Raw genomic sequence first — 54,956 nt, forward strand, 5'->3', positions numbered from 1 at the left:
CGTCGTCGTCTTCCGACACCAGGGTTCCGCTGCGGCCCCGGCCCTGGGCCGCCGCCCACAGGACCAGCAACACAATCGCCACCAGCATCAGCACGACCAGCAACACCCAGATCCAGCTCCGGGACTGCCCGGGCAGCGCCGTTTCCGCACCAAAGGTTCGGAGCCGGTCCACCACTCCGGGGGCAAAGGACTGCCAGCGGCGGGCGGCATCGCCGTCAAAGCTGATCCAGAGCAGGCCGCCGCCGATGCCCATCAGGATCAGGCCCAGCAGCCCCAGCAGGACACGGTTCACCACCCGCGGAGTCCGGTTCACTGCCCGATCACCCCCGCTGTGGAAACCGAGACGCGCACTTCCGGCTGCGGATCCAGCCCCGTCAGCTGCAATTCTTCGGCCACGGCATCCCGTACTGCCTCTTCACTCACCGGGACGCCGGAGGTTGGGCGGATCCGGACATCCACCCGGGACCGGCCCACGGTGACCAGCACCTGCTCGGGGCTGACCCCCGCGGTAAGCCGGGCGCACCGTGCCAGTGAAGAGGCCAGCACTTCGGCGTCCACCACGACGGCGGCGCGCGGGTTCGGCAGGGCATAGCGCGGCCGGCGGCCGGGCAGGACAGCCTGCAGGAATAAGACGAGTCCCGCCAGCAGGATCAGCAGTCCGCTGAGCCCAAGGACGGCGGAGTCGGTTTCTGCCGGCAGGCGCGCCAGCCAGCTGCCCAGGGCACCGGGATCCGTTAGCCAGGGATCCTGGCCCAGTGCCTGCAGTGTTGCTTCCAGCAGGACATACAGGAAAAAGAGAATGCCCAGAATAACCACAACCACGGACGCAGCGGCCCGGCTGGCATGGGTTTCACGGCGTACGATCCGCTGCGTGCGGATATCCCTGCCGCTCACCGGACCCTGCTTCCTTCATCGACCTGAACGCCCGTGATGCGCACGTTCACCCTGGAAACCAGTGAGCCGGTCAGTTCGGTCACCTTGTCCTTCAGGAGCGCTTTGGCTTCGTGCGCGCGGTCCCAGACCGATCCGCCGACACGGTCCACGAGGCCCGGATCGGCGGCAATGCGGGTCAGCGGCGGCAGGGACGCGGGCAGCGCCAGTGAGAGGGCCAGCATGCCCTGGTCATCGGACCAGGACACCCGGATCTGGGCCGGGGGCACCCGAAAGAATTCCGCAGCTGCCGCCTTGGCCGTGGAGGTCAGTGCCTGCGTACTGATGCGGTTGTGCCCGGCAAGGGCGGAATTGTGCTCAAGCACCTGGGTAATCACCGGGACTGCACGGCTCACGAGGACGAACGGCGTCCGGTCAGCGCATCGCGGACGGTGCGGAAATCCACTTTGCCCTCGGCCGCCCTGCCGAAGAGGGCCCCTGCTGCAATAAACAGTGCCATCAGCAGGAATCCCCAAAAATCAAAAATCAGGGCGGTGAAAGCCAGGACAGCCCCGATCGCCATGCCCGTTACGGTTGGTTTCATTATTCCTGCCTCATGACGGTGATCCCGAACTCTTCTTCGACCCTATACCGGATACCGCTGCGGGGCCTTCGCTAAACCGGCGCGGAGCCGGTCCTCGGCTTGTCGGAACGGCCTTCGGCTGCGCCGGGGATCTGCACGTCGCTGACGTCAACGTTCACTTCCACCACCCGCAGGCCCACCAGGGATTCCACGGCGGAATAAACCGACGCCCGGACGTTGTCCGCAATGCGGGTCAGCGGCGTCCCGTAAACCGCCACCAGAGTCACGTCCACCGCCACTTCGGTGTCGCCTACTTCCACATGGACACCCTGTGTGGCACTGGAGACGCCCACCGCATCCCGGACAGCGCCCAATGCCCTTCCGGATCCGCTGCCCGTTCCCAGGGCAAAGACGCCGTCCACGGACCGGGCCGCAATGGCGGCTATCTTGGCAACGGCCTGCTCGCTGATGGCGGTCTTCCCGCCAATTACGGTTCCGGCGTCACCGGCCGGGGTTGCAAGGGGGGCGCGCTGCGGCATCCGGTGGGCTGCCGCAGCACCGGGGCCAGCTGGGGCGGGGCCGCCCGGGGCAGCGGAATAATTCTGATTTACGGCGTCATCCATGCTGCCCAGCGTATCCTGCAGCCCTTGTTTTTGGGCAGGTAATGCCCCGGGAGCCGTTCACCGCAAGCCCACGCGGCGGCCGGTAAGGATGCCGGGGGCAATGCTGATGAAAACATCGCGCTGACCGCCGCCCCACGGCTCATCCATGCGGCGGCCCCAAAGTTCGGTCAGCAGGTCCGGATCCACAACTGCCGAAGCACGTCCGCTGAGCAGGACCGACCATCCGTCCATGCGTGCGGGGTCATGGTCATCAATCTGAAAGGACGCGTTCCACGATTCCGATCCGCTGCCCAGGGCACCTCCGCGGGAAGTGCGGAAGTACACCGACTGGTCCTGCACCACGTAATGGACCGGAAATACGAGCACCCGACCGTTCTCCTGGTACGCCACCCGTCCGATCCCGCCGCCGGCCAGCAGCGCCCAGCATTCGGTTTCGCTCAGATCCTCACTCTGATGATGAGCCGCGGCATCCCCGGTAAAATCCTGCGCATCCGTCGCCATCTTTGCCTCCGAAAGTTGATTTCGGACCAGTCAAACGCAGCGGGGAGAGTTTTGGGAAGAGAAGCACCGGCCTCCGGGCAAAGAAAAACCCCGGACTCGTAAGTCCGGGGTTTTAGCTGGTGGCTCCGACCGGCGTCGATCCGGTGACCTTTCGATTTTCAGTCGAACGCTCTACCAACTGAGCTACAGAGCCGGGCATCATCGCAACCGATGATCACCGAGATCTTCCAAATCGCTTCAGAAAATCTGAGCGACCCTGACGGGACTCGAACCCGCGACCTCCGCCGTGACAGGGCGGCGCGCTAACCAACTGCGCTACAGGGCCTTGCTTTTCACGAGTGTAAACTCTACCAGCATTTCGCCGGTCCAATTACCACTCCTGAGTACCCCCAACGGGATTCGAACCCGTGCCGCCGCCGTGAAAGGGCGGTGTCCTAGGCCGCTAGACGATGGGGGCCTTTAGAACACACCGGGAACGCTTGGAAGCGGAAGATTCCGTTCGTTTGCGCCCCTGTGGACTCATAAAACTATAGGGCCTGTTGGGGCAAACAGCAAAACGAGCTGGTCGGGGCCTCGAACCCGGCACCGCACTAGAGTGGCTTGGGTGCCAATAGACATGCTTCCGGACGATTTTGAAACTGCCGTGGATGACGCCATCGATTCCATCCCCGCGGACCTTGCTGCCGCCATGAACAACGTGGCCATCTTCATTGAGGACGAATATGAACCCCGCCCCGGCGAGGATCCGGAAACCGAGCTGCTCGGACTTTACGAGGGCACTCCCCTGACGGAACGCGACTCCTGGTGGGACGCCGGCTCACTCCCGGACCGCATTGTCATTTTCCGCGGGCCGCTGATGCGGATGTGTTCCACCCGGGAGGAGCTGGTGGATGAAATCCGCATCACAGTGATCCACGAGGTGGCCCACCATTTCGGCATCGATGATGAGCGGCTGCATGAACTCGGCTGGGGGTAGCTAGCCTTAAGGCATGGGAGATCATCACGGCCACAGCCACGGACTGCCCGCGGGCACCGCAACCGGCAGGCACCGGCGCAAACTGCTGATCGTTTTTGTCATTACCCTCAGCGTTGTTTTCCTCCAGGTTGCCGGCGCCGTGCTGTCCGGGTCGCTGGCACTGCTGGCCGACGCCGGCCACATGCTTTCCGACGCTGCAGGCGTCTCCATTGCGCTGCTCGCGGCGTGGATCGCCACCCGTCCGGCCACCAAGCGCCGCACCTACGGCTATCAGCGCGCGGAAGTCCTGGCCGCCCTGGCCAACGCAGTACTGCTGATTGTCATCGCCACCGTCATTTTCATTGAAGCCATCCGCCGGTTCGGGACGGAACCGGACGTGCACACCGGGCTCATGCTCACTGCCGCCCTTGTGGGCGGGCTGGCAAACTTTGCCTCCCTGCTGGTGCTGCACAGCGGCCGCAAAGAAAGCCTGAACGTGCGCGGCGCTTATTTGGAGGTTCTGGGCGATCTGCTGGGATCAGCCGCCGTGGTGGTGTCCGCCATCATCATCATGCTCACCGGATACCAGCAGGCGGACTCCTGGGCGTCCATCCTCATCGCCCTCATGATCCTGCCGCGGGCCTGGTCGCTCCTGAAGGAAGTCATCGACGTCCTGCTTGAAGCCACCCCGCAGGGCGTGGATACGGAAATGATCCGAAACCACATTGTGCGGGTGGACGGCATTTCGGACGCCCACGATATCCACATCTGGACCATCACCTCCGGCGTTCCCGTGTTCTCGGCGCACGTGGTGGTTGACGACGACCACCTCACGTCCGAACGGATGGACCAGCTGCTGGACCGGCTGACGTCATGCCTCAGCGAACACTTCGATACCGAGCACTGCACTTTCCAGCTGGAACCGGCCAGCCATGCTGTCCACGAGGGGCAGCAGCACGCCTGACCGGAACAGCTGCGCTCACACTTCGGGCAGGGGCCCGAACGACGCCCGGTCATTAAGGCGCGGGTCCTCGTGGTCCGGAACAACCATCACCGGACCTTTGGCATGGTGCAGCACGCTTTGGCTGGTGGAGCCCATCAGCATCCCGGCAAAACCGCCGCGGCCGCGGGTTCCCATCACCAGGAGCTCCACATCAGCGGTCCGGTCGATCAGGATTTCCGCCGGGGCGCCGTCAAGGAGCTGGACGGACATCGGCACGTCGGGGAAATGGCTCTGCAGCCAGGCCTGGCCGGCCCGGAGCTGCTCGGCAAGTTCCTCGTGCAGGGCCGCAACGTCCATCGGGGCGGGAACCCAGGCAAGGGAACCGCTGAAGGGAGGCAGCGCGCACAGGATCTGCAGGGGAAGCCCGCGGTCCTTCGCCTCTTCAGCGGCAACGAGGGACGCTGCGCGCCCCTGTTCGGAACCGTCAACACCCACCACCACCACATCCTCGACGGTCTGCACGGTGGGCGCTCCGGCGGGGGGCCGGACTCCGGCCTCGGGCAGACGGCCCGCGGTCCGCAGCGGAACCACCACCGTGGGGCACTTGGCATGGGCGGGCAGCGCGCTGGAGACAGAGCCCAGCAGGCGCCCCACAAAGCCGCCGCGGCCGCGGGAGCCCACAACCATCAGGTCCGCTTCTTCGGAAAGTTCCAGCAGCACAGCCGACGCGTCTCCGGTTTCCACCCGCGGAAAAACTTCAATGTTGTGGCCGCTGATGCGTTCAAGTGCCTTGTCCAGCACTGCCTGTGCGCCCTCGCGGATAATCGCGTCGTCCATGGTCGTGTAGCCGGCATCCATGGACGAGGCCGCAAAGATGGGCACGGTGTAGGCGGTGACCACGTGCAGCGGACTTCGCCGCCGTTCAGCCTCCTTCGCCGCCCACACAAGGGCGCAAATGCTCTGATCGGATCCGTCCACTCCCACGACGACGCCGGGCGACGCCTCCAGTCCGCTGTCCTCATTCCATACTGAACCGCTCACAGTGCCGTCCCCTCCCAGTCCATTCACGGCTGCCGATGCGCTTCCCTGAACGCCCGCACAGTGATTCCATCCGTAGCCTACAACGCTCCATCCCCGGTGAACCCGGCCGTCCGGAACACGCCGAAACCGGCACTACACAGAGGTTCAAAACACGGATAGGCTTCGGGCAGCACAACCGGAGAACGCCCGCTCAAGCCGTGGGGCGTCCAACTGCAGGAGCGGAAGAGGCGCCGTTCCGTGCAGCCTTGATCCACGTCAGGGGGTTGCCTCAGTGGGTAGAGCGCGGAAGGGCAAAGCGGCCGGCACCGGCACCGGCACGGGCAGGGGCATGGGGACGGCCATTTCGGCTGGCACGCCGGCCGGTACGACTTCCGGCAGTTCCACGGCAGGCGGGCCGCACACGGAAGTAACAGCCGCCGTCGTTATTGGCTGCGGACTGAGCGGACTGGCGGTGGCCAGCGAGCTGAGCCGGCAGGGCGTCGAAGCAATCGTCCTGAATGGTCTGGCGCATGACACCGAGTCCGCCCACTCTGCGGTCCGGGACACCGGAAGTCTTCCCGAGCGTGCAGAACTGCTGCGCCTGCTGCACGGTTATGCAGCCGGACATTCACTGGACATCCGGGCCGGCACTGCCGCGCAGGGCTTGGGCCTGCTCAGCGGCTCCGGAGTTCCGGTCCCCGTCCCCGGAACAACCAAATGGGCCATCCACACGCATGAGGGCGTCCTCCTGGCGGATGCCGTGGTGCTCACCGGCTGTGGAAAGAGGGCCCTCCTGGGCCTCGTCCGCTCCCTCGGGTTCTCGGCCGGCGCGGATCTGCGGAACGCCCTGCGCAATGCGGGTTTGTACGTGGTGGGCGCCGGCGAAGCACTGGCCTGCCCCACCAGGGAACTCGCCCGTTCCGCCAAACGGGCGGCAGAGGAAATAGCCGTTCGGAACAGCGCACTCTCCGGATATGCCGCTCTGCGCACCGGCACCGCTTAGCTCCCCGGCCACCCCGCAAAGGGGATGAATCTCACGTTTTCCGCGCCCGTCACCGCTTCCTGACCCCCCGGGACGGCTGAGTCCTCGCGATAAGATCGAATGGCGGGTTTTTCTTACCCTCAAAGCCACCACCCATTCAGAGGATGCGTCATGCTCAAACAAGGTTCAAAGCTGGACCGGTATTTTGAAATCTCCAAACGGGGTTCATCGGTCTCCCGCGAAGTCCGGGGTGGTTTGGCCACATTTTTCGCCATGAGTTACATCGTGGTCCTGAACCCGCTCATCCTCGGCGGTCCTGATTCCGCCGGAAATACGCTGGCCGGTCCCGCCGTCGCAGCAGCCACGGCCCTGGTTGCCGGTGTACTGACCATCATCATGGGGGCCTGGGCCAAGCACCCGTTTGCGCTCGCGACCGGGTTGGGCGTCAACGCCTTCGTCGCCGCGACCGTGGCCACCAATCCGGGACTGACCTGGCCTGACGTCATGGGCCTGATCCTGCTGTCCGGCGTGACCATGTTCATTCTGGTCCTGACCGGTTTCCGGACCGCCGTCTTCAAAGCCGTTCCGGCCAGCCTCAAAACGGCAATCGTCGTCGGCATCGGCATGTTCATTGCACTGCTGGGCTTTGTGAACGCGGGCTTTGTCCGCCGCATCCCCGACGCATCCGGCACCACCGTTCCGCTTGAACTGGGCACCGGCGGACAGCTGCTGGGCTGGCCGAGCCTGGTCTTCGTGGTTGGCCTGATCCTCACCATCGTCCTGATGTCCCGCAACGTCAGGGGCGCCATCCTCATTGGCATCGTGGTCTCCACCGTCCTCGCCGTGATCATCGAGAAAGTTGCCTCCCCGGGCTCCCAGGGCGCCGGTGTGGAAACCGGCTGGTCGCTGGTCACCCCGAGCATGCCGCAGTGGGCGGCTCCCGATCTTTCCCTGATCGGCAAGGTCAGCGTCTTCGGCTCCTTCCAGACCCTCGGGGTTGTTGCGGCGTCCCTGCTCACCTTCGTGATCCTGCTCAGCATTTTCTTTGACGCCATGGGCACCATGGTGGGCCTGGCCTCCGCGGCCGGTTCCATCGATAAGGACGGCAACATCCCGAACGTTGACCGCGTGCTCCTGGTGGATGCAGCCGGCGCCGTAGCCGGCGGTGCCGCGGGCGTTTCCTCCAACCAGCTTTTTGTGGAATCCGGTTCCGGTATTGCCGAAGGTGCCCGCACCGGCCTGGCCTCCGTGGTCACCGGCGTGCTGTTCATCATCGCAATGTTCCTGACCCCGCTGATCTACCTGGTGCCCTTTGAGGCCGTTGCCCCCGCACTGGTGGTGGTGGGATTCCTGATGGTGTCCCAGGTCGGCAAGATCGACTGGAGCGACATCGGGCTGGCCATTCCGGCGTTCCTCACAATCGTCCTGATGCCGTTCACCTACTCCATCGCCACGGGCCTGGGCGCAGGCTTCGTAACCTTCGCCGTGATCCGTCTCTTCCAGGGACGGGGCAAGGAAGTCCATCCGCTGATGTACGTGGTTGCCGCAGCGTTTGTGCTGTTCTTCTCCGTGGGCGCCGTGTCCTCCGTCCTCGGCGTCTAGCTCCCCCGCCAGCTGGCAAAGGCCGCCCGAAACGCATGACGCGTATCGGGCGGCCTTTGTGTTGCCGGAGTATCCAGCCTGCGGTTCCAGCCGGCCCTGAAGGTCCCGGCGGCGGTTCTTAGCCGGCCGCGGCCTGCCCGTCGGTGAGGGGCCGGGTTCCGGCGGCAAAGGCCCTCACCTGCGAGTCATCCCACAAATGGGCCGGAACCCCGCCGCCGAGCAGCGTCCGGGGAAGGGACGGGTGGCCGGCGAAGGGCAGGTCGGAGCCGGCGATGATCATGTTGCCGTACCTCCGCCCCTTGAGCATGGCCGGGTCCGCCACAATGGCGGTGTGGGCAAAAACCTCGCACACCGCTGCAGCTTCACGGCGCGCACCGCGCAGGTCCGGGGTATCGCCGCAGTTGATGATGTACAGCCCGCCCGGAGACAGCACCCGGGCCGCCTGCGCCGTAAATTCGAGCGTGGTCAGCGGCAGCGGGGTCTTGGCTCCGGCGAAGACGTCGCGGATCACCAAGTCACGGCTGTCATCGTGCAGCGTTTCGGTCACCTCGCGCGCTTCACCCACACGCAGGCGCATCAGCGGCGCACGGGGAAGATCAAACCAGGCGCGTACAAGTTCGGCCAGGCGGCCGTCCAGTTCCACCACCACCTGCCGGGCGTTGGGGTAGCCGGCGGCGAAGTAGCGGGCCATGGAACATGCGGCACCGCCCAGATGCAGGGCCCGCAGCTTGGCGTCGGCTTCCCAGTGGGTGTCCACCAGGGCCGCGATCCACCGCATGTATTCAAAATCGAGCTGGCGGGGATCCGCAATATCAATGTGTGAGCTGTGGACGCCGTTGACCTTCAGGATCCAGCCGTTGGGATTGAACTGGTCCGGGATGAGTTCGCAGGTACCGGTGTCCACCGGATAGGTTCCGGCCACGGGTCCGGGAGAGGAGGGGCCTCCCGTCCCGGGGGCGTCCGCGGTTGCCTTCCCCGGCCGCTGCCGGCCCATCAGGCGGCCGTCCCGTAGGTCCGGATGGCCCGGAAGGAACCGGCCGACGTCGTCGTGCTGGGGATAAGCGTCATGCCTCCAGTTTAGGCTTGACCAACCCCAGGGCCGGTTCGAGCCGGCCGCCGGGCGGGGATCAGCCGGCCGCCGGGCGGGAGCGGCCCAGGGCCGCCTCCAGACGTTCCACCTTGCCGTCAAGCTCGCCGGTGTGCCCCGGCCGGATGTCCGCCTTGAGGACCAGGGACACGCGGCTGCCGTAACGGCCCACAGCTTCCGTTGCGCGGCGCACCACGTCCATCACCTCGTCCCATTCACCCTCCACTGTGGTGAACATGGCGTCCGTGCGGTTCGGCAGCCCGGATTCACGGACAATCCGGACGGCCGCGGCAACGGCGTCGTGCACCGATGCGTCCGCTGCTTCAGGGCCTGCGGGAGTGTCCGGACCAATGCCGGACGGAGCAACTGAAAAGGCAATCAACATGCCCCCAGTCTGCTCACCGGTTCCGCCGCAGGCAAGCGCGGCGGAACCGGTGAGCCGGGTCAGGCCTCCGGCGAGGGGGACGCCTGTTCGCGCTCCAGCCGATCGGCACGGGCATCCCGCTCTGCCTGCCGGACATCCGCAAACTTCTCATTCAGCCGGGAATGCCGCTGCCCGTAGGCGAAGTACAGCAGGAACCCGATCAGCAGCCAGCCGGCAAAGTAGATCCACGTTTCCACGGCCAGGTTGGTCATCAGGTACAGGCACAGCAGGGCTGAGAGCACCGGGATCACCGGGCCGAAGGGGACGCGGAAGGCGGGCCTGAGGTCCGGGCGCTTGCGGCGCAGCACCAGCACGCCGAGGCTGACCACCACAAAGGCGGAAAGCGTGCCGATGTTGATCATTTCCTCCAACACGTCCACCTGCGTGAATCCGGCCACCAGCGCCACCAGCGTGCCGCAGAGGATCTGCAGGCGGGCAGGCGTTGCATGCTTGTCGCTCGTGCGGGACAGCTGGCGCGGCAGCAGCCCGTCGCGGCTCATGGCCAGCACCACCCGGGCAAGGCCCATAAGCAGGACCATGATGACCGTGGTGAGGCCGATCAATGAACCGACCGCAATAACCTGTGCCGCCCAGGGGTTGCCCACCAGAGTGAACGCCGTTGCCAGGTTCGGCGCTTCTGCGGCCGCGAGCTCCGTGTAGGGAACCATGCCGGTCAGGGCGAGGGAAACACCGATGTAGAGCAGCGTGACCACTGCCAGGCCTGCGAAGATACCGCGCGGCAGGGTCTTGCCCGGGTCCTTCACTTCTTCGGCCGAGGTGGCAACGACGTCGAACCCAATGAACGCGAAGAACACGATCGCGGCGCCGGCAAAGACGCCCAGCGTGCCGTACTGCGCCGGCGCTGCGCCGGTGAGGAAGGAGAACAGGGACTGTTCCATGACGCCCTGGGCTCCCGCACCCTCGGTGGAAACGCTGTCCGGGATGAACGGGGTGTAGTTCTCTGCCTTGACGTAGAAGAAGCCGGCGACAATGACGAACAGCACCACGCCCACCTTGATCAGCGTGAAGACGTTGCCCACCTGCGCGGACAGCTTGGTGCCCATCACCAGCAGAACGGTGAAGACCGCCACGATCAGAAGGGGCCCCCAGGTCAGGTCCACGGGGCCCAGATCCAGAGTGGCCGGAATATCCAGGCCCAGCAGCTTGAACACCTCGCTGAGGTAAATGCCCCAGTACTTGGCGATCACGGCCGCCGCGGTGAACAGTTCCAGGATCAGGTTCCAGCCGATGATCCAGGCAATAAATTCGCCCATTGTCGCGTACGTAAAGACGTAGGCCGATCCGGCAACCGGAATGGCGGTGGCAAACTCGGCGTAACACATGATGGCCAGCGCGCAGGTGAGCGCGGCGAGGACAAAGGACAGGGTGACGGCCGGTCCGGAGAAGTTTGCGGCTGCTTTGGCGCCCACTGAGAAGATGCCGGCGCCCACGGCCACTGCCACACCCATGATCATCAGATCCCAGGTGGTCAGGGAGCGTTTAAGCCGTCGCCCCGGTTCATCGGCGTCGGCGAGGGAATCCTCGATGGGCTTGGTTCGGAAGAGGCTCACAGCGGTCCTTGTGCTCGGTTTTTCCGTCAAAACTACCGACCAATCGTAGGCTTCAGGCCGTTACTCCCCAGTTTAATCCCACATCGTGAGACACGGCAGCCGGCCAGCGGGGCAGCGAAGCGGCCTGCGAAGCACCGGTCAAGCATGTCAGCTAGCTACTGCGCGGTGCATTTGGGAGGATGTTAGAAGTGCTGGGGACCACACTGTCCGGCTGTGCCGGATGGGGCCGCCGCGCCGCTCCTGCAATCCTGAAGCCCCACAGATCGGACAACATCATGGCCCGTGGAATCTACATCAGTGCCATGACCCCGGGTTCCGGAAAATCCCTGGTCACGCTTGGCCTTGCCGACATGCTGCTGCGCCATGCGGACCGGGTGGGATTCTTCCGTCCGATCGTGGAAGGTACCGAGCCGGCGGAGGACCCCATGGTGCGGCTGATGCAGCGCAAATTCAACCTCACCACGGAGACGAGCCGCGGCGGCCTGACCCGCAAGGAACTGCGCGCCCTCCTGGTGGCGGGCGAACGCGGTGAAGTGGATTCACGCTGCATGGCCATCTACAACGAGGTGGCAGCGCACTGCGACGTGGTGATCATTGAGGGCACTGATCTGTCGGGGCACGACGTCGCTCTCGAGTTCGATTTGAACGCCCGCCTCGCGAACAACCTGGGAGCCGTGGTGGTTGCCGTGGTGAACGCCCGGGAGATGAGCGTTGCTGAGACGGCCGACGCCGTGGACCTGGCCCGCCACGAGCTCAGCACCGCCCGCTGCGACCTGCTGGCCATGATGGTGAACCGCGCCGATCCGGAGGTGTTGGATGAGGTCCGTGCCGCTGTGCGGCCGGGTGCATCCGGCCGGCCGGTGTATGTGATGCCGGAACTCAACGAAATTTCCCAGCCGTCCATGTCCGAGGTTGCCAAAGCCCTGAACGCCCGCCAGGTGGCCGGCAGCGCGTCGCTGGAGCGGGACGTTGTTGGCATCAAGGTGGCGGCCATGACCGTGGGGAACTTTATTTCGCAGCTGGAGCACGGCAACCTGGTCATCGCCCCGAGCGACCGCGCGGACGTCATGGTGGCCGCCCTGGCCTCCGCCGTCGCACCGGAGTTTCCGGTGCCCAGCGGCATGGTCCTGACCGGGGGCCTGCCCATTGATGCCGGCATCCTGGCCCTGCTGTCCCAGGCTCCGTTCCCGATCTTCGCCGTGGAGGAAGACACCTACACCTCGGCCCGCAAGGTCAGCCGGGTCCGCGGCGAGATAGCATCCGGGCAGCGGCGGAAGGTTGCGGCTGCCCTGGGAGTGTGGACCCGGCACGTGGATGAGCATGAGCTCCTTGAGCGGCTGGAACTGCCCCGGCCGGAGAAAACCACGCCGCTCCGGTTCCTGAATGAGCTCATTGTCCGCGCCCGCTCGCAGCGCAAGCACATTGTCCTGCCCGAGGGCCTGGACACCCGGGTGCTCCGGGCCGCGGAAATCCTGCAGCGCCGCGATGTGTGCGCACTGACCCTGCTGGGACCCGAAGGGCAGGTCCGCGAACTGGCCGCCAGCGAGGGCATCGACCTCAGCGGAACCACCATCATCAACCCCGCCACCAGCGGACTGCGGGACGATTTTGCCCGCGAATACGCAGTTCTTCGGGCTAAGAAGGGCGTCACGCTGGAAGACGCCCGTGATCGTATGCTCCACGGGGCATATTTCGGAACCATGATGGTCCATCTGGGCCGCGTGGACGGAATGGTCTCCGGTGCCGCCCACACCACTTCCAACACCATCCGTCCGGCGCTGGAATTCATCCGCACCAAGGACGGCGTGGACATTGTGTCCTCGGTGTTCCTCATGCTGCTACAGGACCGCGTGCTGGTGTACGGGGACTGCGCCGTGAACCCGGATCCGGACGCCAAGCAGCTGGCAGACATCGCCCTGGCTTCTGCGGACACCGCGGGGAAATTCGGTGTGACCCCGCGGGTGGCCATGCTGTCCTACTCCACGGGGGCTTCGGGCAAGGGGGAATCGGTGGAGATGGTGCGCGAGGCAACCGAACTGGTTCGCAGCCGCCGTCCCGATCTCCCCGTGGAAGGTCCCATCCAGTACGACGCCGCGGTGGACGCCACTACTGCGGCGTCGAAGCTGCCCGGATCCCATGTGGCCGGGCACGCCACCGTTTTCATTTTTCCCGACCTCAACACCGGCAACAACACGTACAAGGCTGTTCAGCAGTCAGCCGGCGCAGTGGCCGTGGGCCCCATCCTGCAGGGGCTGCGCAAACCGGTCAACGACCTCTCCCGGGGCTGCACCGTTGAAGACATCGTCAACACCGTGGCCATCACCGCGGTCCAAGCCCAGGAGGGCTGATGCTGGTACTGGTCATCAATTCCGGATCCTCGTCCCTGAAATACCAGGTCCGGGACACCGGGAGCGGCGAACTCCTGACCAAGGGGATTATCGACCGGATCGGCGAGGCGCCGGTACCGGACCACGGGGCCGCCCTGGAAGAACTCAGCTCCCGCCTGCCTGCTGCGCTCGGCGGCCGGGAGGTGGACGCCGTCGGGCACCGGGTGGTTCACGGCGGTGAGCGCTTCAGCGAACCCGTACTGATCAACAATGAGATTGTCCGCTCCATTGAGCGGCTCAGCCCGCTGGCCCCCCTGCACAACCCCGCGAGCGCCCGGGGAATCCGGGCCGTGCACGACAAGTGGCCCAAGATCCCCCAGGTGGCCGTCTTCGACACCGCCTTCCACCGCACGCTGCCGGAGGAGGCGTGGCGTTATGCCCTCCCCAACAGCCTCTACCGGAAGTACGGGATTCGCCGATACGGATTCCACGGGACCAGCTACGGGTTCGTGGCTCCGGCCGCAGCCCGTTTCCTGGGCATTGAACCGGACCGGTTTGACGGCGTGATCGCCCACCTGGGCAACGGAGCATCGGTTGCCGCAATCAAGGACGGCAAAAGCATCGACACCTCCATGGGCTTCACTCCCCTGGAGGGGCTGGTCATGGGCACGCGCAGCGGCGATGTTGATCCGTCCATCCTGGTGTTCCTGCTCCGGGAAGGCTATGACGCGGACACCCTTGATGACCTGCTGAACCGGGAATCCGGGCTGCTGGCGCTGGGCGGAGCGTCGGACATGCGGACGCTGACGGAGGTTGCGGCCGGCGGAAACGAACAGGCTGCCATGGCCCTGGACATCGCTGCCTACCGCCTCGCCAAGTACATCGGTGCCTACCATGTGGCCGTGGGCGGCGCCCAGGCTCTTGTCTTTACGGCCGGAATCGGTGAAAACGCCTGGGAATTCCGAGAGCTGACGGTGAAGCGTCTCGGCGCCCTGGGGATCTCCCTGGACACTGAGGCGAACCGCACCCGGGGATCCGGGGCGCGGCTCATCAGCACCCCGGATTCGGCGATTCCCGTCCTGGTGGTTCCCACCGATGAGGAAGAGGCGATTGCCGAAGCCACGGCAGCCGTAGTGGCCCAAAACAGCACCTCCCCTGCGGGCGCCGCCTCCTCCTAACGAGTGTCGTGCCGGTAACCGGCGTCGGGGTGCAGACAGGGAGCAGCCAGTGGGCTAACGTCGGTTAACCGGTTAAGCAAAGGCCGTCTGCCACATACACGTGCGGAGAATTCGATGCTCAGCCACTCGCGGGAGTACCCCTCAACCGACCACGCTCTTCGGGTCCTGGTCCGCATTGACACACAGCTGGGGCTGGCGTGCCTGGAAGTCCGGGGATGCCTCACCGCCTCCACGTATCCAACTCTGGTAAACATCCTGGCCCACACCGGGGCCCTCGGAGCCGGAGTGCGCGTGAACCTGCTGAAGGCCGAACACGTGGAACCCGGCGCGCTGCATAACCTCCGCTGCGGTGCCGACGCCGCTGTTGCCGCCGGTGCTGCCGGCGCCGCCGGCGCCGCACCTGCGGGCGGACCGGGTGGCCCTTCCGGGCTTCGCGAAGCGGTGCCGGTGGAAATCCTGATGCCGGACACCCTTCCCGTCTGCCGGCTCGGTTCCGAGCCTCCTGCGACTGGCCCCGGCGGCTCCCTCTTTCCCGGCACGGCGCTGACCAACGAGGAAGCCATGGAAAGAGCGTTCCTGCAACGGGACCCCCGGGTACTGGCGGAGCGTCCGGGAGTCCGCCCGGGCCCCGGCCCCCTGTCCCCGTAGCGTGCTGCGGCCGGCGCGGCCTCCTGCAAACAGCCCTGCTGCGGATTACCGATGCAACTGCCGGTTTTGTCAGTACCCTTACTATTTGAGATAGTAGGACCTACGTACTTTCAAAGCACCCAAAGCAATCAGCAGGAGGATCGCACGTGAAAGCAGTTACATGGCAGGGAAAGAACTCCGTAAGCGTGGAGCAAGTACCTGATCCCACCATCCAGGAACCCACCGACGCCATCATCCGGGTCACGTCCACTGCCGTCTGCGGCTCCGACCTTCACTTGTACGGCGTCCTGATGCCGTACATGAAGGAAGGCGACATCCTCGGCCACGAGACCATGGGCATCGTGGAAGAGGTCGGCTCGGCCGTCACCAGCCTCAAGAAGGGTGACCGTGTGGTCATTCCCTTCCAGATCGCCTGCGGCAGCTGCTACATGTGCCGCCAGGGACTGCAGACCCAGTGCGAGGTCACCCAGGTCCGTGACATGGGCTCCGGCGCCGCCCTGTTCGGCTTCTCCGAGCTGTACGGCTCCGTCCCCGGCGGACAGGCTGAATACCTGCGGGTTCCGCTGGCCGACTACAACCCCATCAAGGTTGGCAAGGAACTCCCGGACCACCGCTATCTGTTCCTCTCGGATATCCTCCCCACCGCCTGGCAGGGCGTGCAGTACGCCAATGTGCCCGACGGCGGCACCCTCGCCGTGTACGGCCTGGGTCCGGTCGGCCAGTTCGCAGCCCGCATCGGCACGCACCTGGGCTACCGCGTCATCGGCGTTGAGCCGGTGGAGGAACGCCGAAACCTCGCCGCCCAGTACGGTGTCGAAGTCCTGGACCTGCACAAGGACGTCGCCGACGAGCTGCGCGAAATGACCGACGGGCGCGGACCGGACTCCGTCGTGGACGCCGTCGGCATGGAAGCCCACGGCTCCCCCGTGGGCAAAGCTGCCCAGGCCGTCGTGGGCCTGCTGCCGGACAAGCTGGCCCAGAAGGCCATGGAAACCGCCGGCACAGACCGCCTCTCCGCCCTGCACGGAGCCCTTGACGCCGTCCGCCGCGGCGGCACCGTCTCCCTGAGCGGCGTGTACGGCGGCACGGCCGATCCGATGAACCTGATGTCCATGTTCGACAAGCAGCTGAACCTGCGCATGGGCCAGTGCAACGTCAAGCGCTGGACCGATGACCTCATGCCGCTCGTCGAGGATCCGGCGGACCCGCTGGGCGTCACCAACCTGGTCACCCACCGCGCCGGCCTGGAAGAAGCACCTGACCTGTACGAGAAGTTCCAGAAGAAGGAAGACGGCTGCATCAAGGTTGTGTTCACGCCGGGCACCAACTAAGCCCGCAGCACCCTAAGCCTTCCGAGGGGGAAGCCGCACCAGTTCCGTGGTGACGGCTTTCCCCTCGACTTTTACCCGCAGGTACGTGCAGTACGGCTGGCGGCGCCGGTCGGTGGGCGATCCGGGATTCAACAGCCGCAGCCCGGCAGGGGTAACTGTGTCCCAGGGAATGTGGCTGTGCCCGAAGACCAGCAGGTCCAGATCAGGGAACTGTTCATCCATGCGCTTCTCCCGGCCCGCGGCCGGACCGGTTTCGTGGATGACCGCCAGCCGCACCTGTTCCACCTCGGCCGTGGCAATCAGGGGCAGCCGGGACCGCAGCGCCCCGCCGTCGTTGTTGCCGTAGCAGGCCACCAGCCTGCGGGAGCGCTGCAGCATTTCATCAAGCGATTCCTCACTGACCCAGTCCCCGGCGTGGATCACGGCGTCAGCAGACTCGATGTCGTGCCAGAGCTGCGCCGGCAGCTCCCGCGCACGTTTGGGCAGATGGGTGTCGGACAGCACCAGCAGATCGGTTGCCATAGCCTTTACCCGCGCAGGCTCCAGGCCCAGCGGATCAATGGCAACTGAAGCGGAAGCCTGGCCAGGTGAATGGCCTTTTCCCGCTCGGATCCGCGGGGGCCGAAAGCCCGCTGCAGGGCGCTGAGGTGGCCGGCTATGAAGGCCACGTACATCAGGGTGGTCCCGGTGGCGGCGGTACGGCGGGTTGCCGGCAGCAGGAGACCCGCAGCAGCGGCAAATTCCAGCACCCCGCTGACGTGCGTCCACTGCCGGCGGGTCAGGACGCCGTATTTCCCGCCGGTATCCGTGCTGATGCTGCGGGGAACCACGGCGTTGTAGAACCGCGGATTGCGGAAGTGATTGACGGCGCTGACGGACAGCAGCGCTGCCATGGCGGAGGCGGAGAGACTCTGACGGTTCATTTATTTCTTTCTGCGGAGTAAACATCCGCGCCAATCGGCGCGGAAGAAGCCTGCCCGGGGAGCGGAGCCATGGTGTTGAGAGCATCCGCAGCCCGGACGAGGGCCAGGTGTGAGAATGCCTGGGGAAAGTTGCCGGCCATCGTGTTGTTGACCGGGTCATATTCCTCGCTGAGCAGGCCCAGCTCGTTGGAGTATGCCACCAACCGGTCCATCAGCGCGCGGGCTTCCTCCGCCCGGCCGGTGGCCGCGTACTGCTCCACGAGCCAAAAGCTGCAGGCAAGGAAGGGGTTCTCCCCCGGCTCCAGCCCGTCCACACCGCTGTGCGTGACATAGCGCAGCAACAGGCCGGAGTCCGTGCGCAGGTCCTTTTCCAGGCGGGCCACCGTTCCCAGCATGCGTTCGTCGTCGTAGGGCAGGAAGCCCACCTGCGGCAGCTGCAGGAGGGCTGCGTCCACCTCGGTGCTGCCGTAGTACTGCGTGAAGGAGTTCAGGCTCTGGTTGTAGCCCCGGCGGAGGATTTCCTCGCGCAGTCCGTCCCGCAGCGCCTCCCAAAGCTCCAGCGGGCCGTCCAGGCCGTGGGTGCGGGCGGCAGTTGCAGCGCGGTCAAACGCAGCCCACATCATCACGCGGGAATGCGTGAAGTGCTGGGGTTCCCCGCGCATTTCCCAGATCCCGTGATCCTTGTCCTCCAGATGGCGTTCCAGGAAGGTCATGAGTGCGCGCTGCAGCGGCCAGGAGAAATTGTCCTCCGCCACGCCCTTGTCCCGCAGTTTGGCGAGGGCCACCATAACCTCACCCACGACGTCGGCCTGGTATTGGTTGACGGCCCGGTTTCCCACGCGCACCGGAAGTGATCCCGCATAACCGGAGAACTGGGGCAGGATCCGTTCGGGTAATTCGCGCGCACCGTCCACGGCGTACATGATCTGCAGATCCTCGGGATCCCCCGCCACGGCCCGCAGGAGCCAGTTGCGCCAGTGGAGCGCCTCATCCGCGTAGCCATGGTCCAGCATTGCCTCCAGTGTCAGGGCGGCGTCCCGGAGCCAGCAGTAGCGGTAGTCCCAGTTGCGTTCTCCGCCTGCCGTTTCCGGAAGCGAGGTGGTGGGGGCCGCAACAATGCCGCCGGTGGACTCATGGGTCAGTGCCCGCAGCACCAGCAGTGACCGCAGGACGGCTTCCTCATATTGGCCTGCATGATCCCGCCGGAGCGCCCACGCCTCCCAATACTCCGCGGTGGATGCCAATGCGGCATCGACGTCCGTCAGCCGGGGCACTTCGAGGTGGGACAGGTGCCAGGTCAGCTCCATGTCGACCCGCTCTCCGGCCCTCACGGTGAAGCGGCCAACATGCTTGTGGTCCTCCGCCCTGGGCAGGTTGTCCCCGCGCAGCACCAGCGCGTTTGGCCCCGCCACGGCCAGCAGCCGCTCACCGTGCGGGTCCGGGTCACGGCGCATCCACGGCAGGACGGTGCCGTAGTTGAAGCGCACTTCCAATTCCTGGCGCATGTGCACGATTCCGCTGATTCCCTCCACCCGGCGCACGATGGAGGCCCGGCCGTCGCCCACCGGCATGAACTCTGTAACCAGGGCGGTGCCGGTGTCAGTGGCCCAGCGGGTCTGCAGGATGAAGGTGGATCCCCGGTAACTGCGGCTATCGACGGCGGCGTCCCCCACAGGCGCCAGCAGCCATCGGCCGTGGTCCTCGGTTCCGAGCAGCGCACCGAACACGGACGCCGAATCGAACCGGGGAAGGCAGAGCCAGTCGATGCTTCCCCGGCGGGATATCAGGGCACCGGTATGGAGGTCTGAGACCAGCGCGTAGTCCTCAATGGGGGTAACCATGACCCCACTCAACCACACACCGGCGACGCAGGTCACAGCATGCTCCGGGCGGCGCGGGTTTGCCCGCATGGCGCCTTGGCAAGCAGACTGATTAGATGGGTTGGACGGTCCTGCCGCGGCGCCCACTGGCCCGGGGCTGATGAACCGGCACAAGCAGAGGAGCGGCTTTGAACTCATCTCCGGCACTGGCCTGGTTCCAGGTACCGGCCGCACGGCGCGCCTGCGCGGACGAAAACAGGAGCGAAGCATGAGCATGCCGGTATTGAATGATGTCGAGCGCGCGGCGGGTCTTCGCCGGATGAAGACGCTCGCCACGGGCCTGCTGGTTGCCCTGGCTGTGGTGTTCATTGTTTCCTTCGCCCTGCAGGACCGTTATTCCTGGCTGCAGTACGTGCGGGCGGCTGCAGAGGGAGGCATGGTGGGTGCCTTGGCGGACTGGTTCGCCGTCACCGCCCTGTTCAAACATCCGATGGGCGTGAAGATCCCCCACACTGCCATCATTCCGCGCAAGAAGGACCAGATCGGTGCGTCGCTGGGGCAGTTCGTGGAGAGCAACTTCCTCTCCGAAGAGGTCATTACGCAGAAGCTGGGCTCCATGGAACTGGCCCAAAAGGCAGGCGCCTGGCTTGAGCGTCCGGAAAGTGCGGCCCGGGTGGCCATCGAGGGTTCCGCCGCCATCCGCGGAATTCTCCGTGTGCTGGATGACGACGCCGTCAAGACGGTTCTGGAGTCCATGTTCCGCCGGCATGTGGTTGACCCGCCGTGGGGCCCGCCGATGGGCCGCGTCGCTGAACGGGTCTTCGAGGAGGGCCACCACCATCAGCTGGTGAATCTGGTGGTGGACAGCGTCAGTGACTGGGTGGTTGCCAATCCAAGCGTCATTTCGGACCTGGTGGCGCAGCGGTCCCCGTCCTGGGTGCCGTCCTTCGTGGATGATCTGGTGGGTGACCGCGTGCAGGTGGAGGTGGGCCGCTTCCTGCGGGCCGTGCAGGAGGACCCGAATCACGAAATGCGGCGTGCCCTGGACAACTATCTCAAGGGCCTGGCCCGGGATCTCCAGGAAGACCCTGCGGTGATGGCCAAGGCTGACGCAATCAAGGAACAGGTGCTGGATGATCCCCGCGTGCAGCAACTCATTACCCAGACCTGGGCCACCATCAAAAACGCCCTCACCACTGCGGTGGATGATCCGGACAGCGAGCTGACACGGAACTTCAAGGCTGCCGTGCAGGACTTCGGGCACCGCCTGGCAACCGAGCCGGAGCTGGCGGCGAAGGTCAATAACTGGATTGCCGACGCCGCCGGCTACCTCGTGAAGACCTACAGCAGCGATATTGCCGGCGTCATCACCGAGACGGTGGAGCACTGGGACGCGCAGGAGACCTCAGAGAAGATTGAACTGCAGGTTGGCAAGGACCTGCAGTTCATTCGAATCAACGGCACTGTGGTGGGTTCGCTCGCTGGGCTGGTGATCTTCACGATCGCCCACGCCATTTTTGGCTAGGGCTGATCCGGTATCTGACGCAGTTCCTCGGCCAGCTCTCCGCTGATGGTATCCGGGGCGGGGCCAAAAGCGCGCCGGGCGGTCTTGATGACACCCTTGCCCATGGCGTGGTTGCCGGCTCCGCCTACCACCGCACCGATGCCGAGCGGGAGCGCGCGGCCGAGCATGGCCGTTCCCTGCCGGGCCACGATGCGCTTCATGAACTGCTTGCGGATGGAGGAACCCACGGAGCCCATGAGGCCGGAGGGCATGCCGCCCAGGGAGCTGGCCCAGGGCTTCCCGCCGCGTCCGGCAACGGACTGCATCATGGCAGTTCCCTCTTCGCCGAGCATGATGGCCATCACCATGGTCCGCGACCGGTCCGGATCCTCGAGGTGCACACCGTGCAGCTCAGCGACTGACTGGGCATAGAAAGCCGTGGCCTCCAGGAAACCCACAGTTGCCGCGGCTGAGAGTCCCAGGGCTGCCGCGGTGCCGATTGCAGGCACGACGGCGGTGGCGCCAACGGCTGCTCCTCCGCCGGTGACGGTATTCAGGTAGTGCTTCTCCACGATGGACACCAGTTGCTCCGGGGTCGCACCGGGGTTCTTGCGCTGCAGTCTGCGGATGTTCGCGAGCACCAGCGGACGCTGGACCTCCACGGCACGTTCCATCGCCCGAAGCAGCGAAGCTTTCGGTGTCCCGTCCTTTTCGAAGACGGTTCCTCCGGCAGCCTTGACAGCACGGTTGGAGATAAATCCCACGGCAACGCTCCTTTTCGACACTGGCGAACCGGTGCAGGGCACCGGACCGGTTAAGCCTACGTGAGGCAGGAATGAAAAAAGCGGGACCGGCGGATTATCCGCCGGTCCCGCTTTATCTCTGCAGCCTGCTGCAGAACGCCGCGCCGGAGCGCGGACTCACAAACTAGGCGCGGCTGCTCTTGCGAGTAACGAAGCCGTAGATCACGAGGACGATGATGGAGCCGATGATGGCAACGAGCCAGGTCTGGATGGACCAGAATTTTTCCAGCGGCACGTCGAACAGTGCGCCGCCGACCCAGCCACCGATCAGGGCGCCGATGACACCGAGGACCAGGGTAGCGATCCAGCCGCCGCCCTGGCGGCCCGGGAGGATTGCCTTAGCGATTGCACCGGCGATAAGACCAAGAATAAGGAAAGCAATGAAACCCATGATGATTACTCCTTGCTGTGTGAACGAGTGATGATTTCGTTGTTTTGCCGTGCGGCCTGTGGGCCGCGCTTTCCTCCACTGTACTTCATAAGCATGCTTAGGTAGTAGTCGAAAAGGATTTTGGTTAGTTCCGGATAGATGTTAGCCATCTTTGTTTTCCCCGCCAGAGCAGGCCTAGGGTGCTACATAACGCTGCAGAAAAAGGCCGACGTCGCGAACCTCATCGACACCAATAGTGTGCCCCATCCCGGGGTATGTCCGGGCAGTCAGCGCAGTATTTTTTTCCAGCCAATTCTGCGTGCTGAAAATCGCGTCTTCATTGATCACCCAGTCGTTCCGGTCCCGCCCCCAGAAGTACGGGACCGGCTCGGGAAGCGGTTCGGCCATGGCCAGCAATTCGTTCTCGGCCACGAACCCGGACAGGCCCACAACAGACCCGAACTTTTCGGGCCGCAGCCGGAGCAGGGTGGTGGCCATGGCCATGCCCTGAGAGAACCCCAGCAGGGAGACTCCGGTGAACGACCCTTCGGCCATGGTCCGGTCCAGCCAGGTGAAAACTCCTGCGGCGGCCTGGAGCACCTCAGCCGTGTCGGATTGCAGATACGGATCCAGGAGGAACCAGCCGTGGGATTCCCCCACGGGGAATGTTCCGCGCAAAGCAGCGCACGTGATTCCGCCCGGAATGGAGGGAAAGAGGCGGGCGAAGCTGTGTTCGTCCGCTCCGTACCCATGCAGCATCACGAGGAGATGAGTGCCCGCGCGGGCATCGGCAGGGACGGACCACAGGACGTTGCGCATCCCCTCACCCTATTCCGGCCGGGTCCGTTTGGACTTCCGGAGGGCGCCGCAAACGCCGCCCATTGCAATCACCCTGCAACCTAAATACCGTTGGTTCAGCGCACCGGACGTGGCAGCTGCCACATTTTAGGGTGCCGCGGATTGCGGGTATTGATGCGGAAAATCCAGCGCCCCGTAAAGGGACCGCCGGCGTCGCTCTTGTTCGGAGCCGTGTCCGGCCCAGGCCTTCCCCGTTATTCCCGCCCTGTCCCCGGCGGGCGCACCGGCAACCTTATGCAGACCGTATGCAGCCCCTTCAGGAGTTCGAACATGGTGGTTCAATGATTGTCACCCTCACCGTCAACCCCAGCCTGGACCGGACCGTTGAGCTGCCCGGGGTGCTCGTCCGCGGAGCCGTGCAGCGTGCAGCAGCCATCAGCGAGGAACCCGGGGGCAAGGGCGTCAACGTTTGCCGTGCGTTGACCGCATCCGGCGTGGAGTCGGTTGCCGTCCTGCCCGGACGCGACGAGGATCCCGTGATGGCGGGGCTGCGCGCTGCCGGCATCCGCTACGTGAATCTGCCCCTTGACTCGGCAGTCCGGAGCAACATCACCCTCACCGAGCCGGACGGCACCACAACCAAGATCAATATGCCCGGCCCGCCCCTGAGTGCTGCCGAACAGGAGGACCTGATTGCCCTGCTGGTCAGCGCTTGCGCCTCCGGCGAGGACGGTACACCGGCCTCATGGCTGGTTCTGGCCGGTTCCCTCCCGCCCGGAGCTGCTCCGGATCTCTACGCCCTGGTGGCCCATGCCGTCCGCCAGCGCTTCGGTGCGTCCGCTCCGCGCATTGCGATCGATTCCTCCGGGCCTCCGCTGCTGGGAGCCCTTCTGCACAACGCCGCCCCCGATCTGCTCAAACCGAACGCGGAGGAGCTTGCCGAGGTAACCGGGGTGGGCAGCGAAGACGCACTTGAAGCGGATCCGCTGCTTGCAGTCGAGGCGGCACGGACCCTCATCGCCAAGGGCGTCGGGGCAGTCCTGGCCACCCTCGGTCCCAAGGGTGCGCTGCTGGTCACCGCCGAAGGCGCCTGGCAGGCAACCCGTCCCCCGGTGGAACCGCGCTCAACCGTTGGCGCCGGCGATTCGTCGCTGGCCGGATTCCTGCTGGCCAACGTGGCCGGCGATCCCCCCGGCGACTGCCTGCGCCAGGCCGTAGCGCACGGCGCGGCCGCTGCCTCCCTGCCGGGAACCACCGTTCCGACGTTGGCGCAGACCGATCCCGGAGCCGTGACGGTGACGGAGATAGCAGGATACGCAGCCGTTTCTGACGGGGCACCCGCTCAGACCGCATCCACTAAGGAGAACGACTGATGTCTGATCTCATTACCCCGGAACTGGTCACACTGGACCAAAACCTGGGCAGCGAACGGTCCGAGGTGATCCGTCATCTGGTCCAGAACGTGGTCTCACTCGGCCGCGCCACCACTTTCGACTCGTTGTATGCGGACGCCATGGCCCGGGAAGCCAAGACGGCCACGGGCGTCCCCGGCGGCATTGCCATCCCCCACTGCCGGTCCTCAGCAGTCACCCAGGCCACCCTGGCCATGGCCCGGATTAATCCTCCGGTGGACTGGGGTGCCAAGGACGGACCAGCGGACATCGTCTTCTTCATCGCCGCTCCGGAAGGCGCGGACCAGGAACACCTGCAGCTGCTGTCCAAACTCGCCCGCTCGCTGATCAAGAAGAACTTCACGGGTGCCCTCCGAACGGCGCAGTCCCCGCAGGAGATTGTTGAACTGGTGGACGGTGCACTGGGACTGGGTCCGGTGCCGGAGTCCCAATCAGGCGGAACGGCGCCAGGTGCCGCCAATGCAGCTCCGGCGACGGGGGCCAGCGCCGCAGGGACCGGCAGCGCCACGGGGACTGGTACAGCGGCGGGCGCGGCGGCAGGCGCCGGTGCGGCTGCCGCCGGGAGCACCGGCGACGGAAGCACGGAGACCGGTTCCGGGAGTTCCGGCGGCGCCCACACGGCCGGTGCACGTGCCTCCGGGGTAACCGCCGACGCCGGAAGCGGGGCAAACACCGGGGACGGCGGGAAAATTCGGCACCTGGTTGCTGTCACCGCCTGCCCCACCGGCATTGCCCACACCTACATGGCTGCTGATTCCCTTGCTGCGGTAGCCGCCGAGCGCGGCATCGACCTTCAGGTGGAAACACAGGGATCCGCCGGTTCCACTCCCCTGGACCCATCGGTCATCCGCAACGCGGACGCCGTCATCTTCGCCACCGACGTGGACGTTCGGGACAAAGGCCGGTTCGCCGGGCTCCCTGTGGTCTCCGGTCCCGTAAAGCGGGGCATCGACGAACCCGGAGTCATGATCGACGAGGCGCTTGCTGCGGCCAAGGATCCCAATGCCCGGCGGGTGGCCGGCGGCGGAGGCGGAGGTGAGGAGCGGGATCCGCAAAGCAGCGGCGGCGGTGAAGGATTCGGCGGACAGCTCAAGCGGGCTTTGCTCACTGGCGTCAGCTACATGATTCCGTTTGTGGCGGGCGGCGGCTTGCTCATTGCCCTGGGTTTCCTGCTCGGAGGCTACGAGCTGTCCCTGTCCGACGATGACGGCAACCTCACCGGCGACATGATCCTCGACGGCGGAACACTGTTCAATCCCGGGGACCAGGGGCTCCTGACCTATCTGGGCGCCGTTTTCTGGAAGATCGGCAACCTGTCCCTGGGCTTCCTGGTCCCGGCGCTCGCCGGATACATCGCCTATGCCCTGGCGGACCGCCCGGGCATAGCGCCGGGCTTTACCGCCGGCGCAGTGGCCCTGTTCATGGACGCCGGTTTCATCGGCGGCCTGATCGGCGGCCTCCTGGCCGGTTACGTGGCCCGGTGGGTGGGGAGCTGGACGGTTCCCTCGTGGCTGCGCGGCCTGATGCCGGTGGTGATCATTCCGCTCATCACGTCGTTGATAGCCTCCGGGCTGATGATCCTTGTGCTGGGCGGACCCATTGCCGCCCTGACCCTGGGGCTGAACAACTGGCTGTCCGGCCTGACCGGAGCGGCCGCCGTCGTGCTGGGGATTGTCCTGGGCCTGATGATGGGTTCGGACCTGGGCGGGCCCATCAACAAGGTGGCTTACGCGTTTGCCGTCGCAGGCCTCGGTGAAGGCAGTGTCCAAAACCAGGCACCTTGGGAGATCATGGCCGCGGTTATGGCCGCCGGCATGGTTCCGCCGCTGGGCATGGCCCTGGCCACTGTGGTGGACAAGCAGCAGTTCACGATGGCCCTCCGCGAGAACGGCAAGGCCGCCTGGCTGCTCGGTGCCGCCTTCATCTCCGAAGGAGCCATTCCCTTCGCCGCAGCCGACCCCCTGCGTGTCATTCCGTCCTGCATGATCGGCGGTGCGCTAACCGGCGCCATCTGCATGGGCACCGGCGTTACTTCGCAGGCGCCGCACGGCGGAATCTTCGTGTTCTTCGCGATTGGCAACCTGTTGATGTTCATTGTGGCTATCCTCGCTGGAATGGTGGCCTCAGGATTGATCTATGTTGCGCTGAAGCGGTGGACTGCTCCCAAACGCGCAGAGGAGCCCGTCATTGCCTAGCCAAACCCCTACGGACAGAGAGGCACACTGATGCGGACCATCAAGGGAATCGGAGTCAGCGCCGGGCGGGTCCTGGGCCCCTCACTGCGGATGCCGCCGCCGGTGCCCGAGCCCGCTGCTGACGCTTCCTTTGGAGCGGACAGCACGGTGGACGGGGAAAAGGCCCGGTTGAAGGACGCCGCGGAAGAAGTCCGGGCGGATCTGCGCCACCGTGCCGAAACCGCCAGCGGAGATGCCAAGGCGGTCCTGGATGCAACAGCCATGATGGCCACCGACCCCATGCTGCTCAAGGCCGCGGGCAAGCACATCAACGCCGGCATGGCCGCGGACCGTGCCGTCTGGGAGGCCGGGTTGGAGGTAGCCGCCATGCTGCAGAGCCTTGGCGGCTACATGGCTGAGCGGACCCAGGACGTCCTCGATGTCCGCGCTCGCATAGTCGCCCAGCTTGACGGATTGCCGGCACCCGGAATTCCTGCCTCCGATGTTCCCTTTATTCTCACCGCCGAGGAACTTGCGCCCGCGGACACCGCCACGCTGGACCCGGGCAAAGTGATCGGCCTGGTCACTTCCGGCGGCGGACCGCAGTCCCACACCGCCATTCTGGCCCGTTCCCTGGGCCTTCCCGCCGTAGTTGGTGCCCCGGGCTCCAAATCCATTGCCGACGGCGCTGAACTTTATATTGACGGTGCCGCCGGAACGGTCGTGGTGGACCCAGGTACCGCCGAACGGGAAGCGGCACAGAAGTACGCCTCCCGCGGTTCCCTGCCGGTGTTCGACGGCACAGGTACAACGTCGGACGGTTACCGGGTTCCCTTGCTTGCCAATGTGGGCTCCGGCAAGGACGCCCGTGCGGCTGCGGAAGCCGGAGCCGAAGGCATCGGCCTGCTGCGCACCGAATTCTGTTTCCTCGGACGTGATTCAGAGCCCACCATGGAGGAGCAGGTAGCCGCTTACGGGGCCGTGTTTGAGGCGTTCCCCGGGCGGAAAGTGGTGGTTCGCACCCTGGACGCCGGGGCGGACAAGCCGTTGCCTTTCCTGACGGACACAACCGAGCCAAATCCCGCCCTCGGTGTTCGCGGATACCGTACCGACCGGTCTTCCCCGGGCGTGCTCGGCCGCCAGCTGGAGGCAATTGCCGCTGCCGCGGGCGCCCATGAGGCCGATGTGTGGGTCATGGCCCCCATGATTTCCACCGCTGAAGAAGCTGCCGATTTCGCCGTCAAGTGCACCGGAGCCGGGCTGGGAATTCCCGGGGTGATGATTGAGGTCCCGGCTGCAGCCGTCATGGCACAGGCAATTTTGTCCAGGGTCCGCTTTGCGTCCCTGGGAACGAATGACCTCACGCAGTACACCATGGCTGCCGACCGGCAGCTGGGGTCCCTGGCTTCCCTGAACGACCCCTGGCAGCCGGCGGTCCTGCGGCTGATCAAGAGCACCGTTGACGGCGCCCGGGCGGCCGAGGCCGCCGCGGACCAGGGTGCACCGGGGTCCGCACCCAAGAACGTGGGCGTGTGCGGCGAGTCAGCCGCAGATCCCGCCCTCGCCGTCGTGCTCGCCGGGCTGGGAGTGAACACCCTGTCCATGACGCCCCGCGCCCTCTCGACCGTGGGTGCAGTACTGGCCTCCGTGAGTATTGACGAAGCGCGGGAGCTGGCAGCAACCGCCCTGGCCGCCGCCACCGCAGCGGAGGCGCGGTCAGCGGTCCGCAGCCGGCTCGCCATCCTCGAGGAGCTGGGCCTGTGACCCGCCTCCCGCACACCTCAGCAGCCTAAGTACAACCGGAAGGAATCACCATGCCAGAACGCAAAGCAACAATTGCCAGCCGCGTCGGCCTGCACGCACGGCCCGCCTCGATCTTCGCGGAGGCTGCAGCCGAACAGCCGGTGGACGTCACCATTGCCATGGAGGGGGAGCCTGCTGATGAGGCAATGGACGCCGCCAGCATGCTGTCTCTCATGAGCCTCGGCGCCTCCAACGGCGATGTGGTGGTGCTTCGCGCTGACGGCGACGGCGCCGATGAAGCCCTGGACGCCCTGGTGAAGATCCTGGAAACGGATCTCGACGCGCAGTAACTGCGGCGGCCTCCGGGCTAAGACGGATACAGCGAAGCCAGCGGAGGTAATCCGCTGGCTTCGGTCGTAACCTCACGCTGACCCCCCACAGGCAGCGGATGTTACATAATCATTATTCTGACACAGGATGATGAAATTGTGAACGAGCGATGCCAATTCTTTACCTGCCGCGCAGAGTGCCCGTCCTTATATGCTGCCGTTCGCCATGGCCAGCAAATTGGATTTCGGCTTCCTTTTCTCAATCCTCCTCACGTTCCAGACGAGGGCGAGCGCAATTGAAATAGCCAGGACGGCTGCATAGGGCAAAGTGCGGTCCCACCAGCCGCGTGACAGATTCCAGAGTGCAAGACTGAGCAGCGCATGAACAACGAATGCAGTCATCCCCAGCGACATAAGGCCGGCACTGATCCGGATCTCACCGCGCCTCCGGGAGTCCGCGGCACACAGGAAAAGAGCCGGAGCCAGGCATGCCGCCACGTAGGTCTGGTAGAGCCGTGCGGTGTCACCGTAGGCAGCTACCGTGTCCTGGCCTTCGTAGGCGCGCAGGGCAGTGGATGAATCGGGCAGGTCGCTCAGGACAAAGAACACCGTCACTGTTGCTGACGCCAGGCCCAGGACACAGAAACCCACCGGCCCCGCAATCAGCCGCTGGGCGCGGGGAGCGTTAAAGGCCGAGGCAGCCTTCATGCCAAAAATAAGGAAGGCTCCGAACACTGAGAATCGCAGCAGGAGATTTGCAATGTTCATTCCCCCCAGCAGCGAATCTACCCGGAGGTAAAAGAATGGAATGCTCAGCGCCATCCCGACGGCCATCAGGAGCAAAGCCGAGAACATCCCGCGGTTCTCACCGCGGATCGCCGAAGGCAGCCGCTGCAGACAAAACAAGACGGTGAAGACAAAGGCCGTCAATTGCAGTGTCATCCCAATTGCTCCATCAGTACAGCGTTGTTTCTCTCATCGTTTTCAAACTTCTTCAGGACTTTTCCCAGGGTATCCAACCGGTCCCGGGCAAGAAGCACCAGGTCCGCATCGGACAGTTCCGCAAGGGCCTGCTCGCGCCCGCCCAGCGGCCATCCGCATTCATCTGGAGTCAGCAGTCCGGTGGCAACCAGTCCTCCGGTGAGCGAAACCCCCGCCAGCCGGGCCGCTTCGACAGCCAATTCAGGGGCAAGCCGTCCGGCGGTGAGCTGCGCGGACAGATTCTGCGGCGCCACGCCGCTCTTGGCACTGAGCCGGTGCCTCAGGTCCCCCTGGTCCACGGCGTCGAACCAGGCCCGGACGGAGTTGCGGTGAGGGAAAGTGCACAGGCCCGGAACGGGGGCGGGCCCGGAGTCGGCGCTCACGCTCCGAGCCACCAGGAGCTGCAGGATGCAGACGTAGGACACCTGACTGATCAGTTCCCGGGCGGAGGGCGGGCGGGAGCCGGCCTGGAGATCGCGGTATTCGTCGAAGTAGGAGAGCGCGGCCACCGGATCCTGGTCACACGCCCTCGCCACGCTGACCACCGTGCTCTCGGACACCTTTCCGCGCACCAACTGCTGCGCCAGGGTTGACCGTTTGATGCCGGCCAGGCGGCAAAGATCAGCGGTCGACTCGCGCGGGGCTGTCAGGGAGCGCCATCTTTGAAAGGCCTTGGCGGACACAGCCAACGGCGACTCCCCCCCAATTGGTTTTATCCGGACGGTTGCCACTATACTATTTCCACTGGCTCCCCCTTCTGCGTTCCCCCCATATGCAGAGCGGGGAGCCAGCTCCAATTTAAGGGTCAGCTCCGGACCAGAAAATTTCCGGGCATATCGCCGAGTCCCTTACGGCGTCTCCTGCGGCCAGGATACGTGGTGGCTCAGCTCCCGATGTTTGCCAAGGTAGGACGCCGCGTAGGAACAGTACGGCTTGATCCGCCGCCCGGACGCAATGATGTCCTCCGCCGCAAACTTCACCAGCATGGACGAATATCCCTGGTGCCGGAACTGTTCCGCAACCACTGTGTGGGTCAGGGCCACGGCATCCGCTTCTTCCTCATACTCGGCCGTGCCAACTAATTCACCGCCCACACGGAGCTCGTACCGGTTGTGGTCACAATTGTGGGAGACCTCAACGTCATCCCTGCTGTTCCCGCTCATGCCCCGAGCCTGACACTGATGGCGTGTTTCGTCCAGAGCGCGGGCATTACGCGGCGCGGCCTCCGCCCGCCGAATCTTCCGCGATCCCCCAGGCCTCCTCTAAGCCGGCGACTGCGGTTTCGTAGTCCGCCAGCTCCTTCTGGTTCATTTCCACAGGCGCCTCCTCCTGAGGGCGCAGGGCCGCTGCGGCTTTCATGGCGCGCATCAGGGCTTTGCTTTCCGCCCGGTCCGCGTTTCCTATGCCCGGCTTCTCCAAAGCCTTCCAGGCGTCCAGCTCATAGGAGCTCCAGCTCAGCAGCACTGAGTCGTGCCTGTGCGTGGCGGCTGCAATCCGGCGTCGCTGCTCCTCCCGCTTCCGGGCGTTCACGCGCTGTCTCCGGCGGGTCCGGATCCACCAAAAGGCTCCTGCTGCTCCGGCTATGGAGGCCAGCCCAACCCAGGGCCCGCTGCGGGGACTTCCGGCAACTGCCCATACGACGGCCAGAAGGGCCGTGAGCAGGCCGGTCAGTCCAACCCAGAATCCTTTTTCGCCGTCCCCGCGCGCCAGCGCCGCGTCCACCCGGACCGCGGTAATACCCAGGGCTGCGGCCAGCAGTATCAGGGCAGGAACCAATGCGGTTGCTCCGGCTTCCACCAGCGGCATGGGTTTCCCTCTTTCCGCGTTGCATTTATCGCCTTTCCACCATCTCACGCCGAATCGACGGAAAGGTCAATGTCCCCGGGAAGGGCCGCAACCCATAATCCGCACCCTGCAATTGAGGTCCGGGCAAAGGTACCAAGTATGCTGATGTCCTTGATTCATCGTCCCGCCGCCGGCTTCCATCCGGCCCCCTCCCCCGGAGTACAAAGGATAAGAATGCGAATCCCCGCACCGCGCGGACCCGTCAGCGCCGCCCTCTTTGAGCTGCTCACCGCGTCTGAAGCTCCGGACGCACCTGCACTTGCCGCAGTGACCGAGGCTGCGCGCCGGGCAGCCGCCGAAAGTACGGACATCCTGCGCGACGAAGACCTCCAGCTGGCCCTCTTCTGCCTGTACGAACTGCACTACAGCGGACTGGAGACGGTGCCCGATGCCCTGGAGTGGCATCCGGGACTTCTGGATCTGCGGCTGAACCTGGAAGAGGCATTTGAAGCTGCCCTGCGACAGGCCGTTCCGGTTCCTCCGCTCCCCGAGCCCACGTCCGAGGCAGTTGCCGCTGAGTTGTTCCGGATGGCCGCCGACGACGACGGACCCAGCGTTTCGCGCTACGTCGCCTCGAAGGCCACCCGTGAACAGCTGCAGGAGTTCCTGATCCTGCGCTCCATTTACCAGCTGAAGGAGGCCGATCCCCACAGCTGGGCCATCCCCCGCCTGCCGGTGGGCCGCGCCAAGGCTGCCCTGATTGAGATCCAGGCCGACGAGTACGGCGGCGGCCGCCCGGAGCGCATGCACTCCCACCTTTTTGGAGTGACCATGAAGGGACTGGAGCTGGAAACCGAGTACGGCTGGTATCTGGATTTTGTGCCGGCACTGACACTGGCTTCCTCCAACGCCATGTCACTGTTCGGATTGAACCGCCGGCTGCGCGGCGCCATTGCCGGACATCTGGCTGCCTTTGAGATGACATCCTCCATCCCCAATTCCTTTTACGCCCGGGGATTCCGGCGGCTGGGGTTCGACGATGAAGTCACCTATTACTTTGACGAACATGTGGAGGCCGACGCCGTCCATGAGCAAATAGCCGCGCGGGACCTCGCCGGCGGACTCGTGGAGTCGGAGCCCGACCTTTTGGGCGATGTGATTTTTGGTGCGGCCACGGTACTGACGCTGGACGCGATGATGGGCGGTGAGCATCTGGCGGCGTGGCAGGAGGACCGCAGCGCCCTCCTGGAACCCGATTCCGCGGGCCCTGCTGCAACGGCCCTGGAGGGTGCAGCCCTGGCCGCGGGGGTTACTCCGTGACCGGCGGCACCGAGCCGCACGAGTGCGGGGGATGCCCGGCCGCGGAAAACACCGGACCGCCTGCAGCCGCGGTTCCCGGGGAACGCCCCGCAGCGTCAGTTGTCGCCTACCCCAACGGCCCGCTGCTGGTGCGCGGGGACTTCGAAATAGTCACCCCGGACGGCGACCCCATTCCGCGCGACCGGGAAACGGTAGCCCTGTGCCGGTGCGGCGGCTCCGCCATCAAGCCCTACTGCGACGGCACACACAAACTGATGAAGTTCGATACCGCCCGGCGCAGGCCGGTGCCTCCCGCCGTCGTCGAGCGCAGCGGAAAAGGTTCCTGAAATCCGCAGCCGGCCAATAAAAGCAGCCGGGCCAATAAGAAAAGCACCCCGGTCCGAAGACCGGGGTGCTTTTTACGGTGGGCCCTGTGGGGCTCGAACCCACGACCCACGGATTAAAAGTCCGATGCTCTACCAACTGAGCTAAAGGCCCCCACCGTTCCGGGACGGCCGTTTCTGCCGGGAATTTCCCCCGCGGAAGAGCCGTCGACGAATCGACTTCTTCACTTTATCGCACAGGGGACGCATCTCACGAAACAAGGGCGCCGGTCTTTGCTGTTTCTTTGCGCTGCTACCCGTGATCACCTACCCGGCAACAGCCGCAGCCGTCCTCGACGCCCGTTCCTGCAGCGGAGTATTCTCGGATTATGAGTGAGTCCAATGAAATGCCCCCGCGGCATCACAAGCCAAAGCTGTACGCTCCGCTGGACTTCGCCAACTTCCCCGGAGGCGCGGATCCGGCCCGGGTATCCGAAGCCGCGCATCTGGCTGCCCAGGCGCTGGTCCATCACGGCCGGGAAAGCTCCGATCCCGAGATCACCCGCCGCCTGGTGAAGCTTGCGGACCGGCAGGGCCTGGAATCCATTGCTGAGATGTGGGCGGAAAGCCCGGCCCGTTCCCTTCCGGGAGCCCTCTGGCGCCTCTACGCCCTCCGGGCCGCCACTCAGCAGGATCCCGAGCGCGTAGCGGCCTACTACGCGGCAGGCAAAGACGTAGCCCAGGTATCGAAGGTGGTGGCAGGTGTTGCCGAGCCGCTCGGTGCCGAGGAAGTAAAGGCCATGGCTGACACCATCCTCTCCGGAGCCTTCGAAGGAGAGTTTGACGTGGCACTGGAGCGCTTTGCCGCCTTCTGCCGCGTAGTTGCCCTCGGCCAGACCCACCATGCCGACGCAGTGGAGGCCAGCAGCACCGACTCTGCCACGCAGCTGACCCGCAGCGCGCGCCGGCTGGTCCGGACGGCCGAGGACCTGGAGCATTCAGCGGCAGCGTGGCGCCGGGGGGAGCTGGATTAGCAGCCTGCCGGAGCTCATGTTGACATCCTCGGCGAAGAGTAGAAAACTGAAATTGGTGTCGGACTGCGGAACCCCCGGGCTTCAACTTAGAGCCGCTTCGAGCGGCCTTCCGCCGAGAGGCGCTCCCGGTCCGGCACCGCTTTTGTGTCCTTCTGCACAGCCGATAATCTTAGGCTCGTGACCTACTCAGTGCAGGGCCCCGAATCCGCCCGTCCATTCCGGCGGGTCTGCTCATGAGGCTCCGGCTCTTTCCCCAGGAAAATGCCGGCCTTGAACTCCTTTCCCGGATGGCAGGGGTAGTGGTGCGAGGCTCCGGCACTCTTTCGGAAGTCCTCGGTGCCGAGCCGGCTGACTATGAACGCCTTGCAGAGCACATGCACCAGCTGGACGCCGAATGCACCGATCTGCACTTTGCGCTCATGACGCAGATGCGGTCCAGCTTTATTAATCCGCTCCCCCGCGAAGACCTGTACGGGCTCTCGCTCACCCTGATGTCCGCCATGGAAAGCCTCGACGCGGCCGCGGAAGTCACCGCCCTGTACCGCCTGACCGGTATTTCCGGACGGGCCGCCGAGCAGCTCGAAGTCATCGGCAGACAGGCGGAGCTCACGGTGGGAGCCATGCGCCGCCTGGCTTCGCTTGAGGACCTGGATGAGTACTGGATTGAGATGCTCAGGCTGTCCAAGCGGTCTGAACGCACGCACCGGATTTGGATGTCCGAGCTCCTGCGCGACCACAAGCCCCTCACCTATGCACGGCACCGCGACCTTGCTGATCAGCTGGCCGGTACATCCTTGGCCCTGCGGCGCTGCGCCACGGCCGTGGGCGGCATCCTGGTCCGGGAATCCTAGGTGGAGCCGGTCCTGCTGGCCGCCGTCGTCCTCTTTGCCGGGGCGTATGCCTTCATCAACGGCTTCCATGACGTCTCCAACTCAGTTGCCACTTCCGTCCGCACCCGTGCGCTGACGCCCGCCGTCGCCGTCGTTCTCGCTTCCATTTTCAACCTGACCGGAGCCCTGCTGAGTACGGCCCTGGCCCTGGTGCTCGCTGACCGGTTCATCCAGCTGCCGGAAGGCACGCCGGGGCTGGGCATCCTGATCGCGGGCCTGCTGGCTGCGTGCGGCTGGGGGCTGTGGACCTGGTGGCGCCGGATGCCGTCTTCCTCCACCCATGCGCTCGTGGGCGGCATCGTGGGCTCCGGCGCGGCCTCCACGCTGGTGGGCGGGCCCAATATCGCTGAGTCCTACCGGCTGCTGCTGGAGCAGATCGTCCTGCCGCTGCTGCTCTCGCCCGTCATTGCCTTTGCCTTGGCGTACCTGCTGGTTTTTCCCACCACATGGCTGATGCGCTACAGCGCGCCGCGGCGCGGAGACGCCGGAAACAGGATTGCCCAGTCAGTGTTCACGTCGGCTTTTTCGCTGGGCCACGGCATGCAGGACGGGCAGCGGACCATGGCGGTTATTGTCCTGGGCCTTGCGGCCGCCGGCTACTCCGCCCAGGACGGCGGGATTCCCCTTTGGGTGCAGGTTTTCTCCGGCGCTGCGCTGGCCGTAGGCAGCCTGTACGGAGGCTGGCGCATCAGCCATACGCTGGGCAGCCGGCTGGTGCGGATCGACCCGCTGCGCGGCATGAGCGCGACGGCGGCCAGTTCGTCCCTGCTGTTCATGGGTGCCCTGTGGCTGCAGATCCCGCTTTCCAGTACGCAGACCATGACGTCGGCAATTGTCGGCGCCGGCGTCAACCAGCGGTTCTCCACCGTGCGGTTCATCCCGCTGCGGGAAATCATGGTCATCTGGCTGACCACGGCCCCGGTCACGGCCCTGCTGGGCGGCATCCTCTTTCTGGCGCTGAGCCCGCTGCTCTGACCTCTCCGGCGCTGCCGGCGCGGTTTACCCGAAGCGCCCGGAAACGTAGTCCTCGGTGGCCTTCTGGGAGGGGTTGCTGAAAATGACGGGAGTGTCCGCGTACTCGATCAGCTTTCCGGGCTTTCCGGTGCCGGCGATGTTGAAGAAGGCCGTCTTGTCCGAAACACGTGCCGCCTGCTGCATGTTGTGGGTCACGATCACCACCGTGTAGTCGCTCTTGAGTTCCTCAATCAGGTCCTCGATGGCGAGGGTGGAGATGGGGTCCAGGGCTGAACAGGGTTCGTCCATGAGGATCACCTCGGGCGACACCGCAATGGCGCGCGCAATGCACAGCCGCTGCTGCTGGCCGCCGGAAAGGCCGGAGCCCGGCTTGTCCAGGCGGTCCCGGACTTCCTTCCACAGGTTGGCGCCGGTGAGGGACTTCTCCACCAGGGCGTCGGCGTCGGACTTGGAGATGCGCTTGTTGTTCAGCTTCACCCCGGCCAGCACGTTGTCCCGGATGGACATGGTGGGGAACGGGTTGGGGCGCTGGAAGACCATGCCAATGTGGCTGCGCACGGTGACGGGGTCCACGCCGGGGCCGTAGAGGTTTTCGCCGTTCAACAGGACTTCGCCCTCCACTCGGGCGCCGGGCAGGACTTCGTGCATCCGGTTCAGCGTCCGCAGGAAGGTGGATTTTCCGCAGCCGGAGGGACCGATGAAGGCCGTAACGGAGCGGGCTTCAATGTTGATGTTGACGTCTTCTACGGCCAGGAAGTCGCCGTAGTAGACGTTGAGGTCCTTGACGTCGATTCGCTTGGACATGTGGTTCCTTTGGTTGGAGAGTTTCGGGGCCGCAGGCGGCGTTTGCCCGCGGCGGAGGGGTGGGACCGGTCAGCGTCCGGTCTTGGGCGCGAACAGGCGGGCGATCAGCCGGGCACCCAGGTTCAGCAGCATCACCATAATGATGAGCAGCAGCGCCGCGGCCCAGGCCCGCTGGGTGCTCGGGTCGGCATTGGTGGGAGAGGTGGGGCTCATCAACTGCCGGTAAATGTACGTGGGCAGCGTGGTCATCCAGCCGGCAAACACATTCGTGTTGATGGTGTTTACGAAGCCTGCGGTCACCAGCAGCGGCGCCGTCTCGCCGATGACTCGGGCAATGGCCAGGGTGACGCCGGAGGCAATGCCGGAGATCGCCGTCGGCACCACCACCTTGAGGATGGTGCGCCACTTGCGCACGCCCAGCGCGTAGGCGGCTTCGCGCAGTTCGTTCGGCACGATTTTGAGCATTTCCTCGGTGGAACGCACCACCACGGGGATCATCAGGACGGAGAGCGCGACGGCGGCAACAAAGCCGGTGCGCACCCCCGGCCCGAAGACGAGGCCGAAGAACGCCGCGGCAAAGAGGCCGGCAACGATGGAGGGGATGCCGGTCATGACGTCCACAAAGAACGTGATGGCCCGAGACAGCGGACCGCCGTGGCTGTATTCGACCAGGTAGACGGCGGTGAGCAGGCCGATCGGCACCGAAATGATGGTGGCCCACAGTGTGATCAGCAGCGTACCCATAATGCCGTGGTACGCCCCGCCCAGCACCGGGCCGCCCGTCTGCACGCTGTTGTTGTCCACGGCGCCCGTCATGCCGCCCATGGAAGTGAACAGGAAATCCGGGCTCAGGCCGGGAAGCCCCTTGGCCAGGACGGTGTAGATGACCGAGATCAGGGGAACCAGGGCGAGGATGAAGGCACCGTAGACCAGGTACGTGGCCAAACGGTCCACGGCCCGCCGCCGGCCTTCCACGATCCCGGTCAGCACAGTGGCACCGAGCACGAAGAGCAGGGCGGTGAACACCGTGAAGCTGGCGATGCCGAAACCGGTCAGGGCGGACAGCGCCGCGCCCAGGATGAGTGCCGCACCAAGGACCACCCACACCGCGTAGCGCGGAAGGCGGTTCTTGGTCAGTGTGGCCGGCTGGCGGCTGAGGGTCTGTGTCTGCATCAGTTGGCTCCGGAGAATTCTTTATGGCGGCTGATGATCCAGCGCGCAATCACGTTCACGGCCAGGGTGATCAGGAACAGCACCAGACCCGCCGCAATCAGCTCCGACAGGCGCAGGCCGTATGCTTCGGGGAAGTTCAGGGCGATTTCCGCTGCGATGGTCTGGTTGCCGGGCCGGATGAGGCTGGCAATCAGCCCGCCGGAGGAAAGAACCAGGGCCACGGCCATGGTCTCGCCCAAGGCGCGCCCCAGACCCAGCATGACGGCGCTGATGACGCCCGGGCGGGCGAACGGGAACACGGCCATCCGGATCATTTCCCACCGGGTGGCTCCCATGGCGAGGGCCGCTTCCTCATGCAGTTTCGGCGTCTGCAGGAAAATTTCCCGGGTCAGGGAGGTAATGATCGGCAGCACCATGACGGACAGGACAATTCCTGCCGTCAGCATGGTCTTGCCGGTCTGGCTGGCCGGGCCGGAGAAGATCGGGATCCACCCGGCGTACTCCGCGAGCCAGGTGTAGGGGCCCACCAGGGCCGGGGCGAGGACCATCATGCCCCAGGCGCCGTAGACCACCGACGGAATGGCGGCCAACAGGTCCACGAGATAACCCAGGCCCTGGGCCATCCGCCGGGGGGCGTAATGCGAAATGAACAGCGCGACGCCGATTCCCACCGGTGTGGCGATCAGCAGGGCGATGGCTGCAGCAATGACGGTGCCGATGACCAGCGGCCAGATATAGGTGAAGAAGCCTTCGCCGCCGCTGATTTCCCCGGAGTCCGCGGTGAACGTGGGCAGTGCCTGCCAGAGCAGGAACACTGCCACGGAAAACAGGACAAGAAGGATGAGGCAGCCGGCCAGGAGCGTGATCCCGGAGAACACCTTGTCTCCTGCACGGCCCGCGCCGCCGGTGCCTTCTATGGACTTGCTGGACACTGCACAACCCTTCGGTTCTTCACTGGCAACTACTTAAACACTCTACTGACCCTGCACTGCCGACCTTGCGGCGGGGTGCGCGGCTGCAGCCCCCGTTTCACTGTCCCACGGCTGCCCGCGGCTGCGTACCCGCGCACCCCCCGCAACTACTTTGCGACGGTGATACCCGCCAGTGCATCCGTTGCTTTTGCCCGCAGCGACTCAGAGAGCGGTGCATTTCCAGCCGCTTCGGCCGCTGCCGCCTGACCTTCTTCGCTGACCACATAGCTGCCGAAGGCCCGCACCAGATCAGCGGTTGCCTGATCTTCATAGGTGGTGCAGTAGATGTGGTAGGACACCAGCACCAGCGGATAAACGCCGGCTTCCTCGGTGTCCCGGTTCAGCTTCATGGCCATGTCACCGGCAGGGCGGTCCGCACCGGTGACCGGTGAGGACGTTTCCACGGCCTTGGCGGCGGCGTCTGCGCTGATGGGCACGTAGGCATCCCCCACTTGGACGCTTACCTCTCCCAGGTCTCCCGCTGCCGAGGCGTCTGCATAGGTGACGGCACCCTCCGTGGAGGTGACCAGCGAGACAACTCCGCCGGTGCCGGAGGCATTCTCGCCGTTGCCGATTGCAGCAGGCCAGTCGCCCGATGCTTTGTCCGTCCAGACGTCAGGCGCGGCTGCAGCAAGATACTCGGTGAAGTTCTTGGTGGTTCCGGACTCATCTCCGCGGTGTACGGCGGTGATCTGCGTTGAGGGCAGTTCCACGCCGTCGTTCGCCGCAGCGATCGCCGGATCATTCCAGGCAGTGATCTCCCCGCGGAAGATCTTTGCGATGGTGGCGGCGTCCAGGTTCAGCTCCGAAATCCCGGGCAGGTTGAACGCCACGGCAATCGGGGAAACATACACCGGCACGTGCAGGGCTCCGTCCGGGCCGCACTCCTGGACGGCCGCTGCCGCTTCTTCGTCATCCAGGTAGGCGTCAGAGCCGGCGAACTGGACGCCCCCGGCCAGCAGGGCCTTGCGCCCGGCGCCGGATCCGTCCGGCGAGTACTGTACCGATGCCTTGGGGTTGGCCGCGGAGAAATCCGCAATCCAAACCTGCATTGCCGAGTCCTGGGAGGAAGCCCCCGAACCGGAGAGTGTTCCCGTCAGCGTGCTCTCCGACGTCGACGGCGCACTGCCTTCGGCCGGAGCGGTTGCGCTGTCGCTGCCGCAGGCCGATAAGGCGAGCGCGGCCACTGACAACAGGGCGGCTGAACGGATAATACGAGTTACCGACACGTCTTGCCCCTTTCAAGGGCTCGATTTCCATGGAGCAGGCGCACCGGCACACGCTTCCGGTTCACCGGGACGTCTTGGCGTCCTTCACTGATCGTGGACCGGAAAGGTTAACGAAAGGTGAACGGTGCCAAGCGGCGGAGAAAACTTATCCGCAGCTGCCCTGGGACGCCGGTAAACGTGCTTGCGCAGCGTCACACTCACCCTCCGGATGGAGGGGCGGGGCGGGCGGCCCTAGACTAAGGGCATGCCCGCACGCGACCGCCTTGCCCAGAGCCGGGGTTTTGTGCGGAACCGTGTCCTTGTGGGGCTTCGCCGCAGCCGGGATTCCATCTACCCCGCCGTGCAGATGACGGTTTGCGCCGTGGGCGCCTACGGTTTTGCCGAATACATCCTCGGACACCAGGGCCCGCTTTTCGCCGCCACTGCCGCCCTGATCTCACTGGGATTTTCACGGGAACCGCGGACCCGCCGGGTCCTCGAGGTGGGGATCGGCTGCACCTTGGGCATCACCATCGGCGAACTTCTGCTGCACGTGCTCGGCACCGGCCTGTGGCAGGCCGCCGTCGTGCTCTTCATCTCCGTGATGCTGGCCCGGTTCCTGGACCGGGGCGTCATCTTCACCACCCAGCTTGGCCTGCAGTCGCTGCTGGTGGTCCTGCTTCCGGCACCCGAGGGCGGGGCCTTCACCCGCAGCCTCGACGCGATTGTGGGCGGCACGTTTGCCCTTCTGATCACCATGCTGGCTCCGCGGGACCCCCGGAGGGAGCCTAAATCCAACGTCCGGGACCTGTTGCATGAGCTCTCCGCCGTACTGCGCCAATGTGCCGATGCCCTGGCGAAAAGTGACTCCACCCTGGCCTGGCACGCGCTGGTCCGGGCCCGGAACACCCAGCCGCAGCTTGATTCGCTGACCCGCAGCGTGCGGGACGCCCGCGAGGTTGCCCGCATCTCCCCCGCCTACCGGCGCCATCTGGCCGAGCTGGGCGACCTGCGCGGATCCATCGGCTACCTGGACCTTGCCGTGCGCAACAGCCGGGTTTTTGCCCGCCGCACAACATCGGTGATTAACCACGCGGCGCTTGATGACACGGCCATTGAGCGCGTGTCGGAGGCAGTGAATGACACCGCAGACGCCGTGGACATCCTCGCCCGAGCCCTGGCCGGCGCGGAGTCCGCCGGTACCCGGGAAAAGCACCTGCGCCAGGCCCGCAACGAGCTCGCCCTGGTGGGCGCCCAGCTTAATCCCGGAGAACTGGGTATCACGGACATCCAGGGGGACGCCCTGGTGATGCTCTTCCGGCCCCTGGTGGTTGACCTGCTCGAATCCACCGGCCTCAGCCACGAGGAAGCGGTGAGCTACCTGTCCGAGGTGTGACTCCCGCCGGTCCGCTGCGGGCCGTGAGTGTCAGTGGGGCGGGATAGCCTGTTTTCATGGCCACCAAGACTACCCGTGCAAAAACCGCCAACTACCGCTGCGCCGAGTGCGGCTGGACCACGGCCAAATGGGTGGGCCGCTGCGGCGAGTGCCAGGCCTGGGGAACCGTGGAGGAAGCGGGCGAGGTACTGGCCCGCACCACTGCCGCTGCCACGGTGGCACGTCCCGCCCAGCGCATCGCCGACGTCGATGCCACCACGGCGGCCTACCAGCCCACCGGTGTCAATGAGCTGGACCGCGTCCTGGGCGGCGGCCTGGTTCCGGGGGCTGTCATCCTCCTCGCCGGCGAACCCGGCGTCGGCAAGTCCACCCTGCTGCTGGATGTGGCCGCCAAGGTCGCAAACCTCGGGCGGAACGTCCTGTATGTGACCGGCGAGGAATCCACCGCACAGGTGAAACTGCGCGCAGAGCGCATCGGAGCGGTGTCCGACTTCCTGTATCTCGGTGCGGAAACCGACCTTGGCCAGGCCCTGGGCCAGGTGGAGCAGGTGGAACCCGGCCTGCTGATTGTCGATTCGGTGCAAACACTCAGCAGCACGGCTGTGGACGGAAGCGCCGGCGGGGTCAGCCAGGTGCGGGAGGTAGCCGCATCCCTGATCAACGCCGCCAAAACCCGGAACATGACCACACTGCTGGTGGGACATGTCACCAAGGACGGGTCCATCGCCGGCCCGCGGCTGCTGGAACACCTCGTGGATGTGGTGTGCCAGTTTGACGGTGACCGCCATTCCCGGCTCCGTCTGCTGCGGGCGGTGAAGAACCGCTACGGACCCACGGATGAGGTGGGTTGTTTTGACCTGACCGAAGACGGCATCGAGGGACTCGCCGACCCGTCCGGGCTGTTCGTCTCGCGGACCAAGGAACCGGTCTCCGGCACCTGCATCACCGTGACGCTGGAAGGGAAAAGGCCCCTGGTCGCCGAGGTCCAGGCGCTGCTGGCCGAAACCAGCAACTCGCAGGCCCGCCGTGCCACCAGCGGGCTGGATTCATCCCGTGTTGCCATGCTCCTGGCGGTGCTGCAGCAGCGCGCGTCCATGAACCTCGCCAAGGATGACAGCTACGTGGCCACAGTGGGCGGGGTCAAGCTCAGCGAACCTGCAACGGATCTGGCCGTGGCGCTGGCCGTGGCCTCCGCCAAAATGAACAAGCCCCTACCCGCCCAGCTCATTGCCTTCGGCGAGGTTGGCCTGGCCGGAGAGGTTCGCCCGATTCCCGGTATCGCCCGGCGGATCCAGGAAGCGGAGCGCCTTGGTTTCACCCATGCGGTGGTGCCGGCCTCCCCGAACGGCCCGGTGGCGGTTCCTGCCGGGTTCAAGGTCCGGGAAGTGTCCACCCTCACGGAGGCACTGGAACTGCTGTTCTAGATCCTTGCGCGGACGCCACCCAGCCGGGCCGCAGGGCACAAAAGTGGCCATTGTCCCCTGCAGGACCACTACTATAGGGAAGTGTCTGTGCATTGTCCGCCCAGAACGATCGTGGGCCCGACGGCCGGAAGGAAGTGACCATGGCGCGCACGCCCGAAGATGCACTGAAGGCCACTTTGGCTCGGGTAGCACCCGGAACAGATCTGCGCGATGGCTTGGAACGCATCCTGCGCGGCCGCACCGGCGCCCTGATCGTTTTGGGTTTTGACCGTACCGTTGACTCCATCTGCTCCGGCGGCTTCGACATCGGCATCGACTTCTCCCCCACGCGGCTTCGTGAACTGGCCAAGATGGACGGTGCAATTGTTTGCGACAAGGATGCAAAGTCCATTCTCCGGGCGGCCGTGCAGCTGGTTCCCGACCACAAAATCGAGACGCACGAATCCGGCACCCGGCACCGTACCGCGGAGCGCGTGGCCATTGAAACCGGTTTTCCGGTCATCTCGGTCAGCCAGTCCATGCAGATCATCCAGCTGTACGTAGGCGGACTGCGCCACGTCCTGGAAGGGTCCGAGCCGGTGCTGGCGCGCGCCAATCAGGCACTGGCCACCTTGGAGCGCTACCGCGCCCGGCTGGACCAGGTCACCAACTCCCTCTCCGCCCTGGAAATCGAAGCGATGGTCACCGTCCGTGATGTGGCTGTCACCCTGCAGCGCCAGGAAATGGTCCGCCGTATTTCCGAGGAAATCTCCCAGTACGTCCTCGAACTCGGCGTGGACGGCCGCCTGCTCTCACTGCAGCTCGAAGAACTCACCGCCGGACTGGGCCCGGGCAGCGAAATGATCGTCCGAGACTACGCAGATCTGCAGGACGGCAGCCAGCGGCCCGAGGAACAGGTGGCCACGCTGCAAAACCTCAGCTCCTCCGACATGGTGGATTTGAGCAAGATTGCCGCCGTTGTGGGTTTCCAGCCCGGCCAGGACTCCCTCGAAGCTGTGGTCCAGCCGCGCGGATACCGTTTGCTCAGCAACATCAAGTCCGTGCCGCCGGCCGTCTCCAACCGTCTCGTGGACCACTTTGGCGGGCTGCAGAACCTGATGGCCGCCAACATTGAAGACCTGATGACGGTGGACGGCATTGGTGAACAGCGTGCGCGGACGGTGCGTGAAGGCCTTTCCCGCATTGCGGAGACCAGCCTTCTTGACCGGTTTATGTAGCCCCACCGGTCCAGACAGCCAACGGCAGCTCAGCGGCCCCGGAAGCGGCTATTCGAGCTCGAAGGTGGTTCGTTCGCTGCTGATCTCTCCCAGGCGTGCCGTGAACGCGTAGGTTCCCGGACCCGGCTTGCTGGAGACATCCGTGCAGCCCTCGGTTGACCGCTGGCGGTCCCAGGTGAACTTGGCCGTTTCCACACTGTTGGGTTTTACCGTCTTCAGCAGGTCCTCACCGGGCTGCTGGCAATCTGCCGAAGAGAAAATCCGGTCAGGACCGCTGGTGACAATGAATTCCATCTGGCTGGTTCCCAGATTCACCTGGCAGGGTTCGGTTCCGGTGTTGGTAACGGTCAGGGTCAGGACGGGGCTGACCTGCGACGAGTAGCTCAGCGCATCGGTGGTGGCACTGACGCCCACGGACGCAGCCGGGCACAGTGCTGCCGCGGAGGCCGTTTCCTTCGGTTTGGCCGACTTTGAAGGTGTTGCTGAAGGAGCTGGGGTGGCTGCCGGCGTTTTTTCGGTGCCGGGCTCCGTGCCGGCAGGAACGGGGGCAGCAGACTCTGCGGCGGTGGAGTCCGAAGCAGCCGCGCCGTCCCCCCGCAGCGCGTTCACCACGGTGACGATGCCCGTGACAATGCCGATGACAACCAGCAGCGCAAGTACTCCGGCGACGATTCTGCGCCGCCGGTAAACAGCCGGACTAGGGCGTCCGGGTGTCTGATGTGATGATCCATTCCCAACCATGCCTTAAGGCTAGGTAACCGGCCCCGGATTACCTGCCGCACCACGCCGGTTAGTAGAGTATTGCTGGTCATAACCGAGGGAGATTGCATGGAACCGGGCCTGCAGACGGTACCGCAGCTGCATACGGAGATCATTAGCTGGTTCACCGCCAATGCACGCGATCTTCCCTGGCGGCGCCGGGAGTGCACTCCCTGGGGTGTTTTTGTCAGCGAAATCATGCTGCAGCAGACGCCGGTGGTCCGGGTTCTCCCGGTCTGGGAACAGTGGATGCAGCGCTGGCCCACCCCGGCCGCGCTGGCTGCAGAGGCCAGCGGGGAAGCGGTCCGTGCCTGGGGGCGGCTGGGCTATCCCCGCCGCGCACTGCGGCTTCACGCCGCAGCCGCAGCCATGACAGAACACTTTGGCGGCGCGGTTCCGGACACGCATGCTGAACTCCTGACCCTGCCCGGCGTCGGCAACTACACCGCAGCCGCCGTCGCCGCCTTTGCCTTCGGCCGCCGGGAAGCGGTGGTGGACACCAATATCCGCCGGGTCCATGCCCGCGCACTCACGGGGAAGGCCCTCCCTTCGCCGGCGCTTACTGCCGCAGAGATGCGGCTGGCCGTTGAGCTGCTGCCCGCCGATGAGACCGCCTCAGTTGCCTGGAACGCGTCTGTCATGGAACTTGGCGCCCTGGTCTGCACAGCCAGGTCCCCCAAGTGCGGCGTCTGCCCCGTGCGCCGGCACTGCGCCTGGGTGGCCGCCGGACAGCCGGCTCCGGACTACGTACCCAAGGGGCAGGCGTGGGCCGGCACGGACCGCCAGGTCCGCGGCGCCGTCATGGCCGTGCTGCGCTCTGCCCGGGGCCCGGTGCTTCGGAGCCTGCTGCTGGGTCCGGTGGACCTGACGGCGGCCGGAGCGGACGCGGACCCCGACCTGGCGGCACTGGCGAAGCTCCATGCGCTGCAGGCTCCCGCAGCCCAGCTTGAGCGCGCAGTTGCCGGACTCCTGGCGGACAAGCTCGCCGAAGAGAACGACGGCGGCCTCCAGCTTCCCGCCTGACCAGGCCGAGGATGGCGGGCGGCTAAATCTCCCCGAATCCGTTGCGCACTTCCAGGGCCATGATGTCCACGGCGCGGGCAGCGTCGGGACCGCGTGCGGTCAGGGTCAAGGTTTGGCCCTGGCCCAGGCCGAGCGTCATCAGCATCATCACGGACTTGGCGTCCACGCCGTTGATGCGGATTTCGGCGTCAAGATCGGACATCGCCTGCGCGACGGCGGCAGCCGGACGCGCATGCAGGCCCGCCGGGTTGATGAGCTCCCAGGAGCCGGTGTGGACACCCGCATCGGCGGGATCGAGGTCATCCTCCATCGCGTCCGGTTCATCGGACGCATCCGTCCTCTGCCCGGTGGACGCGTTCGCAGTGCTGTTGGCCGCTCCCGCGGACGGTGGAAGATGTCCGGCGGCCTCGGCTTCCTGAAGGACGGCCGTGAGGTCCCGGCCGCTCTGTGCAGCCACGGCGGCTGCCACTGTCCCTTCCACCAGGGGTGCATCCGCGAGCCGGACGCGGGCGCGCTGTTCATCGTCGAGGAATTCCACTGCCGTTTCAGCCGTCATCACGGCGGACCCCAGATCCGCGAGCAACAGGACACCATCCCCTGTGTCAGCAGCGGAAATTGCCGTCTGAATCTTTTCCAGGCTGGTGCCAATACCTCCGTCATCGGTACCGCCGGCCGGTTCGAGCCGCACGTCCCGCGCCATCTGTGCCGCCAGCTCACGGACCCCTTCCGCCAGCTTGGCACTGTGGGAAACAATCACCAGTCCAACACTCATGCGTCCTCTTTCGCCGTTTCCGCCGCCGCCTGCAGGATCAGCACGGTGGATGCCGCGCCCGGATCCAGATGCCCGGCGCTGCGTTCACCGAGGTAGCTGGCCCGTCCTTTGCGGGCGATGAGCGGTTCCGTCCCGGCCAGCCCTGCGTCAGCAGCATTGGCCGCGGCAGCCAGCACTTCCTTTGGCCCGGCGTGCGCATCCGCTGCGGTTCCGGCCGCCTCGACTGCAGGTGTCCAGGCGTCCACCATGGTCTTGTCTCCGGGCTCCGCCTTGCCTCGGGCCACAATGCCGTCCCGCGCTGCCGTCAGGACTGCGACGACGGCGGCAGGGTCAAGTTCAGCGGCCGGTCCCGCGGCGATGGAGGCCCGCAGGAAGGCCGTCCCGTACAGCGGTCCGGCGGCTCCGCCCACCTTCGACATCAGGGTCATTGCGGCGAGCTTCAGGACTTGGCCCGGAGTTTCCGGGATTCCGTCCGCCTCCAGCTTCTCCACCACCGCCGAGAAACCCCGGTCCATGTTCTCTCCGTGGTCTGCATCGCCTATGTCCCGGTCAAGATTGATCAGGCGCTGCCGGTTTTCCGCCATCGCGGCGGCGCTGGCCCGCATCCAATCTGCTGCCCACTGCGCATCAAGTGCCATGGTCAAACCCCCCACCGCATGGCCGGAGTGTGCACCGGCGAGTCCCAAAGTTCCATCATTTCCTCATCCAGCCGCAGCACCGTCACGGAAGCTCCCTGCATGTCCAGGGCCGTTATGTAGTTGCCCACCAGCGACCGTTCAACGCGGATGCCGCGCTCGGCCAGAACTTCCGCGGCGCGGCGGTAGACAATGTAAAGCTCACTGAGCGGAGTGCCGCCCATGCCGTTGACGAAGAGCAGCACCGGTTCGCCTTCCAGCCCGCCCAGATCCTGCAGGACGGGTTCCAGCAGCTGGTCCGTGATGGTGTCCGCGCTGGCCATAGGCATCCGCCGCCGTCCGGGTTCGCCGTGGATTCCGACCCCGAGCTCGATTTCATTGTCCTCGAGGGTGAAACTGGGCTCACCGGCGTGGGGAACGGTGCACGGTGCCAGCGCCACCCCCATGGACCGGACGTTCGCAGCAACGCGTTCGGCCACTGCGGTCACCTGTTCCAGGGAGTCGCCCCGCTCAGCTGCGCCGCCCGCGATCCGTTCCACCAGCACGGTTCCTGCCACCCCGCGGCGGCCTGCCGTGTACAGGGAGTCTTCCACCGCGACGTCGTCGTTCACCACCACCGTGGCTACCGTGATGCCCTCCGCCTGCGCCAGTTCCGCGGCGGTTTCAAAGTTGAGGATGTCCCCGGTGTAGTTCTTTACGATCAGGAGGACCCCGGCTCCGGTATCCGTTTCCGTGATGGCCGGGAGGATTTGGTCCGGCGTGGGTGAGGTGAACACGGGGCCGGGCACCGCGGCGTCCAGCATTCCCCGGCCCACGTACCCGCTGTGCAGAGGTTCATGGCCGCTGCCCCCGCCGGAGACCAGGGAGACCTTGCCCTGCGAGGGTTCCCGGCGCAGGACGAGGTCCGGATCATGATGCACCCGAACCAGATTGGGGTGAGCCAGTCCGAATCCGGCGAGGGACTCGGACACGACTCTGCGCGGATCATTAATCAGCTTCTTCATTCTTGAGCAGCTCCTTCGGCGCAGCGACCGTGCGGTGCAACGTTCCGCACGGGGCAGACATGGATCAGGGCATGTTTTCTGAATGCTTCCGACCCTACCCCCGACTGAAGCCGCTGGACAGGCTGCCTGCATGCCCGGGTTAAACAGGTGTGGGAGAGGCATTACGCCTCTCCCACACCTGTTCAGGACGCTGTTGTCCTGCGGGTCCTACTTGCCCTTGAAAGCATCCTTGATGTTCTCGCCGGCCTGCTTGGCACTGCCCTTGGCCTGGTCGCCGTGTCCTTCGGCTTCCATGCTCTCGTTGCCGGTGGCCTTTCCGAGGCCTTCCTTGACCTTGCCGCCAAGCTTCTCGGCTGAATTCTGCACCTTGTCATCTGCGCCCATAATAGGATCCCGCTTTCTGATCGTGGTCCCTCCGCCGGCAATACCGCCGGAATCAGGACCTTGTGTGATGCTCAGTAACCTGAGCATATCCAGGCGAAAGCGCAAAAGACCAGTCAGGGCCCATAGGTTCCCCTTACTGCGAACACGCACTTTAGGGCTGGCTGCCGGAAAACTGCTAGAGGCTGCGGATCATCCGGGTGTTGCCCAGCGTATTTGGCTTGACCCGGGCGAGGTCCAGGAATTCTGCAACTCCCTCGTCGTGGGAGCGCAGCAGTTCCGAATAAACCTCGGGATCCACCGCAGACTGATTGGCCATCACCTCAAAGCCGTGGCGGCGGAAAAAATCCACTTCAAACGTCAGGCAGAACACCCGGTCCACACCGATTTCAGAAGCTTCGGCCAGCAGGGCTTCAAGCAGGACGTGCCCGACGCCGAGGCCTCGCCACCGGGCGTCCGTCGCCAGGGTCCGGACCTCTGCGAGGTCTTCCCACATCACATGCAGCGCACCGCAGCCGATCACCGCGCCGTCGGGCCCAACGGCCACCCGAAACTCCTGCAGCCCCTCGTAATAGGCCACTGCTTCCTTTGCAACCAGGATCCGGTCAGCGGCCAGCGGCGCCACGAGGGCGCGGATCAGGGGAACATCTGAGGTACGGGCACGCCGAACTGTGATGGGAGTCGCGGAAGTCACCGGCCCAGTCTAGGACCGTGCGGGGTGCAGGCGGAAAAATGCGTCGCCGGGGACGCAACAGAAGGGACCGGCACATACGGAAGGACCCGGCGGGCTGAATGCCCGCCGGGTCCTTGAGTATCAGTTCAAGCGATGCGTCGCTTAGTCGCCGACGCCGGCCTCAATCGCCGAGGGTGCTTCCTCGATGGCCTTGGGAGCACCGTGACCCACGAACGTGAAGGTGGCGTCGTCTCCTTCGCCCTCCACATCCACGGATACCAGTTCGCCGGGCTTGAGATCCCCGAACAGGATCTTCTCGGAGAGCTGGTCCTCGATCTCGCGCTGGATGGTCCGGCGCAGCGGCCGGGCACCCATGGCGGGATCGTAGCCCCGGGTGGCAAGGAGAACCTTGGCCGCCGGAGTCAGCTCGATGGTCATGCCCTTATCCGCCAGGCGCTTGCCCAGTCGTTCCAAGAACAGGTCCACGATCTGGACGATCTCTTCCTGCGTGAGCTGCGGGAACACCACCGTGTCATCGACACGGTTCAGGAACTCGGGGCGGAAGTGCTGGCGCAGCTCTTCCGTAACCCGGGCCCGCATCCGGTCGTAACCGGTCTTGGTGTCCGTGCCGGACTGGAAACCCGTGGAGACGCTCTTGGAGATATCCCGGGTTCCCAGGTTGGTGGTCATGATGATGATGGTGTTCTTGAAGTCCACCACCCGGCCCTGGCTGTCAGTCAGGCGGCCGTCTTCGAGGATCTGCAGCAGCGAGTTGAACAGGTCAGCGTGGGCCTTCTCCACCTCGTCGAACAGCACCACGGAGAACGGACGGCGGCGGACCTTTTCGGTCAGCTGCCCGCCTTCTTCGTAGCCGACGTAACCCGGAGGGGCACCGAAGAGCCGGGAAACAGTGTGCTTCTCGGAGTATTCGGACATGTCCAGGGTGATCAGTGCGTCTTCGTCCCCGAAGAGGAATTCCGCCAGCGCCTTGGCAAGCTCCGTCTTACCCACACCGGTGGGACCGGCGAAGATGAAGGAACCGCCCGGACGCTTGGGGTCCTTAAGTCCGGCCCGCGTACGGCGCATGGCCTGCGAGATGGACTTAATGGCCTGGTCCTGACCGATGACGCGCTTGTGCAGCTCGTCTTCCATCTTGAGCAGGCGCGTGGACTCTTCTTCGTTGAGCTTGACCACGGGGATGCCGGTGGAATTGGCGAGCACCTCGGCGATAAGTTCTTCATCCACCTCGGCAATGTCATCCAGTCCCCCGGACTTCCACTGGCGCTCCTTTTCCGCCCGCTGGTCGTGGAGCTTCTGCTCCTTGTCCCGCAGGGAGGCAGCACCTTCGAAGTCCTGGGAATCGATGGCCGATTCCTTCTCCAGCTTCAGCGCGGAAATGCGCTCGTCGATCTCCTTGAGCTCCGGCGGAGCAGTCATGCGGCGGATGCGCAGCCGGGCGCCGGCTTCGTCAATCAGGTCGATTGCCTTGTCCGGAAGGAAGCGGTCGCTGATGTACCGCTCTGCCAGGGTGGCCGCCGATGTCAGCGCAGCATCCGTGATGGACACGCGGTGGTGCGCTTCGTAGCGGTCCCGCAGGCCCTTCAGGATCTCAATGGAGTGCGCAACGGAAGGCTCGTTGACCTGGATCGGCTGGAAACGCCGTTCCAGGGCCGCGTCCTTCTCAATGTGCTTGCGGTACTCATCAAGCGTGGTGGCGCCAATGGTCTGCAGTTCACCGCGGGCCAGCATCGGCTTCAGGATGGACGCTGCGTCGATGGCGCCTTCGGCGGCACCGGCACCCACAAGGGTATGGATCTCATCGATGAAGAGGATGATGTCTCCGCGGGTGCGGATTTCCTTAAGGACCTTCTTCAGGCGTTCCTCAAAGTCACCGCGGTAGCGGGAACCGGCGACGAGCGAACCCAGGTCAAGGGTGTACAGCTGCTTGTCGCGGATGGTCTCCGGAACATCGCCGCGCACGATCGCCTGGGCCAGGCCCTCGACAACCGCGGTCTTGCCGACGCCGGGCTCACCAATCAGAACAGGGTTGTTCTTGGTGCGGCGGGACAGGACCTGCATGACACGTTCCATCTCATGCTCGCGCCCGATGACGGGATCAAGCTTGGATTCGCGTGCAGCCTGTGTCAGGTTGCGGCCGAACTGGTCCAGCACCACCGAACCGGCGGGCTGGCCTTCCTGCTGCTGGCCGCCCGAGCTGACGGGCTCCTTGCCCTGGTAACCGGAGAGCAGCTGGATAACCTGCTGGCGCACCCGGTTCAGGTCCGCTCCCAGCTTGACGAGGACCTGTGCGGCCACGCCTTCGCCTTCGCGGATCAGGCCGAGCAGGATGTGCTCGGTTCCAATGTAGTTGTGGCCAAGCTGCAGGGCTTCCCGGAGGGAAAGCTCAAGCACCTTCTTGGCACGGGGGGTGAAGGGGATGTGGCCGGACGGGGCCTGCTGGCCCTGACCGATGATCTCCTGCACCTGCTCACGCACGGCACCCAGTGAAATACCCAGGGATTCAAGGGCCTTAGCTGCGACACCTTCGCCCTCATGAATGAGCCCGAGCAGGATGTGCTCGGTGCCGATGTAGTTGTGGTTGAGCATGCGAGCCTCTTCTTGGGCAAGCACGACAACGCGACGGGCACGGTCGGTAAATCTTTCAAACATGAGGCACACTCCTAGCTAACGCGTAATTCGATGCTACGTGTCCTGCGCGTGCTTAAGGAGCTTGTTCGCCCAAGGCGTGACCAAGGTGCTCCAACTGGGGCCCCCGCGCCCCCCAGCCCAGGGTTTTAGCCCTGGGCAGCGCGGTAAGCCTCGATGATTTCGCTGTTCACGCGGCCGCGCTCGGACACGGTGTAGCCGTTGTTGCGGGCCCACTCGCGGATCTGGGCTGCTTCATTGCTCCGCGCAGCACCTGCGGCACGGGGACGGCCCGTGCGGCCGCCCACCTTGCGGCCGGCATCCACGTAGGGCTTCAGGGCCGCACGGAGATTCTTTGCATTGTCTTTTGACAGGTCGATCTCGTACTGGGTTCCGTCAAGACCAAACCGCACGGTCTCATCCGCACTTCCAGCATCGAGGTCATCGACCAGAATGATATTTACCTTTTGCGCCACGACAGGCTCCTAAGCAGTTTAAACCGGGAAAACGAGAATGAGACCACTTAGAGTATGGCGCAAATTCGAATCCCTCGTCAAAGCGTGGACGCCAAATTTAATTACTTTTCTTTTTCCGGGGTGCCACTACTTGTATCGCGGTCAGCGGCAAGGTCGGCCTCCCGTTCCGCTTCAGCCAGCGCCTTTCGCTCTGACCGGTCCACATTGAGCAGCGCCTTCATCACAAAATAGAAAAGTGCTGCAACACACACTGAAGGCAGTAGGACTTCCACGTATTCCATAGTCTCTAACCCATTTCCGGCTTTAGCAGGGGGAACAATATTGTTTCGCGGATACCTGTGTTAGTGAAAAGCATCACTAAACGGTCAATTCCCAGGCCGATGCCGCCCATGGGCGGTGCTCCGTATTCAAGGGCCCGCAGGAAGTCTTCATCCAGCGCCATCGCTTCTTCATCGCCGCCGGCGGCCCGGAGGGACTGCTCGGTGAGGCGCTCACGCTGGATGACCGGGTCAATGAGCTCCGAGAATGCCGTGCCGCGTTCCATGCCGCCAATGATGAGGTCCCAGGCTTCGATCAGGCGCGGGTCGTCGCGGTTGGGCCGTGCCAGGGGCTGGGCGGAGGGCGGGTAGTCGTAAACGAAGGTCGGCTGGATCAGCGTGGGTTCAACGATTTCGCCGAACAGTTCAACCACGAGCTTCTCGGCATCCCATTTGGGATCCACCTTTACGGAGTGCTTTTCCGCAATGCCGCGCAGCGTCTCAAGATCGGTTTCAGGGGTGACTTCCACGCCCACGGCCTCGGAAAGGCCCGGATAGACGGACAGCCACTTCCATTCGCCGTCCAGGTCGATGGTGCCGGCCTCGGTTTCAATTTGCCGGCTGCCCACCAGATCGGCGCAGTGCAGAATGATTTCCTTGATCCGGTCAGCCATCACATACTGGTCCGCATACGCTTCATAGCATTCCAGCGTGGTGAATTCGGGGCTGTGGGTGGAGTCCACTCCCTCATTGCGGAAGATGCGGCCGAGCTCGAAGACCCGCTCAATACCGCCGACCACCGCGCGCTTGAGGTAGAGCTCGGTGGCGATCCGCAGGGTCATCTTCTGATCAAAGGCATTCAAATGCGTTTCGAACGGACGCGCTGCGGCACCGCCGTGAACCAGCTGCAGCATGGGGGTTTCCACTTCCACGTAACCGTGGCCGTGGAGAGTGTCCCGGACACCGCGGATAATGGCTGCCCGCTTGTAAACCATGTCCCGGGCTTCCTCGCGGACCATGAGATCCACATAGCGCTGACGGACACGGGTTTCTTCGTTCAAGCCGGCGTGCAGCACGGGCAGGGGACGCAGCGCCTTGGAAGCCATGGACCAGGAGTCGGCCATGATGGAGAGCTCGCCGCGGCGGGAGGAGATCACTTCACCCCGGACAAAGACATGGTCACCGAGGTCAACCAGCGCCTTCCAGTCGGCAAGTGCCTCTTCGCCTACAACGGCCAGGCTCAGCATCGCCTGGACACGGGTTCCGTTGCCCTCCTGGAGGGTTGCGAAGCACAGCTTGCCGGTGTTGCGGATGAAGACGACGCGGCCGGTAACGCCTACGGTTTCGCCGCTCGTTTCATCGGCCTGCAGGTGTCCGAATTTCTCCCGGATTTCCTTCAGGGAATGCGTGCGCTCCACGCCCACCGGGTAGGCCTCACCGCCCCGGGCGATAAGACGTGCCCGTTTTTCGGCACGGATGCGCATCTGCTCGGAGGTGTCGGCTGCTTCGGGAACGGGATTAGGTGTGGTCACACGCTTAAGTTTACAGAGCTGCACGAAGGGGGTTTACGGCCGGCGCCCAGCTTGTTCCCGGCGGGCGCACAGGCTGCCCGGTTCAGCTGGTTTCCGCGCCGGGCTCCAGCGGCAGGTTGTCGATCAGGCGCACCGGTCCCACGCGTGCGGCCAGGAGGGCCAGCGCCGGTTTTTCCAGCGGGCCGTTTACGTCCGCCAGCGGCTGCAGTGTCTGCGGGTCCACGATGTCGAAGTAGTCCAGTTCCACCAGGGGTTCGGCCGCCACCAGGGCGACGGCGGCGGCCAGATCTGCGGGCCGGCCGGCGGAAACCCGATCCTGCAGCGAGAACAGGGCGCGGGAGAGGACCGTTGCTGCCTTCCGCTGTGCCGGGTTCAGGAAGACATTGCGGCTGGATTCGGCCAAGCCGTCCGCGGCGCGGACCACTGGAACACCGATAATTTCGGCGTCAAAGTCCAGGTCCGCGGCCATCCGGCGGATCAGTGCCAGCTGCTGGGCGTCTTTCTGTCCAAAGTAGGCCCGGAACCGGACGTTCGGGGTAGTGGAGGACGCGGTGGGGGATGCATAGTGCAACAGCTTGGCCACCACGGTCAGTACGCCGTCAAAATGTCCGGGCCTCGAGGCTCCCTCGTAGCGGGCACCGAGTTCTCCCGCGCTGATCCGCACCAGCGGCTCTCCGTCCGGATAGACCTCCGCCTCGGCGGGCGCGAACACCAGGTCCACGCCGGCTGCACCCAGCAGTTCCAGGTCAGCCTCCAGGTCCCGGGGGTAGCGGCGCAGGTCTTCCGGATCGTTGAAC

At 65.1% G+C, this 54,956-nt stretch carries 57 protein-coding genes and 4 tRNA genes (2 of these 61 cut by a window edge); 22 read left to right on the forward strand and 39 right to left on the reverse strand.

Annotated elements, in window-relative coordinates; genetic code table 11:
• The 9 genes from ACIQXM_RS07220 to ACIQXM_RS07260 all read right to left on the reverse strand — a co-directional run.
• A protein-coding gene (locus tag ACIQXM_RS07220) for a hypothetical protein (protein WP_400929733.1) crosses the window boundary here: on the reverse strand, positions 1-313 show its 5' portion. The gene continues 299 nt to the left of window position 1, outside the view; the window shows 313 of its 612 coding nt (coding positions 1-313); the start codon lies at positions 311-313; its stop codon lies off the left edge, out of view.
• Positions 310-894 (reverse strand): DUF6286 domain-containing protein, encoded by a 585-nt coding sequence (locus tag ACIQXM_RS07225; RefSeq protein WP_400929736.1) that lies wholly within the window; start codon positions 892-894, stop codon positions 310-312. Before ACIQXM_RS07225 ends, ACIQXM_RS07220 begins: the two co-directional genes overlap by 4 nt.
• Positions 891-1,286, reverse strand: a complete 396-nt coding sequence (locus ACIQXM_RS07230; protein ID WP_400929739.1) for a hypothetical protein — start codon at positions 1,284-1,286, stop codon at positions 891-893. The genes ACIQXM_RS07225 and ACIQXM_RS07230 overlap by 4 nt, the downstream gene beginning before the upstream one ends.
• A complete protein-coding gene (locus tag ACIQXM_RS07235) occupies positions 1,283-1,474 on the reverse strand; it encodes a hypothetical protein (protein WP_400929742.1) in 192 nt (63 codons plus the stop codon). Before ACIQXM_RS07235 ends, ACIQXM_RS07230 begins: the two co-directional genes overlap by 4 nt.
• A gap of 71 nt (positions 1,475-1,545) precedes the next feature.
• Positions 1,546-1,992 carry an Asp23/Gls24 family envelope stress response protein gene (locus tag ACIQXM_RS07240; protein WP_400930909.1) on the reverse strand — a complete coding sequence of 149 codons (447 nt, stop codon included), beginning with the start codon at positions 1,990-1,992 and terminating at the stop codon, positions 1,546-1,548.
• A gap of 141 nt (positions 1,993-2,133) precedes the next feature.
• Complete coding sequence (locus ACIQXM_RS07245) at positions 2,134-2,577, reverse strand: pyridoxamine 5'-phosphate oxidase family protein (RefSeq protein ID WP_400929745.1); 444 nt, start codon at positions 2,575-2,577, stop codon at positions 2,134-2,136.
• A gap of 117 nt (positions 2,578-2,694) precedes the next feature.
• Positions 2,695-2,770, reverse strand: a tRNA-Phe gene (locus ACIQXM_RS07250).
• Between the two features lie 58 nt (positions 2,771-2,828).
• Positions 2,829-2,902 (reverse strand) — tRNA-Asp (locus ACIQXM_RS07255).
• 59 nt (positions 2,903-2,961) lie between these two features.
• Positions 2,962-3,034: transfer RNA gene (locus tag ACIQXM_RS07260), tRNA-Glu, on the reverse strand.
• Between the two features lie 159 nt (positions 3,035-3,193).
• Between ACIQXM_RS07260 and ACIQXM_RS07265 the strand changes: the two genes are divergently transcribed.
• Positions 3,194-3,553: a metallopeptidase family protein gene (locus tag ACIQXM_RS07265; RefSeq protein WP_400930911.1), complete on the forward strand. Its 360-nt coding sequence runs from the start codon at positions 3,194-3,196 to the stop codon at positions 3,551-3,553.
• A 13-nt stretch (positions 3,554-3,566) separates the two neighbouring features.
• Positions 3,567-4,496, forward strand: coding sequence for a cation diffusion facilitator family transporter (locus tag ACIQXM_RS07270; RefSeq protein WP_400929748.1), 930 nt, complete (start codon positions 3,567-3,569; stop codon positions 4,494-4,496).
• Between the two features lie 15 nt (positions 4,497-4,511).
• Here ACIQXM_RS07270 and ACIQXM_RS07275 read toward each other — a convergent pair whose 3' ends face one another.
• Positions 4,512-5,516 (reverse strand): universal stress protein, encoded by a 1,005-nt coding sequence (locus ACIQXM_RS07275; protein ID WP_400929751.1) that lies wholly within the window; start codon positions 5,514-5,516, stop codon positions 4,512-4,514.
• Between the two features lie 271 nt (positions 5,517-5,787).
• Between ACIQXM_RS07275 and ACIQXM_RS07280 the strand changes: the two genes are divergently transcribed.
• Together ACIQXM_RS07280 and ACIQXM_RS07285 are read left to right on the forward strand one after the other, a co-directional pair.
• A complete protein-coding gene (locus ACIQXM_RS07280; protein ID WP_400929754.1) occupies positions 5,788-6,498 on the forward strand; it encodes an FAD-binding protein in 711 nt (236 codons plus the stop codon).
• Between the two features lie 150 nt (positions 6,499-6,648).
• Positions 6,649-8,079 carry an NCS2 family permease gene (locus tag ACIQXM_RS07285; protein WP_400929757.1) on the forward strand — a complete coding sequence of 477 codons (1,431 nt, stop codon included), beginning with the start codon at positions 6,649-6,651 and terminating at the stop codon, positions 8,077-8,079.
• Positions 8,080-8,197: 118 nt separating this feature from the next.
• Here the strand turns inward: ACIQXM_RS07285 and ACIQXM_RS07290 are convergent, their stop codons facing one another.
• The 3 genes from ACIQXM_RS07290 to ACIQXM_RS07300 all read right to left on the reverse strand — a co-directional run bounded on the left by ACIQXM_RS07290 (position 8,198) and on the right by ACIQXM_RS07300 (position 11,161).
• Complete coding sequence (locus ACIQXM_RS07290) at positions 8,198-9,073, reverse strand: spermidine synthase (RefSeq protein ID WP_400929760.1); 876 nt, start codon at positions 9,071-9,073, stop codon at positions 8,198-8,200.
• Between the two features lie 133 nt (positions 9,074-9,206).
• A complete protein-coding gene (locus ACIQXM_RS07295; protein WP_400929763.1) occupies positions 9,207-9,551 on the reverse strand; it encodes an MTH1187 family thiamine-binding protein in 345 nt (114 codons plus the stop codon).
• 59 nt (positions 9,552-9,610) lie between these two features.
• Positions 9,611-11,161, reverse strand: a complete 1,551-nt coding sequence (locus ACIQXM_RS07300; RefSeq protein WP_400929765.1) for an APC family permease — start codon at positions 11,159-11,161, stop codon at positions 9,611-9,613.
• A gap of 275 nt (positions 11,162-11,436) precedes the next feature.
• On the opposite strand from ACIQXM_RS07300, the gene pta reads away from it, so the two are divergent.
• The 4 genes from pta to ACIQXM_RS07320 all read left to right on the forward strand — a co-directional run bounded on the left by pta (position 11,437) and on the right by ACIQXM_RS07320 (position 16,645).
• Positions 11,437-13,509, forward strand: coding sequence for a phosphate acetyltransferase (gene pta, locus ACIQXM_RS07305; protein ID WP_400929768.1), 2,073 nt, complete (start codon positions 11,437-11,439; stop codon positions 13,507-13,509).
• Positions 13,509-14,666, forward strand: coding sequence for an acetate/propionate family kinase (locus tag ACIQXM_RS07310; protein ID WP_400929771.1), 1,158 nt, complete (start codon positions 13,509-13,511; stop codon positions 14,664-14,666). The genes pta and ACIQXM_RS07310 overlap by 1 nt, the downstream gene beginning before the upstream one ends.
• Positions 14,667-14,780: 114 nt before the next feature.
• A complete protein-coding gene (locus ACIQXM_RS07315) occupies positions 14,781-15,314 on the forward strand; it encodes a hypothetical protein (protein WP_400929774.1) in 534 nt (177 codons plus the stop codon).
• Positions 15,315-15,460: 146 nt separating this feature from the next.
• Complete coding sequence (locus ACIQXM_RS07320; RefSeq protein WP_400929778.1) at positions 15,461-16,645, forward strand: zinc-dependent alcohol dehydrogenase; 1,185 nt, start codon at positions 15,461-15,463, stop codon at positions 16,643-16,645.
• Between the two features lie 12 nt (positions 16,646-16,657).
• On the opposite strand, the gene ACIQXM_RS07325 is transcribed toward ACIQXM_RS07320, so the two are convergent.
• From ACIQXM_RS07325 to ACIQXM_RS07335, 3 genes are read right to left on the reverse strand one after another with little or no spacing between them, the layout of a single operon-like run.
• Positions 16,658-17,167: a metallophosphoesterase family protein gene (locus ACIQXM_RS07325; RefSeq protein WP_400929781.1), complete on the reverse strand. Its 510-nt coding sequence runs from the start codon at positions 17,165-17,167 to the stop codon at positions 16,658-16,660.
• A gap of 5 nt (positions 17,168-17,172) precedes the next feature.
• Complete coding sequence (locus tag ACIQXM_RS07330) at positions 17,173-17,568, reverse strand: hypothetical protein (RefSeq protein ID WP_400929784.1); 396 nt, start codon at positions 17,566-17,568, stop codon at positions 17,173-17,175.
• Positions 17,565-19,478: a glycoside hydrolase family 15 protein gene (locus ACIQXM_RS07335; protein ID WP_400929787.1), complete on the reverse strand. Its 1,914-nt coding sequence runs from the start codon at positions 19,476-19,478 to the stop codon at positions 17,565-17,567. The genes ACIQXM_RS07330 and ACIQXM_RS07335 overlap by 4 nt, the downstream gene beginning before the upstream one ends.
• A 178-nt stretch (positions 19,479-19,656) precedes the next feature.
• Between ACIQXM_RS07335 and ACIQXM_RS07340 the strand changes: the two genes are divergently transcribed.
• Positions 19,657-20,913: a DUF445 domain-containing protein gene (locus ACIQXM_RS07340; RefSeq protein WP_400929790.1), complete on the forward strand. Its 1,257-nt coding sequence runs from the start codon at positions 19,657-19,659 to the stop codon at positions 20,911-20,913.
• Here the strand turns inward: ACIQXM_RS07340 and ACIQXM_RS07345 are convergent.
• From ACIQXM_RS07345 to ACIQXM_RS07355, 3 genes are all read right to left on the reverse strand, one after another.
• Positions 20,910-21,656 (reverse strand): hypothetical protein, encoded by a 747-nt coding sequence (locus tag ACIQXM_RS07345; RefSeq protein ID WP_400929793.1) that lies wholly within the window; start codon positions 21,654-21,656, stop codon positions 20,910-20,912. The two genes, ACIQXM_RS07340 and ACIQXM_RS07345, sit on opposite strands and share 4 nt — an antisense overlap.
• 163 nt (positions 21,657-21,819) lie before the next feature.
• Complete coding sequence (locus ACIQXM_RS07350; RefSeq protein WP_400929796.1) at positions 21,820-22,086, reverse strand: GlsB/YeaQ/YmgE family stress response membrane protein; 267 nt, start codon at positions 22,084-22,086, stop codon at positions 21,820-21,822.
• A gap of 174 nt (positions 22,087-22,260) precedes the next feature.
• Positions 22,261-22,884, reverse strand: coding sequence for an alpha/beta hydrolase (locus ACIQXM_RS07355; RefSeq protein WP_400929799.1), 624 nt, complete (start codon positions 22,882-22,884; stop codon positions 22,261-22,263).
• Between the two features lie 320 nt (positions 22,885-23,204).
• Here ACIQXM_RS07355 and ACIQXM_RS07360 point away from each other — a divergent pair, with 320 nt between their 5' ends.
• The 4 genes from ACIQXM_RS07360 to ACIQXM_RS07375 are packed head-to-tail and all read left to right on the forward strand — an operon-like array spanning position 23,205 to position 28,542.
• Positions 23,205-24,236: a 1-phosphofructokinase family hexose kinase gene (locus tag ACIQXM_RS07360; RefSeq protein WP_400929802.1), complete on the forward strand. Its 1,032-nt coding sequence runs from the start codon at positions 23,205-23,207 to the stop codon at positions 24,234-24,236.
• The gene (locus tag ACIQXM_RS07365; RefSeq protein ID WP_400929805.1) at positions 24,236-26,470 is read left to right on the forward strand and encodes a fructose-specific PTS transporter subunit EIIC; all 2,235 of its coding nucleotides are present in this window, start codon (positions 24,236-24,238) and stop codon (positions 26,468-26,470) included. Before ACIQXM_RS07360 ends, ACIQXM_RS07365 begins: the two co-directional genes overlap by 1 nt.
• A 30-nt stretch (positions 26,471-26,500) precedes the next feature.
• Complete coding sequence (gene ptsP / locus ACIQXM_RS07370; RefSeq protein WP_400929808.1) at positions 26,501-28,213, forward strand: phosphoenolpyruvate--protein phosphotransferase; 1,713 nt, start codon at positions 26,501-26,503, stop codon at positions 28,211-28,213.
• A 50-nt stretch (positions 28,214-28,263) separates the two neighbouring features.
• Entirely contained in the window at positions 28,264-28,542 is a 279-nt protein-coding gene (locus ACIQXM_RS07375) for an HPr family phosphocarrier protein (RefSeq protein ID WP_400929811.1), read from the forward strand.
• A 186-nt stretch (positions 28,543-28,728) separates the two neighbouring features.
• Here ACIQXM_RS07375 and ACIQXM_RS07380 read toward each other — a convergent pair whose 3' ends face one another.
• The 4 genes from ACIQXM_RS07380 to ACIQXM_RS07395 form a co-directional block, all read right to left on the reverse strand.
• A complete protein-coding gene (locus ACIQXM_RS07380) occupies positions 28,729-29,463 on the reverse strand; it encodes a hypothetical protein (protein ID WP_400929814.1) in 735 nt (244 codons plus the stop codon).
• On the reverse strand, positions 29,460-30,185 hold the full coding sequence (locus tag ACIQXM_RS07385; protein ID WP_400930913.1) for a hypothetical protein: 726 nt from the start codon (positions 30,183-30,185) through the stop codon (positions 29,460-29,462). Before ACIQXM_RS07385 ends, ACIQXM_RS07380 begins: the two co-directional genes overlap by 4 nt.
• Positions 30,186-30,350: 165 nt before the next feature.
• The gene (locus tag ACIQXM_RS07390) at positions 30,351-30,665 is read right to left on the reverse strand and encodes a GNAT family N-acetyltransferase (RefSeq protein ID WP_400929817.1); all 315 of its coding nucleotides are present in this window, start codon (positions 30,663-30,665) and stop codon (positions 30,351-30,353) included.
• A gap of 46 nt (positions 30,666-30,711) precedes the next feature.
• The gene (locus ACIQXM_RS07395) at positions 30,712-31,308 is read right to left on the reverse strand and encodes a hypothetical protein (protein WP_400929820.1); all 597 of its coding nucleotides are present in this window, start codon (positions 31,306-31,308) and stop codon (positions 30,712-30,714) included.
• Between the two features lie 213 nt (positions 31,309-31,521).
• On the opposite strand from ACIQXM_RS07395, the gene ACIQXM_RS07400 reads away from it, so the two are divergent.
• Complete coding sequence (locus ACIQXM_RS07400) at positions 31,522-32,607, forward strand: iron-containing redox enzyme family protein (RefSeq protein ID WP_400929823.1); 1,086 nt, start codon at positions 31,522-31,524, stop codon at positions 32,605-32,607.
• Positions 32,604-32,933 carry a CDGSH iron-sulfur domain-containing protein gene (locus ACIQXM_RS07405; protein ID WP_400929826.1) on the forward strand — a complete coding sequence of 110 codons (330 nt, stop codon included), beginning with the start codon at positions 32,604-32,606 and terminating at the stop codon, positions 32,931-32,933. Before ACIQXM_RS07400 ends, ACIQXM_RS07405 begins: the two co-directional genes overlap by 4 nt.
• A 78-nt stretch (positions 32,934-33,011) precedes the next feature.
• On the opposite strand, the gene ACIQXM_RS07410 is transcribed toward ACIQXM_RS07405, so the two are convergent.
• Positions 33,012-33,084, reverse strand: a tRNA-Lys gene (locus ACIQXM_RS07410).
• Positions 33,085-33,298: 214 nt separating this feature from the next.
• On the opposite strand from ACIQXM_RS07410, the gene ACIQXM_RS07415 reads away from it, so the two are divergent.
• The 3 genes from ACIQXM_RS07415 to ACIQXM_RS07425 all read left to right on the forward strand — a co-directional run bounded on the left by ACIQXM_RS07415 (position 33,299) and on the right by ACIQXM_RS07425 (position 35,808).
• The gene (locus ACIQXM_RS07415; RefSeq protein ID WP_400929829.1) at positions 33,299-33,943 is read left to right on the forward strand and encodes a hypothetical protein; all 645 of its coding nucleotides are present in this window, start codon (positions 33,299-33,301) and stop codon (positions 33,941-33,943) included.
• Positions 33,944-34,176: 233 nt separating this feature from the next.
• Positions 34,177-34,794: a DUF47 domain-containing protein gene (locus tag ACIQXM_RS07420; RefSeq protein WP_400929832.1), complete on the forward strand. Its 618-nt coding sequence runs from the start codon at positions 34,177-34,179 to the stop codon at positions 34,792-34,794.
• On the forward strand, positions 34,795-35,808 hold the full coding sequence (locus tag ACIQXM_RS07425) for an anion permease (protein WP_400929835.1): 1,014 nt from the start codon (positions 34,795-34,797) through the stop codon (positions 35,806-35,808).
• A 24-nt stretch (positions 35,809-35,832) separates the two neighbouring features.
• Here the strand turns inward: ACIQXM_RS07425 and pstB are convergent, their stop codons facing one another.
• The 4 genes from pstB to pstS form a co-directional block, all read right to left on the reverse strand.
• On the reverse strand, positions 35,833-36,612 hold the full coding sequence (gene pstB, locus ACIQXM_RS07430) for a phosphate ABC transporter ATP-binding protein PstB (protein ID WP_400929838.1): 780 nt from the start codon (positions 36,610-36,612) through the stop codon (positions 35,833-35,835).
• A 69-nt stretch (positions 36,613-36,681) separates the two neighbouring features.
• Positions 36,682-37,785 carry a phosphate ABC transporter permease PstA gene (gene pstA, locus ACIQXM_RS07435; RefSeq protein ID WP_400929841.1) on the reverse strand — a complete coding sequence of 368 codons (1,104 nt, stop codon included), beginning with the start codon at positions 37,783-37,785 and terminating at the stop codon, positions 36,682-36,684.
• Positions 37,785-38,717, reverse strand: coding sequence for a phosphate ABC transporter permease subunit PstC (gene pstC / locus ACIQXM_RS07440; protein ID WP_400929844.1), 933 nt, complete (start codon positions 38,715-38,717; stop codon positions 37,785-37,787). The genes pstA and pstC overlap by 1 nt, the downstream gene beginning before the upstream one ends.
• Before the next feature lie 146 nt (positions 38,718-38,863).
• Positions 38,864-39,985, reverse strand: a complete 1,122-nt coding sequence (gene pstS, locus ACIQXM_RS07445; RefSeq protein WP_400929847.1) for a phosphate ABC transporter substrate-binding protein PstS — start codon at positions 39,983-39,985, stop codon at positions 38,864-38,866.
• Between the two features lie 244 nt (positions 39,986-40,229).
• Here pstS and ACIQXM_RS07450 point away from each other — a divergent pair, with 244 nt between their 5' ends.
• The 3 genes from ACIQXM_RS07450 (at position 40,230) to disA (ending at position 44,001) form a co-directional block, all read left to right on the forward strand.
• A complete protein-coding gene (locus ACIQXM_RS07450) occupies positions 40,230-41,360 on the forward strand; it encodes an aromatic acid exporter family protein (protein ID WP_400929850.1) in 1,131 nt (376 codons plus the stop codon).
• Positions 41,361-41,416: 56 nt separating this feature from the next.
• Positions 41,417-42,784: a DNA repair protein RadA gene (gene radA / locus ACIQXM_RS07455; protein ID WP_400929853.1), complete on the forward strand. Its 1,368-nt coding sequence runs from the start codon at positions 41,417-41,419 to the stop codon at positions 42,782-42,784.
• A gap of 140 nt (positions 42,785-42,924) precedes the next feature.
• Positions 42,925-44,001, forward strand: coding sequence for a DNA integrity scanning diadenylate cyclase DisA (gene disA / locus ACIQXM_RS07460; RefSeq protein ID WP_400929856.1), 1,077 nt, complete (start codon positions 42,925-42,927; stop codon positions 43,999-44,001).
• A 48-nt stretch (positions 44,002-44,049) separates the two neighbouring features.
• Here disA and ACIQXM_RS07465 read toward each other — a convergent pair whose 3' ends face one another.
• Complete coding sequence (locus tag ACIQXM_RS07465; protein WP_400929859.1) at positions 44,050-44,742, reverse strand: hypothetical protein; 693 nt, start codon at positions 44,740-44,742, stop codon at positions 44,050-44,052.
• An 87-nt stretch (positions 44,743-44,829) separates the two neighbouring features.
• Between ACIQXM_RS07465 and ACIQXM_RS07470 the strand changes: the two genes are divergently transcribed.
• On the forward strand, positions 44,830-45,783 hold the full coding sequence (locus tag ACIQXM_RS07470) for an A/G-specific adenine glycosylase (RefSeq protein ID WP_400929862.1): 954 nt from the start codon (positions 44,830-44,832) through the stop codon (positions 45,781-45,783).
• 22 nt (positions 45,784-45,805) lie between these two features.
• Here ACIQXM_RS07470 and dhaM read toward each other — a convergent pair whose 3' ends face one another.
• The 10 genes from dhaM to panC form a co-directional block, all read right to left on the reverse strand.
• On the reverse strand, positions 45,806-46,555 hold the full coding sequence (gene dhaM, locus ACIQXM_RS07475; protein WP_400929865.1) for a dihydroxyacetone kinase phosphoryl donor subunit DhaM: 750 nt from the start codon (positions 46,553-46,555) through the stop codon (positions 45,806-45,808).
• Positions 46,552-47,193, reverse strand: a complete 642-nt coding sequence (gene dhaL / locus ACIQXM_RS07480; RefSeq protein ID WP_400929868.1) for a dihydroxyacetone kinase subunit DhaL — start codon at positions 47,191-47,193, stop codon at positions 46,552-46,554. Before dhaL ends, dhaM begins: the two co-directional genes overlap by 4 nt.
• 2 nt (positions 47,194-47,195) lie before the next feature.
• Complete coding sequence (gene dhaK, locus ACIQXM_RS07485; protein ID WP_400929871.1) at positions 47,196-48,194, reverse strand: dihydroxyacetone kinase subunit DhaK; 999 nt, start codon at positions 48,192-48,194, stop codon at positions 47,196-47,198.
• Positions 48,195-48,401: 207 nt separating this feature from the next.
• Entirely contained in the window at positions 48,402-48,578 is a 177-nt protein-coding gene (locus ACIQXM_RS07490) for a CsbD family protein (RefSeq protein WP_104159952.1), read from the reverse strand.
• A 175-nt stretch (positions 48,579-48,753) separates the two neighbouring features.
• Positions 48,754-49,269: an amino-acid N-acetyltransferase gene (locus tag ACIQXM_RS07495; RefSeq protein ID WP_400929875.1), complete on the reverse strand. Its 516-nt coding sequence runs from the start codon at positions 49,267-49,269 to the stop codon at positions 48,754-48,756.
• 141 nt (positions 49,270-49,410) lie between these two features.
• Positions 49,411-51,918: an ATP-dependent Clp protease ATP-binding subunit gene (locus ACIQXM_RS07500; RefSeq protein ID WP_400929878.1), complete on the reverse strand. Its 2,508-nt coding sequence runs from the start codon at positions 51,916-51,918 to the stop codon at positions 49,411-49,413.
• Between the two features lie 125 nt (positions 51,919-52,043).
• Complete coding sequence (locus ACIQXM_RS07505; RefSeq protein ID WP_400929881.1) at positions 52,044-52,370, reverse strand: Lsr2 family protein; 327 nt, start codon at positions 52,368-52,370, stop codon at positions 52,044-52,046.
• Between the two features lie 101 nt (positions 52,371-52,471).
• Positions 52,472-52,651: a hypothetical protein gene (locus ACIQXM_RS07510; protein WP_400929884.1), complete on the reverse strand. Its 180-nt coding sequence runs from the start codon at positions 52,649-52,651 to the stop codon at positions 52,472-52,474.
• Between the two features lie 5 nt (positions 52,652-52,656).
• On the reverse strand, positions 52,657-54,111 hold the full coding sequence (gene lysS / locus ACIQXM_RS07515) for a lysine--tRNA ligase (RefSeq protein ID WP_400930915.1): 1,455 nt from the start codon (positions 54,109-54,111) through the stop codon (positions 52,657-52,659).
• Between the two features lie 130 nt (positions 54,112-54,241).
• A protein-coding gene (gene panC / locus ACIQXM_RS07520) for a pantoate--beta-alanine ligase (protein WP_400929886.1) crosses the window boundary here: on the reverse strand, positions 54,242-54,956 show its 3' portion. The gene runs 215 nt beyond the window's last position; 715 of the gene's 930 nt are visible here — the last part of the coding sequence; its start codon lies off the right edge, out of view; the stop codon is at positions 54,242-54,244.

The sequence above is a fragment of the Arthrobacter sp. NPDC097144 genome (genome assembly GCF_044762205.1).
GTDB lineage: Bacteria > Actinomycetota > Actinomycetes > Actinomycetales > Micrococcaceae > Arthrobacter_B.

Bases quoted from the DNA above. Each gene is read 5' to 3' on its own strand.
- ACIQXM_RS07235 (WP_400929742.1), bottom strand. From the start codon at position 1,474: ATGAAACCAACCGTAACGGGCATGGCGATCGGGGCTGTCCTGGCTTTC.
- ACIQXM_RS07240 (WP_400930909.1), bottom strand. From the start codon at position 1,992: ATGCCGCAGCGCGCCCCCCTTGCAACCCCGGCCGGTGACGCCGGAACC.
- ACIQXM_RS07245 (WP_400929745.1), bottom strand. From the start codon at position 2,577: ATGGCGACGGATGCGCAGGATTTTACCGGGGATGCCGCGGCTCATCAT.
- ACIQXM_RS07265 (WP_400930911.1), top strand. From the start codon at position 3,194: ATGCTTCCGGACGATTTTGAAACTGCCGTGGATGACGCCATCGATTCC.
- ACIQXM_RS07270 (WP_400929748.1), top strand. From the start codon at position 3,567: ATGGGAGATCATCACGGCCACAGCCACGGACTGCCCGCGGGCACCGCA.
- ACIQXM_RS07285 (WP_400929757.1), top strand. From the start codon at position 6,649: ATGCTCAAACAAGGTTCAAAGCTGGACCGGTATTTTGAAATCTCCAAA.
- ACIQXM_RS07290 (WP_400929760.1), bottom strand. From the start codon at position 9,073: ATGGGCCGGCAGCGGCCGGGGAAGGCAACCGCGGACGCCCCCGGGACG.
- ACIQXM_RS07295 (WP_400929763.1), bottom strand. From the start codon at position 9,551: ATGTTGATTGCCTTTTCAGTTGCTCCGTCCGGCATTGGTCCGGACACT.
- pta (WP_400929768.1), top strand. From the start codon at position 11,437: ATGGCCCGTGGAATCTACATCAGTGCCATGACCCCGGGTTCCGGAAAA.
- ACIQXM_RS07310 (WP_400929771.1), top strand. From the start codon at position 13,509: ATGCTGGTACTGGTCATCAATTCCGGATCCTCGTCCCTGAAATACCAG.
- ACIQXM_RS07315 (WP_400929774.1), top strand. From the start codon at position 14,781: ATGCTCAGCCACTCGCGGGAGTACCCCTCAACCGACCACGCTCTTCGG.
- ACIQXM_RS07325 (WP_400929781.1), bottom strand. From the start codon at position 17,167: ATGGCAACCGATCTGCTGGTGCTGTCCGACACCCATCTGCCCAAACGT.
- ACIQXM_RS07330 (WP_400929784.1), bottom strand. From the start codon at position 17,568: ATGAACCGTCAGAGTCTCTCCGCCTCCGCCATGGCAGCGCTGCTGTCC.
- ACIQXM_RS07335 (WP_400929787.1), bottom strand. From the start codon at position 19,478: ATGCGGGCAAACCCGCGCCGCCCGGAGCATGCTGTGACCTGCGTCGCC.
- ACIQXM_RS07340 (WP_400929790.1), top strand. From the start codon at position 19,657: ATGAGCATGCCGGTATTGAATGATGTCGAGCGCGCGGCGGGTCTTCGC.
- ACIQXM_RS07350 (WP_400929796.1), bottom strand. From the start codon at position 22,086: ATGGGTTTCATTGCTTTCCTTATTCTTGGTCTTATCGCCGGTGCAATC.
- ACIQXM_RS07355 (WP_400929799.1), bottom strand. From the start codon at position 22,884: ATGCGCAACGTCCTGTGGTCCGTCCCTGCCGATGCCCGCGCGGGCACT.
- ACIQXM_RS07360 (WP_400929802.1), top strand. From the start codon at position 23,205: ATGATTGTCACCCTCACCGTCAACCCCAGCCTGGACCGGACCGTTGAG.
- ACIQXM_RS07365 (WP_400929805.1), top strand. From the start codon at position 24,236: ATGTCTGATCTCATTACCCCGGAACTGGTCACACTGGACCAAAACCTG.
- ptsP (WP_400929808.1), top strand. From the start codon at position 26,501: ATGCGGACCATCAAGGGAATCGGAGTCAGCGCCGGGCGGGTCCTGGGC.
- ACIQXM_RS07375 (WP_400929811.1), top strand. From the start codon at position 28,264: ATGCCAGAACGCAAAGCAACAATTGCCAGCCGCGTCGGCCTGCACGCA.
- ACIQXM_RS07380 (WP_400929814.1), bottom strand. From the start codon at position 29,463: ATGACACTGCAATTGACGGCCTTTGTCTTCACCGTCTTGTTTTGTCTG.
- ACIQXM_RS07390 (WP_400929817.1), bottom strand. From the start codon at position 30,665: ATGAGCGGGAACAGCAGGGATGACGTTGAGGTCTCCCACAATTGTGAC.
- ACIQXM_RS07395 (WP_400929820.1), bottom strand. From the start codon at position 31,308: ATGCCGCTGGTGGAAGCCGGAGCAACCGCATTGGTTCCTGCCCTGATA.
- ACIQXM_RS07400 (WP_400929823.1), top strand. From the start codon at position 31,522: ATGCGAATCCCCGCACCGCGCGGACCCGTCAGCGCCGCCCTCTTTGAG.
- ACIQXM_RS07415 (WP_400929829.1), top strand. From the start codon at position 33,299: ATGAGTGAGTCCAATGAAATGCCCCCGCGGCATCACAAGCCAAAGCTG.
- ACIQXM_RS07420 (WP_400929832.1), top strand. From the start codon at position 34,177: ATGAGGCTCCGGCTCTTTCCCCAGGAAAATGCCGGCCTTGAACTCCTT.
- pstB (WP_400929838.1), bottom strand. From the start codon at position 36,612: ATGTCCAAGCGAATCGACGTCAAGGACCTCAACGTCTACTACGGCGAC.
- pstA (WP_400929841.1), bottom strand. From the start codon at position 37,785: ATGCAGACACAGACCCTCAGCCGCCAGCCGGCCACACTGACCAAGAAC.
- ACIQXM_RS07450 (WP_400929850.1), top strand. From the start codon at position 40,230: ATGCCCGCACGCGACCGCCTTGCCCAGAGCCGGGGTTTTGTGCGGAAC.
- radA (WP_400929853.1), top strand. From the start codon at position 41,417: ATGGCCACCAAGACTACCCGTGCAAAAACCGCCAACTACCGCTGCGCC.
- disA (WP_400929856.1), top strand. From the start codon at position 42,925: ATGGCGCGCACGCCCGAAGATGCACTGAAGGCCACTTTGGCTCGGGTA.
- ACIQXM_RS07465 (WP_400929859.1), bottom strand. From the start codon at position 44,742: ATGGTTGGGAATGGATCATCACATCAGACACCCGGACGCCCTAGTCCG.
- ACIQXM_RS07470 (WP_400929862.1), top strand. From the start codon at position 44,830: ATGGAACCGGGCCTGCAGACGGTACCGCAGCTGCATACGGAGATCATT.
- dhaM (WP_400929865.1), bottom strand. From the start codon at position 46,555: ATGAGTGTTGGACTGGTGATTGTTTCCCACAGTGCCAAGCTGGCGGAA.
- dhaL (WP_400929868.1), bottom strand. From the start codon at position 47,193: ATGGCACTTGATGCGCAGTGGGCAGCAGATTGGATGCGGGCCAGCGCC.
- dhaK (WP_400929871.1), bottom strand. From the start codon at position 48,194: ATGAAGAAGCTGATTAATGATCCGCGCAGAGTCGTGTCCGAGTCCCTC.
- ACIQXM_RS07490 (WP_104159952.1), bottom strand. From the start codon at position 48,578: ATGGGCGCAGATGACAAGGTGCAGAATTCAGCCGAGAAGCTTGGCGGC.
- ACIQXM_RS07500 (WP_400929878.1), bottom strand. From the start codon at position 51,918: ATGTTTGAAAGATTTACCGACCGTGCCCGTCGCGTTGTCGTGCTTGCC.
- ACIQXM_RS07510 (WP_400929884.1), bottom strand. From the start codon at position 52,651: ATGGAATACGTGGAAGTCCTACTGCCTTCAGTGTGTGTTGCAGCACTT.
- lysS (WP_400930915.1), bottom strand. From the start codon at position 54,111: ATGCGCATCCGTGCCGAAAAACGGGCACGTCTTATCGCCCGGGGCGGT.